The organism is Comamonas denitrificans (assembly GCF_017368815.1).
GTDB lineage: Bacteria > Pseudomonadota > Gammaproteobacteria > Burkholderiales > Burkholderiaceae_C > Comamonas > Comamonas denitrificans.
Genome location: NZ_JAFNME010000014.1, coordinates 1 through 54499, shown reverse-complemented (window position 1 = coordinate 54499; position 54499 = coordinate 1). Strand labels below are relative to the sequence as shown.

General features: G+C 59.5%; 59 protein-coding genes, 10 tRNA genes and 1 rRNA gene (1 of these 70 cut by a window edge). 18 read left to right on the top strand and 52 right to left on the bottom strand.

The genetic code is table 11. The features are described from left to right. On the bottom strand, nt 1–974 hold the 5' portion of the coding sequence (locus tag J1777_RS08015; RefSeq protein ID WP_207575226.1) for an acetolactate synthase 3 catalytic subunit. 832 nt of this gene lie to the left of the window's left edge; 974 of the gene's 1806 nt are visible here — the first part of the coding sequence; its start codon is at nt 972–974; its stop codon lies beyond the left edge, outside the window. Between the two features lie 322 nt (nt 975–1296). Here J1777_RS08015 and J1777_RS08010 point away from each other — a divergent pair, with 322 nt between their 5' ends. The 7 genes from J1777_RS08010 to ispF all read left to right on the top strand — a co-directional run bounded on the left by J1777_RS08010 (nt 1297) and on the right by ispF (nt 5362). Further along, nucleotides 1297–1869 (top strand): RNA polymerase sigma factor, encoded by a 573-nt coding sequence (locus tag J1777_RS08010; RefSeq protein ID WP_207575225.1) that lies wholly within the window; start codon nt 1297–1299, stop codon nt 1867–1869. Next, on the top strand, nt 1866–2336 hold the full coding sequence (locus J1777_RS08005) for a DUF3619 family protein (protein ID WP_207575224.1): 471 nt from the start codon (nt 1866–1868) through the stop codon (nt 2334–2336). Before J1777_RS08010 ends, J1777_RS08005 begins: the two co-directional genes overlap by 4 nt. 62 nt (nt 2337–2398) lie before the next feature. Continuing rightward, complete coding sequence (locus tag J1777_RS08000) at nt 2399–3286, top strand: DUF3106 domain-containing protein (RefSeq protein ID WP_207575223.1); 888 nt, start codon at nt 2399–2401, stop codon at nt 3284–3286. Nucleotides 3287–3313: 27 nt separating this feature from the next. Next, nucleotides 3314–3808 carry an RDD family protein gene (locus J1777_RS07995; RefSeq protein ID WP_207575222.1) on the top strand — a complete coding sequence of 165 codons (495 nt, stop codon included), beginning with the start codon at nt 3314–3316 and terminating at the stop codon, nt 3806–3808. After that, nucleotides 3805–4188, top strand: a complete 384-nt coding sequence (locus tag J1777_RS07990; protein WP_207575221.1) for a diacylglycerol kinase — start codon at nt 3805–3807, stop codon at nt 4186–4188. The genes J1777_RS07995 and J1777_RS07990 overlap by 4 nt, the downstream gene beginning before the upstream one ends. A gap of 39 nt (nt 4189–4227) precedes the next feature. Beyond that, the gene (locus tag J1777_RS07985; RefSeq protein ID WP_207575220.1) at nt 4228–4827 is read left to right on the top strand and encodes an LOG family protein; all 600 of its coding nucleotides are present in this window, start codon (nt 4228–4230) and stop codon (nt 4825–4827) included. 46 nt (nt 4828–4873) lie between these two features. Beyond that, on the top strand, nt 4874–5362 hold the full coding sequence (gene ispF, locus J1777_RS07980) for a 2-C-methyl-D-erythritol 2,4-cyclodiphosphate synthase (protein WP_207575219.1): 489 nt from the start codon (nt 4874–4876) through the stop codon (nt 5360–5362). A 106-nt stretch (nt 5363–5468) separates the two neighbouring features. Here the strand turns inward: ispF and amaB are convergent, their stop codons facing one another. The 9 genes from amaB to tolB form a co-directional block, all read right to left on the bottom strand. After that, nucleotides 5469–6998, bottom strand: a complete 1530-nt coding sequence (amaB, locus tag J1777_RS07975) for an L-piperidine-6-carboxylate dehydrogenase (RefSeq protein ID WP_207575218.1) — start codon at nt 6996–6998, stop codon at nt 5469–5471. 17 nt (nt 6999–7015) lie between these two features. Continuing rightward, on the bottom strand, nt 7016–8152 hold the full coding sequence (locus J1777_RS07970) for a saccharopine dehydrogenase family protein (RefSeq protein ID WP_207575217.1): 1137 nt from the start codon (nt 8150–8152) through the stop codon (nt 7016–7018). Nucleotides 8153–8332: 180 nt separating this feature from the next. Continuing rightward, a tRNA-Lys gene (locus J1777_RS07965) sits at nt 8333–8408 on the bottom strand. A gap of 38 nt (nt 8409–8446) precedes the next feature. Then, nucleotides 8447–8522, bottom strand: a tRNA-Lys gene (locus J1777_RS07960). 38 nt (nt 8523–8560) lie between these two features. Next, nucleotides 8561–8636: transfer RNA gene (locus J1777_RS07955), tRNA-Lys, on the bottom strand. 71 nt (nt 8637–8707) lie between these two features. Then, entirely contained in the window at nt 8708–9580 is an 873-nt protein-coding gene (locus J1777_RS07950) for a tRNA threonylcarbamoyladenosine dehydratase (RefSeq protein WP_207575216.1), read from the bottom strand. 3 nt (nt 9581–9583) lie between these two features. Continuing rightward, the gene (ybgF, locus tag J1777_RS07945; protein WP_242700444.1) at nt 9584–10273 is read right to left on the bottom strand and encodes a tol-pal system protein YbgF; all 690 of its coding nucleotides are present in this window, start codon (nt 10271–10273) and stop codon (nt 9584–9586) included. A 76-nt stretch (nt 10274–10349) separates the two neighbouring features. Beyond that, nucleotides 10350–10865 carry a peptidoglycan-associated lipoprotein Pal gene (gene pal, locus J1777_RS07940; RefSeq protein WP_207575214.1) on the bottom strand — a complete coding sequence of 172 codons (516 nt, stop codon included), beginning with the start codon at nt 10863–10865 and terminating at the stop codon, nt 10350–10352. 87 nt (nt 10866–10952) lie between these two features. Next, the gene (gene tolB / locus J1777_RS07935; RefSeq protein WP_207575213.1) at nt 10953–12278 is read right to left on the bottom strand and encodes a Tol-Pal system beta propeller repeat protein TolB; all 1326 of its coding nucleotides are present in this window, start codon (nt 12276–12278) and stop codon (nt 10953–10955) included. Nucleotides 12279–12441: 163 nt separating this feature from the next. Between tolB and msbA the strand changes: the two genes are divergently transcribed. Further along, nucleotides 12442–14241 (top strand): lipid A export permease/ATP-binding protein MsbA, encoded by a 1800-nt coding sequence (msbA, locus tag J1777_RS07930; protein ID WP_207575212.1) that lies wholly within the window; start codon nt 12442–12444, stop codon nt 14239–14241. 104 nt (nt 14242–14345) lie between these two features. Here the strand turns inward: msbA and J1777_RS07925 are convergent, their stop codons facing one another. From J1777_RS07925 to mltG, 6 genes are read right to left on the bottom strand one after another with little or no spacing between them, the layout of a single operon-like run. Next, entirely contained in the window at nt 14346–15050 is a 705-nt protein-coding gene (locus tag J1777_RS07925) for an ankyrin repeat domain-containing protein (protein ID WP_341352946.1), read from the bottom strand. Continuing rightward, a complete protein-coding gene (locus J1777_RS07920) occupies nt 15023–15841 on the bottom strand; it encodes a TatD family hydrolase (protein ID WP_207575211.1) in 819 nt (272 codons plus the stop codon). The genes J1777_RS07925 and J1777_RS07920 overlap by 28 nt, the downstream gene beginning before the upstream one ends. Before the next feature lie 50 nt (nt 15842–15891). Beyond that, entirely contained in the window at nt 15892–16245 is a 354-nt protein-coding gene (locus J1777_RS07915; RefSeq protein ID WP_207575210.1) for a PilZ domain-containing protein, read from the bottom strand. Between the two features lie 24 nt (nt 16246–16269). Further along, nucleotides 16270–17289 carry a DNA polymerase III subunit delta' gene (locus J1777_RS07910; RefSeq protein ID WP_207575209.1) on the bottom strand — a complete coding sequence of 340 codons (1020 nt, stop codon included), beginning with the start codon at nt 17287–17289 and terminating at the stop codon, nt 16270–16272. After that, the gene (gene tmk / locus J1777_RS07905) at nt 17286–17942 is read right to left on the bottom strand and encodes a dTMP kinase (RefSeq protein WP_207575208.1); all 657 of its coding nucleotides are present in this window, start codon (nt 17940–17942) and stop codon (nt 17286–17288) included. The genes J1777_RS07910 and tmk overlap by 4 nt, the downstream gene beginning before the upstream one ends. 60 nt (nt 17943–18002) lie before the next feature. After that, a complete protein-coding gene (gene mltG, locus J1777_RS07900) occupies nt 18003–19019 on the bottom strand; it encodes an endolytic transglycosylase MltG (RefSeq protein WP_207575207.1) in 1017 nt (338 codons plus the stop codon). Nucleotides 19020–19064: 45 nt separating this feature from the next. Here mltG and ygfZ point away from each other — a divergent pair, with 45 nt between their 5' ends. Then, the gene (gene ygfZ / locus J1777_RS07895) at nt 19065–19967 is read left to right on the top strand and encodes a CAF17-like 4Fe-4S cluster assembly/insertion protein YgfZ (RefSeq protein WP_242700443.1); all 903 of its coding nucleotides are present in this window, start codon (nt 19065–19067) and stop codon (nt 19965–19967) included. A gap of 159 nt (nt 19968–20126) precedes the next feature. On the opposite strand, the gene J1777_RS07890 is transcribed toward ygfZ, so the two are convergent. Both J1777_RS07890 and J1777_RS07885 read right to left on the bottom strand, forming a co-directional pair. Continuing rightward, complete coding sequence (locus J1777_RS07890; protein ID WP_242700442.1) at nt 20127–20579, bottom strand: GNAT family N-acetyltransferase; 453 nt, start codon at nt 20577–20579, stop codon at nt 20127–20129. 84 nt (nt 20580–20663) lie between these two features. Continuing rightward, nucleotides 20664–21911, bottom strand: coding sequence for an RNA-guided endonuclease InsQ/TnpB family protein (locus tag J1777_RS07885; protein WP_207575204.1), 1248 nt, complete (start codon nt 21909–21911; stop codon nt 20664–20666). A 21-nt stretch (nt 21912–21932) separates the two neighbouring features. On the opposite strand from J1777_RS07885, the gene tnpA reads away from it, so the two are divergent. After that, nucleotides 21933–22349, top strand: coding sequence for an IS200/IS605 family transposase (tnpA, locus tag J1777_RS07880; protein WP_207575203.1), 417 nt, complete (start codon nt 21933–21935; stop codon nt 22347–22349). Here tnpA and J1777_RS07875 read toward each other — a convergent pair. Together J1777_RS07875 and J1777_RS07870 are read right to left on the bottom strand one after the other, a co-directional pair. After that, the gene (locus J1777_RS07875; protein ID WP_242700441.1) at nt 22346–23383 is read right to left on the bottom strand and encodes an alpha/beta hydrolase; all 1038 of its coding nucleotides are present in this window, start codon (nt 23381–23383) and stop codon (nt 22346–22348) included. The genes tnpA and J1777_RS07875 overlap by 4 nt on opposite strands. 33 nt (nt 23384–23416) lie before the next feature. Next, nucleotides 23417–24214, bottom strand: coding sequence for an HDOD domain-containing protein (locus tag J1777_RS07870; RefSeq protein WP_207575202.1), 798 nt, complete (start codon nt 24212–24214; stop codon nt 23417–23419). A 68-nt stretch (nt 24215–24282) separates the two neighbouring features. Between J1777_RS07870 and gloA the strand changes: the two genes are divergently transcribed. Beyond that, nucleotides 24283–24705 (top strand): lactoylglutathione lyase, encoded by a 423-nt coding sequence (gene gloA, locus J1777_RS07865; protein ID WP_207575201.1) that lies wholly within the window; start codon nt 24283–24285, stop codon nt 24703–24705. A gap of 46 nt (nt 24706–24751) precedes the next feature. Here the strand turns inward: gloA and nth are convergent, their stop codons facing one another. Further along, entirely contained in the window at nt 24752–25414 is a 663-nt protein-coding gene (gene nth, locus J1777_RS07860) for an endonuclease III (RefSeq protein WP_207575200.1), read from the bottom strand. A 78-nt stretch (nt 25415–25492) separates the two neighbouring features. Here nth and J1777_RS07855 point away from each other — a divergent pair, with 78 nt between their 5' ends. Both J1777_RS07855 and J1777_RS07850 read left to right on the top strand, forming a co-directional pair. Then, nucleotides 25493–26695: an aminotransferase-like domain-containing protein gene (locus J1777_RS07855; protein WP_207575199.1), complete on the top strand. Its 1203-nt coding sequence runs from the start codon at nt 25493–25495 to the stop codon at nt 26693–26695. Beyond that, entirely contained in the window at nt 26692–26919 is a 228-nt protein-coding gene (locus J1777_RS07850; RefSeq protein WP_207575198.1) for a SlyX family protein, read from the top strand. Before J1777_RS07855 ends, J1777_RS07850 begins: the two co-directional genes overlap by 4 nt. A 61-nt stretch (nt 26920–26980) precedes the next feature. Here J1777_RS07850 and ybiB read toward each other — a convergent pair whose 3' ends face one another. The 13 genes from ybiB to folC all read right to left on the bottom strand — a co-directional run bounded on the left by ybiB (nt 26981) and on the right by folC (nt 35986). Next, on the bottom strand, nt 26981–27883 hold the full coding sequence (gene ybiB, locus J1777_RS07845) for a DNA-binding protein YbiB (protein WP_207575197.1): 903 nt from the start codon (nt 27881–27883) through the stop codon (nt 26981–26983). 82 nt (nt 27884–27965) lie between these two features. Then, nucleotides 27966–28042 (bottom strand) — tRNA-Asp (locus J1777_RS07840). Between the two features lie 48 nt (nt 28043–28090). After that, nucleotides 28091–28166: transfer RNA gene (locus J1777_RS07835), tRNA-Glu, on the bottom strand. Nucleotides 28167–28209: 43 nt separating this feature from the next. Beyond that, nucleotides 28210–28285: transfer RNA gene (locus tag J1777_RS07830), tRNA-Ala, on the bottom strand. 9 nt (nt 28286–28294) lie between these two features. After that, nucleotides 28295–28371, bottom strand: a tRNA-Asp gene (locus J1777_RS07825). Nucleotides 28372–28419: 48 nt separating this feature from the next. Beyond that, nucleotides 28420–28495: transfer RNA gene (locus J1777_RS07820), tRNA-Glu, on the bottom strand. Between the two features lie 37 nt (nt 28496–28532). Next, nucleotides 28533–28608, bottom strand: a tRNA-Ala gene (locus J1777_RS07815). A 62-nt stretch (nt 28609–28670) separates the two neighbouring features. Beyond that, nucleotides 28671–30071: a glutamate--tRNA ligase gene (gene gltX / locus J1777_RS07810; RefSeq protein WP_207575196.1), complete on the bottom strand. Its 1401-nt coding sequence runs from the start codon at nt 30069–30071 to the stop codon at nt 28671–28673. Between the two features lie 19 nt (nt 30072–30090). Next, nucleotides 30091–31302 (bottom strand): O-succinylhomoserine sulfhydrylase, encoded by a 1212-nt coding sequence (locus J1777_RS07805; RefSeq protein ID WP_207575195.1) that lies wholly within the window; start codon nt 31300–31302, stop codon nt 30091–30093. A gap of 133 nt (nt 31303–31435) precedes the next feature. Next, nucleotides 31436–32941 (bottom strand): amidophosphoribosyltransferase, encoded by a 1506-nt coding sequence (gene purF, locus J1777_RS07800; RefSeq protein ID WP_207575194.1) that lies wholly within the window; start codon nt 32939–32941, stop codon nt 31436–31438. A gap of 108 nt (nt 32942–33049) precedes the next feature. Further along, nucleotides 33050–33571 (bottom strand): CvpA family protein, encoded by a 522-nt coding sequence (locus J1777_RS07795; RefSeq protein WP_207575193.1) that lies wholly within the window; start codon nt 33569–33571, stop codon nt 33050–33052. A 69-nt stretch (nt 33572–33640) separates the two neighbouring features. Next, nucleotides 33641–34531: an SPOR domain-containing protein gene (locus tag J1777_RS07790; protein WP_207575192.1), complete on the bottom strand. Its 891-nt coding sequence runs from the start codon at nt 34529–34531 to the stop codon at nt 33641–33643. Between the two features lie 21 nt (nt 34532–34552). Then, nucleotides 34553–35986 (bottom strand): bifunctional tetrahydrofolate synthase/dihydrofolate synthase, encoded by a 1434-nt coding sequence (folC, locus tag J1777_RS07785; RefSeq protein WP_207575191.1) that lies wholly within the window; start codon nt 35984–35986, stop codon nt 34553–34555. 44 nt (nt 35987–36030) lie between these two features. Between folC and J1777_RS07780 the strand changes: the two genes are divergently transcribed. The 3 genes from J1777_RS07780 to argG all read left to right on the top strand — a co-directional run bounded on the left by J1777_RS07780 (nt 36031) and on the right by argG (nt 38482). Then, on the top strand, nt 36031–36414 hold the full coding sequence (locus J1777_RS07780) for an ArsC family reductase (RefSeq protein ID WP_207575190.1): 384 nt from the start codon (nt 36031–36033) through the stop codon (nt 36412–36414). Nucleotides 36415–36458: 44 nt separating this feature from the next. Then, complete coding sequence (locus J1777_RS07775; protein ID WP_207575189.1) at nt 36459–36971, top strand: glycine zipper 2TM domain-containing protein; 513 nt, start codon at nt 36459–36461, stop codon at nt 36969–36971. Nucleotides 36972–37144: 173 nt separating this feature from the next. Continuing rightward, nucleotides 37145–38482, top strand: coding sequence for an argininosuccinate synthase (argG, locus tag J1777_RS07770; protein ID WP_207575188.1), 1338 nt, complete (start codon nt 37145–37147; stop codon nt 38480–38482). 130 nt (nt 38483–38612) lie between these two features. Here the strand turns inward: argG and J1777_RS07765 are convergent. The 16 genes from J1777_RS07765 to J1777_RS07690 form a co-directional block, all read right to left on the bottom strand. Next, nucleotides 38613–38688: transfer RNA gene (locus tag J1777_RS07765), tRNA-Val, on the bottom strand. Between the two features lie 12 nt (nt 38689–38700). After that, nucleotides 38701–38973, bottom strand: a complete 273-nt coding sequence (locus J1777_RS07760; RefSeq protein ID WP_207575187.1) for an HU family DNA-binding protein — start codon at nt 38971–38973, stop codon at nt 38701–38703. 166 nt (nt 38974–39139) lie between these two features. Next, nucleotides 39140–39709 (bottom strand): CDP-diacylglycerol--glycerol-3-phosphate 3-phosphatidyltransferase, encoded by a 570-nt coding sequence (pgsA, locus tag J1777_RS07755; RefSeq protein ID WP_207575248.1) that lies wholly within the window; start codon nt 39707–39709, stop codon nt 39140–39142. 33 nt (nt 39710–39742) lie between these two features. Next, nucleotides 39743–41734, bottom strand: a complete 1992-nt coding sequence (gene uvrC, locus J1777_RS07750; RefSeq protein ID WP_207575186.1) for an excinuclease ABC subunit UvrC — start codon at nt 41732–41734, stop codon at nt 39743–39745. 33 nt (nt 41735–41767) lie between these two features. Continuing rightward, complete coding sequence (gene thiD, locus J1777_RS07745) at nt 41768–42652, bottom strand: bifunctional hydroxymethylpyrimidine kinase/phosphomethylpyrimidine kinase (RefSeq protein WP_207575185.1); 885 nt, start codon at nt 42650–42652, stop codon at nt 41768–41770. Between the two features lie 57 nt (nt 42653–42709). Next, nucleotides 42710–43342, bottom strand: coding sequence for an FMN-dependent NADH-azoreductase (locus tag J1777_RS07740; protein WP_207575184.1), 633 nt, complete (start codon nt 43340–43342; stop codon nt 42710–42712). A 224-nt stretch (nt 43343–43566) separates the two neighbouring features. Continuing rightward, complete coding sequence (tolA, locus tag J1777_RS07735; RefSeq protein WP_207575183.1) at nt 43567–44664, bottom strand: cell envelope integrity protein TolA; 1098 nt, start codon at nt 44662–44664, stop codon at nt 43567–43569. A 35-nt stretch (nt 44665–44699) separates the two neighbouring features. After that, complete coding sequence (locus J1777_RS07730) at nt 44700–45131, bottom strand: ExbD/TolR family protein (RefSeq protein WP_207575182.1); 432 nt, start codon at nt 45129–45131, stop codon at nt 44700–44702. Nucleotides 45132–45143: 12 nt separating this feature from the next. Further along, nucleotides 45144–45851: a protein TolQ gene (gene tolQ, locus J1777_RS07725; protein ID WP_207575181.1), complete on the bottom strand. Its 708-nt coding sequence runs from the start codon at nt 45849–45851 to the stop codon at nt 45144–45146. Beyond that, nucleotides 45848–46273: a tol-pal system-associated acyl-CoA thioesterase gene (gene ybgC, locus J1777_RS07720; protein WP_207575180.1), complete on the bottom strand. Its 426-nt coding sequence runs from the start codon at nt 46271–46273 to the stop codon at nt 45848–45850. Before ybgC ends, tolQ begins: the two co-directional genes overlap by 4 nt. A 29-nt stretch (nt 46274–46302) precedes the next feature. Beyond that, the gene (locus J1777_RS07715) at nt 46303–47487 is read right to left on the bottom strand and encodes a pyridoxal phosphate-dependent aminotransferase (protein ID WP_207575179.1); all 1185 of its coding nucleotides are present in this window, start codon (nt 47485–47487) and stop codon (nt 46303–46305) included. A 32-nt stretch (nt 47488–47519) separates the two neighbouring features. Continuing rightward, nucleotides 47520–48074: a transcription antitermination factor NusB gene (gene nusB / locus J1777_RS07710; RefSeq protein ID WP_207575178.1), complete on the bottom strand. Its 555-nt coding sequence runs from the start codon at nt 48072–48074 to the stop codon at nt 47520–47522. A gap of 36 nt (nt 48075–48110) precedes the next feature. Next, nucleotides 48111–48584 (bottom strand): 6,7-dimethyl-8-ribityllumazine synthase, encoded by a 474-nt coding sequence (gene ribH, locus J1777_RS07705; protein WP_207575177.1) that lies wholly within the window; start codon nt 48582–48584, stop codon nt 48111–48113. Between the two features lie 12 nt (nt 48585–48596). Continuing rightward, a complete protein-coding gene (gene ribBA, locus J1777_RS07700) occupies nt 48597–49718 on the bottom strand; it encodes a bifunctional 3,4-dihydroxy-2-butanone-4-phosphate synthase/GTP cyclohydrolase II (protein ID WP_207575176.1) in 1122 nt (373 codons plus the stop codon). 173 nt (nt 49719–49891) lie between these two features. Further along, nucleotides 49892–50188, bottom strand: coding sequence for a 2Fe-2S iron-sulfur cluster-binding protein (locus J1777_RS07695; protein ID WP_207575247.1), 297 nt, complete (start codon nt 50186–50188; stop codon nt 49892–49894). 380 nt (nt 50189–50568) lie between these two features. Further along, nucleotides 50569–50724 carry a hypothetical protein gene (locus J1777_RS07690; protein WP_207575175.1) on the bottom strand — a complete coding sequence of 52 codons (156 nt, stop codon included), beginning with the start codon at nt 50722–50724 and terminating at the stop codon, nt 50569–50571. A gap of 77 nt (nt 50725–50801) precedes the next feature. On the opposite strand from J1777_RS07690, the gene gshA reads away from it, so the two are divergent. Next, nucleotides 50802–52328, top strand: a complete 1527-nt coding sequence (gene gshA, locus J1777_RS07685) for a glutamate--cysteine ligase (RefSeq protein ID WP_207575174.1) — start codon at nt 50802–50804, stop codon at nt 52326–52328. 111 nt (nt 52329–52439) lie between these two features. After that, on the top strand, nt 52440–53387 hold the full coding sequence (ylqF, locus tag J1777_RS07680) for a ribosome biogenesis GTPase YlqF (RefSeq protein WP_207575173.1): 948 nt from the start codon (nt 52440–52442) through the stop codon (nt 53385–53387). Between the two features lie 69 nt (nt 53388–53456). On the opposite strand, the gene J1777_RS07675 is transcribed toward ylqF, so the two are convergent. Beyond that, complete coding sequence (locus J1777_RS07675) at nt 53457–54206, bottom strand: 16S rRNA pseudouridine(516) synthase (protein WP_207575246.1); 750 nt, start codon at nt 54204–54206, stop codon at nt 53457–53459. A gap of 180 nt (nt 54207–54386) precedes the next feature. Then, a 5S ribosomal RNA gene (gene rrf / locus J1777_RS07670) occupies nt 54387–54499 on the bottom strand.

Genomic DNA, 54499 nt, shown 5'->3' with positions numbered 1-54499 from the left:
ATCTTGCGGTCGGCCGCCTGAAAATGCTTGGGATTGCCAATCACCCGGTCATCAAAACGCGCGCCCAGGGCCAGCAGCACATCGCAATGCTGCATCGTGTTGTTCGCTTCCACGGTGCCATGCATGCCCAGCATGCCCAGGTATTTCTTGTCGCTGGCCGGGTAAGCGCCCAGGCCCATCAAGGTGTGGGTGACGGGGTAGCCCAGCATGTCCACCAACTCGCGCAACTCGGCACAGGCATTGCCCAGCAGCACGCCGCCGCCGGTGTAGATATACGGGCGCTTGGCCGCCAGCAGCAATTGCAAGGCCTTGCGAATCTGGCCCGAGTGGCCTTTTTTCACCGGGTTGTAAGAGCGCATTTCCAGCTCGCGCGGGTAGCCGGCAAAAGCGGTCTTCTTGAACGACACATCCTTGGGAATATCCACCACCACCGGGCCAGGACGGCCCGAGCGGGCAATGTGAAACGCTTTTTTGACCGTCATGGCCAAATCGCGCACGTCTTTGACCAAAAAATTGTGCTTCACCACCGGGCGCGTAATGCCCACGGTGTCGCACTCTTGAAAGGCATCGGTGCCAATGGCCGCCGTGGCTGTCTGGCCGCTGATGACCACCAGCGGAATCGAGTCGGTGTACGCCGTGGCAATGCCAGTCACCGCATTCGTCAGCCCGGGGCCAGAAGTCACCAGCGCCACGCCCACCTCGCCGGTGGCACGGGCAAAGCCGTCGGCCGCATGCACCGCCGCCTGCTCATGGCGCACCAGGACATGCTGAATGCTGTCTTGTTTGTAAAGCGCGTCGTAGATATAAAGCACCGCCCCGCCGGGATAACCCCACAGGTATTGCACGCCCTCGGCCTGCAAGGCTTTGACCAGGATTTCTCCGCCCATCAATTCAGGGGCAAGATTGGCCGGGGAAGAAGCGGGGGAGAAAGAAGCATCGGCAGCCTGCGCTGCCTGGGATGTGGAGAGTTCCATATGTGTGATTCAACCTTTGTGAATTTCTCTAACGAAAAACCTTCGGTGCCCCTTGCACGCAGCCCTTTTGAGGCCGGCTTGGGACTTTGTGCCATCGCCATAGGCGCTGCTACCAATAGCTACGAACGCCGAACGGTGACCCGTTTGCCTTTTTTGCACTGCGCGATATGTTGCACTGCAAGAATTTATTATGGCACTGCAACAATCGCCGCACCGAGCATTTTTCTGCCACAGCCCACGCAATGCGATAATCCTGCTTTTCCTGTAGGCGACAGCGTTACCGCGATCGCTACACTTGTCGTCCATTCTCCTTTGCCACCCCTTGGCCACCGCACAAGAGCTCAACTCCTTCCTCCAAAGCGTGGACAAACGCGCTTTCAAACGCACGGTTTATCAGGTGCGTGATGAGGAGGCCGCGCTGGACATCGTCCAAGACAGCATGCTCAAACTCAGCCACCACTACGGGGATAAACCGCCCGAGGAGCTGCCCATGCTGTTTCACCGCATCCTGGCCAACAGCACCTTGGACTGGTTTCGGCGACAAAAAACACGCAATGCGCTCTTTACCAACATATCGGCTCTGGAGCATGCCATCAACGCCGATGGCGATGACTTTGACTGGCTGCAAACCTACGCCAGCAGCAACCCCGAGTACGTTGAAAGCAGTGCCGAGACGCTGACAGAGCGCAAACAGTTGTTGCAAAGTATTGAAAAAGAAATCCAAATGCTTCCTGCACGTCAACGCGAAGCCTTTCTTTTGCGTTACTGGGAGGAGCTTGACGTTGCCGAAACCGCTGCCGCCATGGGCTGCTCGGAAGGCAGCGTCAAGACCCATTGCTTTCGGGCTGTGCAAACATTGAGCAAAGCCCTCAAAGCCCAAGGAATAGAACTATGACCCCCTCGACCACGCCCCTTCAGCCCCAACACTTCACACCGCTGGATGAACACGCCCAAGAGCGCTTTGCCCGCTCTTTGGTAGCGCACCTGAACCAGTCGCAAGAGGAGCTGCCCTATGTTGTCACCGAACGCCTGCGCGCCGCCCGCGAGCAGGCGGTGGCCCAGCGCAAACGCGGCGCAGCGCCCTTGCGTCAATATGCGAGCGCCCCGCAGTTGCAAACGGCTGGTGTTGGTGGCCATTTACCCGACAACACCGCATCCTGGATTCGCAAAGCGCTCACCTTTTTGCCACTGCTCATCCTGGCCATTGGCGTGATCACCATCGGCATCCAAGAAGACAGCCGCGCCACCGTTGGCTTGGCCAATGTCGATGCCGAGCTGCTCACCAGTGCCTTGCCGCCGGATGCCTACACAGACCCAGGCTTCTTGCACTTCTTGGAAACCAGTCAAAAAACCACGCCTTAACCGGCCTGCTCTTAACGCCTCAGATTCACCCCCTGCCATTGCACAAGGCCCCTCTTCACGGCATGCAGCCACTTACCTCCTCTTTGCCTTGCAAGAAAAAGACTGCACACCTGCCCCTGGTTTTTGCTGGGGCGGTGCTGGCAGTGCTGGCCGGTATCGGTGCGTGGTTGATTCCCTATATGGCCATGGCCCCCAGCGCCGTGCCCCCCGCCTTGGCGGTGCATGAAGACCAAAACAGCCCTCGCCTCACCACCGATACACCCAACCGGCTGCGCCTGAGCAGCGCCGGGCCCGAGTGGCAAGACATCACTGCTGCGCAGCGTCAAATTCTCGACCCTTTGCACCTGCAATGGCCTGCCATGGGTGCGCTGACCAAGCGCCGCTGGCTGGTGCTGGCCGACCGCTACCCCAGCATGAGCGAAAAAGAGCAGGCCAAGCTGCACGAGCGCATGCTCTCCTGGGCCAGTTTGAGCGCTCAACAACGCAACCAGGCACGGCTTAATTTTGAAAATGCCAAACGCCTGACCCCGGACGATTTGCTGCTCAAATGGCAGGAATACCAGGCCCTCACGGCGGCTGAAAAAGAGCGCCTCAAGGCCGAAGGCCTGAAAGCAGAACAAAAGCGCAAAGCCAAAAACACACGCCGCAAGCTCAACCGCCCCAAACCGTTTGTGCCCCCCACCCCAGCGCCAGCCCCGCTGCCGCCAGCCCAAACCGCGCCTCTGCCAACGCCGCCCAGCCCGTCCTCTGGTGCCAGCACCTCCGCCGTCACCACCTCCAAACCCGTGCAGGCCACCCCATTGCCCCCGCTGGTCGAAGCGGCCCCCGCTCCAGTCGAAGTTCCCCAGCCCATGTACACCATGGAGCTGCCCCCGCTATCGGCCTTGCCAGCACCGGCCACCCCGGCAGCGCCCGCCCCCGCGCCAGAGGCCCTACACTCGCAACCTTGATTTTTCCAAAGGAAGCGTTTGCGCGGCATGGCCACTCCCCCCACCCCCACCTTGGTTCCTGCCAGTCTGGCCCGGCGCATGGCCTGCTGGCTCTATGAAGGCTTGGTGCTGTTTGCTTTGATGATGGTGGCGGTGCTGCTGCAAAGTGCGCTAGCTATAGTGCTGCCCGCCCTGAACCACCCAGCCCTGCTACAAGCCAGCACCTTGACGCTGTGGGGCGCTTACTTCGTTTATTTTTGGCAACGTGGCCAAACCCTGCCGATGAAGACTTGGCGCATCACCATCGTCGATGCCCAAGGCTACCGGCTCACCCGCATCCGGGCCCTTACCCGCTATGCTTTTAGCTGGATTTGGGGGCTGCCGCTGCTGCTGCAGCTCACGCCCTGGCCTTTGGCGGTGACGCATTTGTCCATCGTGCTGGGCGTGTGGGTGGTGCTGTGGATGCTGGCCAGCCGCCTGCACCCCCAAGGCCAGTTTTGGCACGATGCCTGGGCCAAAACCCAACTGCTGCAAGCCCCATGACGGCCCCCCACCCACACAAAGCCCGCCAAGGCCTCTCGCGCCTGTGGCATGCCACGGGCTATTCTTTGCAAGGCTTGCACGCTGGCTGGCAAGAAAAGGCTTTTCGCCTAGAGGTGCAGCTGTCCATCCTCTTGCTGCCCGCCGCTTTTCTCTTAGGCCAAAACTGGGTAGAACGCATGCTGCTGGCTGGCAGTGTGCTCCTGGTTTTGATAGTGGAGCTGCTCAATAGCGGCATCGAAGCGGCCATTGACCGCATTGGCCCAGAGCTGCACCCGCTGTCCAAAAAAGCCAAAGACCTGGGCAGCGCCGCCGTCTTGGTTAGCTTGGTGCTGCTCAGTCTGACCTGGGGCAGCGCCTTGCTGGCCCGGTTCGTTGTTTAATTTTTCAGCCCATTGATTGCTCCCAACACACCACCACGCATGCTCAACACAGAACCGACTTTTTCCCTGTGCGTTTACTGCGGTTCGCGCCCTGGCAACGATGCCCGCTACCTGGATGCCGCCACCGCCGTGGGCCAATGGATTGGCCACCACGGCGGGCAACTGGTCTATGGCGGCGGGCGCACCGGCTTGATGGGCCAGGTGGCCGAGGCCACCCGCCAAGCTGGCGGGCGCGTGGTGGGCATCATCCCGCAGGCGCTGGTCGATCGCGAAGTGGCCAACCCGCTGTGCGATGAGCTGCACATCGTCGCCAACATGCACCAGCGCAAAGCCATGATGGCCGAGCGCAGCCATGCTTTTTTGGCCCTGCCCGGCGGCATTGGCACGTTTGAAGAATTGTTTGAGGTGTGGACGTGGCGCCAGCTGGGCTACCACGACAAGCCCATTGGCATCCTCAACGTCGCAGGCTATTACGACAGCATGCTGCAGTTCCTCCAGGGCACGGTGCAAAGCGAATTCATGGGCGACTGGCAAATGGAATTGGTGCACAGCGGCGAGCACATCCCGCAGCTGCTGGCCCACTTGATTGAAGCGGCGGGCACCAGCCCAGAAAGCCAGGCGCTGGAAGAAAACATCTAAAACCGCTCAAAGCCTTGATACATCAGCCGAGAAAGCTATCCATTTAATGAACCTACTCCATTTACGCATCGGCGAAGGCTGGGATGTGCATGCCCTCGTCCCCGGCCGCCCCTTGCTGCTGGGCGGTGTGCCCGTGCCCCATAGCCACGGCCTGCTGGGGCATTCGGATGCCGATGTGCTCTTGCACGCCATCACCGATGCCGTGCTGGGCGCGGCCGCCCTGGGCGATATTGGCCGCCATTTTCCCGATACGGATGCGCAGTTTTACGGTGCCAGCTCCGTCGTACTGCTGGCCGAAGCCATGCGCCGCGTGCGTGCGGCAGGTTTTGAGCTGATCAATCTGGACAGCACCATCGTGGCCCAAAAACCCAAACTGGCCCCGCACATCCCGGCCATGTGCGCCTGCATTGCCCAGACTTTGGGGGTGGATATCAGCCAAATCAACGTCAAAGCCAAAACCGCCGAAAAACTGGGCCCCGTGGGCGCAGGGCATTCCATGGAAGCGCGGGCCATTGCGCTGCTAATCAAAAAATAAAAGAGCTACTCCCGCTTTATCTACAACAAATTTCAAGATTTATTGCTTGAATTTGTTGCTATTACAGCGGGAATAGCTCCTTATTTGATCAAAAATCCTCCCTCTCTCACACCTCAAACCGCACACCCTGGGCCAATGGCAGGCTGTGGCCGTAATTGATGGTGTTGGTGGTGCGGCGCATATACGCCTTCCAGCTGTCTGAGCCCGCTTCGCGCCCGCCGCCGGTGGCTTTTTCGCCACCAAAAGCCCCGCCAATTTCTGCGCCGGAGGTTCCAATGTTCACATTCACAATGCCGCACTCGGCCCCGGCGGCACTGCAAAACAGTTCGGCCTCGCGCAAGTCATGGGTGAAGATGGAGGCCGACAGGCCATGCTCGCTGGCATTCACCAGAGCGATCGCCTCGGCCAGCGTATCAAAGGGCAAGACATACAAAATCGGCGCAAACGTCTCGCGCAGCATAGGCCCACTGTGGCTGGGCATTTCAACCAGGGCCGGATCCACATAGCTGCCCCGGCCATGGCTGAGCACCTCCCCACCGTACACCTGCGCCCCCAGCGCCTGGGCCTCCAGCAGGGCCACCTGCATGGATTCCAACGCCAGGCTATCAATCAACGGCCCCACCAGCGTGTCAGCGGCCAGCGGGTTGCCCACCGGCAAATGCTCGTACACCGCTTGCAAGCGCTGCACAAAATCGGCGTACAAGGAACGGTGAATGAACAAACGCCGCAGCGTGGTGCAGCGCTGCCCCGCCGTGCCCACCGCCGCGAACACCACCGCCCGCAAAGCCAGGGCCACATCAGCACTGGCGCACACTACAGCCGCATTGTTGCCGCCCAACTCCAGCAAGCTGCGTTTAAACCGCTGGGCACAGGCTTGCCCCACCACCCGCCCCATTGGGGTGGAGCCGGTGGCACTGACCAAGCGCACCGCAGGCGCTTCGACCAAGGCCTGGCCCACATCGGCATGGCCCAGCACCACACTGGAAATGGCTGGCGCGTGACCTTCTGCTTGCAACGCTTGCTGCAGCAACTGGTGCAAGGCCAGGGCGCACAGCGGGGTTTTCTCTGACGGTTTCCACACCAGGGCATTGCCGCACACCAGGGCCAAGGCCGCATTCCACGCCCACACCGCCATGGGAAAGTTAAATGCGGTGATGATGCCCACCACGCCCAGCGGATGCCAAGTCTCGCGCAGTTGGTGTTCGGGGCGCTCGCTGGGCATGGTCAGTCCATACAGCTGGCGCGACAGGCCTTGGGCAAAATCGCACATATCGATCACTTCCTGTACCTCGCCCAGGCTTTCGCTGCGGATTTTGCCCACTTCCAGACTGATCAGCTCGGCCAATGCCGCCTTGTGCTGGCGCACCAAATCACCCAACACCCGCACCACCGCCCCACGCTGGGGGGCGGGGACGTGCTGCCAAACCGCTTGGGCTTGTTGCGCTTGCGCCACCTGCTGCCGCGTTTGCGCAACCGTGGTGCATTGCAGCAGTGCCAGGCGTTGGCCATCAATGGGGCTGTGGATGAATAAATGGGGGCCTGCGGCCTCCAGCGGTGGCAACGCCACCCCCAGAGTTTGCAAAATATGGGCAGCGGTGCTGGCATATTCTGAATATTGAATGGTTTGCTGCGGCATGGCGTGACCTCCAAAGCTTAGAGTGAACGGAAATGGGCAGGGTCTGCAACATTTGCAGAGTGGGCGCAATCGACCTTCGGGGCGTACACCGCACCAAAGCGGTTGGCCAGAAACAGGGGCAAGGCAATCGCTTCTTGGCGGACCCAACCGCTTTGCGGCAGCTGCCCCTGGGCAAGCAAATCCAGCACCGCGCAAATACTCGAAGCTGTGCTGTTCTGGATCGCACTGATCGCGCGCCCATGCAGGGTGGTACCGTAAATCTCTTGGGCGTAATGGCGCTGCAGCAAACGCCCACCCTGCTGGCCACTGACGCTGATAAAAATCACCACCACGTCTTGCTCAGTCGCTGGCAGGGCTTGCTCCAAAATTTGCCGCAGTAACGCCCGCTGATCGCGCAGCCGCAGTTCATCCAGCAAAAAGCGCATGCGCTCAGCGTGACCGGGGTAGCGCAAGGTTTTGTAATTGAGTTCGCGCACCTGCCCGGCCAAACTTTGCACCAAGCTGCCTACGCCGCCCGAGGTGTTAAAGGCTTCGTAATCTTGGCCCAGCACCCGCAGCCGCTCCAACCCTTGCAAGGCCGGCAGCGATTGCCGCTGACCATCCACAATCGCCTCGCACGGCTGGCAATACTCGTTAATGACCCCCTCGGTACTCCAGGACAGCTGGTAGCCCAAGCTGTTATCGGCACAACGCGGCAGCGCTCCGACGCGCAAATGCACAGTATCCAAAGCGTCAAACGCTTGGCACAAATGGTGCGCAGCAATTGAGACAAAGCCCGGCGCCAGCCCGCACTGGGGAATCAAGGCCGTGCTGGCCTGCTGACTAAGCGCGGCAATTGCCTGGGTCGATTGAATATCCTCGGTCAAATCCAGGTAATGTGCCCCCACGGCCACCGCCGCCTGGGCCCAGCGTTGCATTTGGTGAAATGGTGCGGCACTCAACAAGGCAAAACTGCCCGCCAGCAGCGCTGCTAAATCAGCACCCTCCATTTGCGGCGTGAGCTGCACCGGCACAATCGCCGCATGCTTCGGTAAAGCGGCCAAAGCCTGGTCATGAGGATCCAGGACATGAACGTGGTAATCCCCAGTATGCGCCAACATACTGGCAATCGTTGTGCCTATGCGCCCCGCCCCGACAACAGCGATTTTTTGCATAGCGTCCCCTCCAAAGCAGCTATTTCCAACGGATATTCCATAAAAAATTATTGAATTCCTGTCAGAAATGCGCCATACGGCTTTACGCGCATAAAGGGGGCATCAGCGCACCGGCACCATCTATGCCGGGCATAGGCATAAAAAAAGCATCTCAACCGTGGATTGAGATGCTTTTTGGTTTGGTGGGTCCTGCGAGATTCGAACTCGCGACCAACGGATTAAAAGTCCGCTGCTCTACCGGCTGAGCTAAAGACCCAAGCAACTGGGCATGCGCCCGATTGCAAAGAAAGAGTTTGGTGGGTCCTGCGAGATTCGAACTCGCGACCAACGGATTAAAAGTCCGCTGCTCTACCGGCTGAGCTAAAGACCCAAGCAACTGGGCATGCGCCCGATTGCAAAGAAATGGTTTGGTGGGTCCTGCGAGATTCGAACTCGCGACCAACGGATTAAAAGTCCGCTGCTCTACCGGCTGAGCTAAAGACCCATGCTAATCAAGTTAATTAAAAATCATCCTAACCAGCGAAGACCGATATTCTAGCAGTATTTTTTTGGTGCCTAGGAAAAACCATGATTTTTTTCCTGCTGCGGCTTGTTGTGTGCCAATCGATCCAACACCCAACCGGCGGCACATTGCCCAAAAGTGGCCGTCACGGCCACCACTGAACCGTAACCATGGCAATTAAGGCTGCCATCGGGGCTGCCGCCTGCCTCCAACTGGCATGAGGCATCGGGGCCAGCTACAGCCTCGCGGCTAAAAACGCACGGTACACCGATTTTTTTGCCACCGCGAGGTGCTCCATCGTGCTTGCGCAGACGGTAGCGCAACTGGGCCAGCAAGGGGTCATGGGTGGTGGCTACCAGATCATCAATATCGACCTTGTGTGCCAAACGTTTGCCGCCCGCAGCCCCTACGGTGATAAAGCATTGCCCGGTTTTGCGCGCCCACTGTGCCATCGCTAATTTGGCGCTCATTTGGTCACAGGCATCGATGACGGCATCCACCGGATGGGTGAGCAAGCCAGGCCAATTCTCAGGGGTCACAAAATCATCAACCGTAATAACTTGGCAGCTTGGATGAATGCTGGCAATGCGCTCTTGCATGGCCAGCACCTTGGCCTGGCCAATGGTGGGCGTAAGCGCGTGAATTTGGCGGTTGATATTGGATGGCGCAATATGGTCCATATCAATCAGCGTCAGCCGCCCTACGCCACTGCGGGCCAGGGCCTCGGCGGCCCATGACCCAACCCCCCCAATACCGACGACCACCACGTGGCTGGCCCTGATCTGCTGGGCCCCATTCAGTCCATACAGACGCTGCAGGCCACCAAACCGGCGCTGCGCATCCGCTGCAGCGTCAGCATCAAGGCTGGGTTTGGCTAAAAAAGAATCGCCGACAGGGTCGGCGATAGCAGGAGCAAAACCAGCCATGCTTTATTTCAAGCTATTGAGCAATGACTTGCCCGTGGCGGCAGCATCGCTGCTGGGGTAATCACGCAGCAAGGCCTCCAAGGTTTGGCGGGCCGACTTGCTGTCCTTCAACTCCAATTGGCAGTTCGCCAGAGACAAGGCCGCTTCTGGCGCTTTTTCGTGCTGGGGCCCTGCATTGACCACGGCCCGGTAGTTTTGTACGGCGTTTTTATAGTCGCGATCAGCGTACTGGGTGTTGGCCAGCCAAAACCGGGCTGAGGGCAGGTAGCCACTTTGCTTGTAAGTATTGATAAAGGCGGCAAAGGATTTGCGTGCAGCGGCAAAATTGCCCGCGCGAAACTGCTCCAAGGCCACCTCGAAATCATTGCGCTCTTGCGGCTGAGCGATGAAGCGCAGGCCATCGACCTGCACTTCACCCGGCTCAAACCGGCTCAAACGCTCATCCACCCCCTGGGCCAAATCGTTTTGTGTGCGCTGAATTTCCGAAGCTTCACGGGCCAACTGCTCGTTTTGGCCACGCAATTGGGCCAAATCGCCGCGCAAGGTTTCGATTTGCGCTTGCAAATCGAGCAGGCTGCGGCGCATTTGTGCATTTTCTTGGGCGCTAGCATCAAAGCGTTGGCGCAGCTCCAAAATGGCACGACGGGCTTCGGCATCTTCAAACAGCGCATGGGCGCTGGGCAGGAAAGCCATACTGGCTCCCAGTACAGCGATGGCACGCATGATTGGATGGAAAGAGGGGATGAGCATCTGCATCGGTTAAGAAAAATTAACGGCGGTAAGACAGTTCAGCGCGGCGGTTTTGCGAATAAGCGGCCTCATTCGCGCCTTCCACAGCGGGTTTTTCCTTGCCAAAGCTCACGGCTTCGACTTGGCTGTCTTGCACGCCCAACAAATTGAGCGAGCGACGCACGGCTTCAGCACGCTTTTGACCCAGGGCCAAGTTGTACTCACGACCACCGCGCTCGTCGGTGTGGCCTTCCACCACCACTTTGCGGTTGGCATCGGCTTTCAGGAAGCGGGCATTGCCATCGATCAAGCCTTGGGCATCGGCCTTGACCACATAGCTGTCAAAGTCAAAGTACACCACGCGGCCCACGTTGGCCGGGCCGCCATCGGGAGCGATGTCTTTACCAGTCAAGTCCACACCGGTCACACCGCTGGTGGCGTTGGCATTGGCGTTGCGATCTTCGACCGAAGCATCATTGAGTTTGACCCCCGAGCTGCAGCCAGCCATCACCGCTGCAGCAGCAGCCATCAAGGCGATACGTTGAAAAGTTTTCATAGAAAATTACTCCAAGCCTAGAAAATCCTAGAACAGTAAAAAACGGTTAATCAGAGGAAAGGGTTGACGCAAAAATTCTGGGCAATTTCAATATTTTTGATAGGGGCCCCAGGCCGGTTCACGGATATCTCCACCCTTGCCCGCCAGCCGGGCTTTGATCTTGCCGTCCAGCGTCGTGGTCATCAATGCTTCACCGCCCTGGCGGGTGGCGTACACCAGCAACCGGCTGTTGGGCGCAAAGCTGGGGCTTTCATCGTCAGAGGTATCGGTCAAGGCTGTGACAGTGCCAGAGTCCAGATCCAGCACATGCAACTTGAACGCGCCGCCAACGCGCGAGATATAGGCCAAGGTTTTACCGTCTGGGCTGATGCTGGGCGAGATGTTGTAGTTGCCACTGAACGTCACGCGCTGGGCATTGCCCCCACCGACTCCCACTTTGTAAATCTGGGGGGATCCACCACGATCGCTGACAAAGTACAGGCTTTGCCCATCTGGGGCAAAAGTAGCCTCGGTATCAATGCCGCTGTTTTGCATCAAGCGGCGTGGCTGACCACCTTGGGCATCAATCAGGTACAGCTGCGACAAGCCATCGCGGCTCAGGGTCACGGCCAATTGGCTGCCGTCGGGGGACCACGCTGGGGCACTGTTGGAGCCCCGGAAATTGGCCACAATGCGCCGCTGGCCACTGGCCACATCGTGCACATACACCACCGGCTTGCGCGATTCAAACGACACATAGGCCAGCTGCGTGCCGTTGGGCGACCAAGCGGGGGAAATAATCGGCTCGGCACTGGCCAAGGCGGACTGGGCATTTTCCCCATCGGCATCGGCCACCCACAGCACATAGCGGCTGCCGCCTTTGGTGACATAGGCAATGCGGGTGGAGAAAACACCGCGCTCGCCGGTGAGTTTTTCGTAGATGTAGTCGGCAATTCGGTGCGCTACCAAGCGCAAGTCGCCTTGCACCACCACAAAGCCTTGGCCACCCAAATCTTGGGCTTTGACCACATCCCACAACCGAAAGCGCACGTCATAGCGGCCATCGGCCAGTTTGGTGAGGCTGCCGCAGGACAAAGCATCCGCCGCACGCTGGCGCCACTGGGCCATATCGGGGACCGAGTTTTCATCAAGCTGCACATCGCCTGCGGGCACGCCACGGAACAGGCCGCTGCGCTCCAAATCGGCTTGAATGATTTGCGAGATTTTTTGCGGCGCCGTGCCTTCACCGCGCAACGCAGGCAGGGCAATGGGCAGCTGGCGCAGGCCAACGCCTGAAATTTCCACCCGAAATTGCGCCAGCGCCGGAGCGGCTGGGGCTGCGGCCAGCAAGGCCAACACGCTGCGCCGCGAAGTGGCTACAACGCTGGAAGAAAGAACCGGGGAGTGCACAGAAGAAAGAGAAGTGAGTGTCATGAATATCCGCTCAAAAGAAGCTTGCAAGCCTCTACCACCGAATATGGTACACATAGATGGTACACATAGTTATCGCCTCTGCTGCCCAACATCCTGGGCAAACCCGTATCCAACTGCATCCTGACCCGAAAAAATCAAGGGTTACCACTTAGAATCCCGCGCCATGCCTGAACCCACTGCCGCCGTGCCCAGCAATGCCCTCTCGGGGATTCAATCCCTGCCTTTGCGCCAACGCCTGCGCCGGGTGGCCCCCTACTTTTGGGGTAATTTGCGTTGGACCTGGGCTGGCGCGCTGTTGGCCACGCTGGTGGGCGCAGCCACGGAGCCATTGATTCCCGCGCTGCTCAAACCCTTGTTGGACAATGGGTTTACCCAGGGTGACCTCAACCTGTGGCTGGTTCCGGTATTCATCATTGGCTTGTTTTTTGTGCGTGGGGTTGCGCAATTTATCGCGCAATACGCGCTGGCCCGCGTTGCCAATGATGGCATGCTGGCCCTGCGCAAAGACTTGTTTGAGCGGGTGCAGCAAGCCCAAATGGGGCTGTTTGCACGCCATTCGGCCAGTGCCTTGTCCAACACGGTGGTGTACGAGGTGCAAACCGGGGCGCAGCAGTTGGTGCAAGCCTTTTTGGTGATCTCGCGCGATGGTTTTACCCTGGTGGCCCTGCTCGCTTACCTGCTCTACCTCAATTGGCAGCTGACGATGTCTGTCGCAGTCATCGTGCCTGGCGTGGCGTGGATTATGAAAACCCTCTCCAAGCGCCTCTACCGCATTACCAAAATCAGCCAACAAGCCACCGATGAGCTGGCCTATGTGGTGGAGGAAAACGTTCTGGCCCACCGCATGGTGCGCCTGCATGGGGCGCAAGCGGCGCAAAACCAGCGCTTTTGGAATTTAAGCCGCCAATTGCGCAGCTTGAACATTAAATCGACGATTGCCTCTTCGGCTATGACACCCACCACCCAGCTGCTGGCTGCCATGGCCTTGTCGGCGGTCATTTGCATTGCCCTGTGGCAGGGCCGCCAGGCGGGCAGCGCGGGCGAGCCGGTGTCGGTGGGCAGTTTTGTGGCTTTTATCAGCGCCATGCTGATGCTGATTGCGCCGCTGCGCCGGGTGGCCGACGTGGCCAAGCCCCTGACGCACGGCGTTGCCGCTTTAGAGCGCGGCTTGGCCCTGCTCGAAGGCAGCCTGGCCGAGACTGGCGGGACCGCCCAGCCCACGCCGGTTCGCGGCCACATTGTTTTGCAGCAAGTAGGCCTGCAGTTTGGAGACGACCTGGCCCCTGCGCTGCAGCACATTGACCTGGATGTGCAGCCCGGCCAGGTGGTGGCCCTGGTGGGCCCCTCGGGGGCGGGAAAAACCACCTTGGTGAATTTGCTACCGCGCTTTTTGCAGCCCAATAGCGGGCAAGTTTTGATTGACGGCGTGCCGCTGCCGCAGTGGGATTTGGCCTATTTGCGCCAGCAATTTGCCATGGTCAGCCAAGACGTGGTGATGTTCAATGACAGCGTGGCCGCCAACGTCGCTTTGGGCAGTGCGTCCATCAACGAAGAGCGCGTGTGGCAGTGCCTGGAGGCGGCTAATTTGGCCGAGCATGTGCGTGCCCTGCCCCAGGGCATTCACACCCCGCTGGGGCACAACGCCAGCCAGTTGTCCGGCGGCCAGCGCCAGCGCTTGGCCATTGCCCGTGCGTTGTACAAAGATGCGCCGATTTTGATTCTGGACGAGGCCACCTCCGCCCTGGACACCGAATCTGAACGCCTGGTGCAGCAAGCCCTGCAGCGCCTGATGCAAGGGCGCACCACCTTGGTGATTGCCCACCGGCTCTCCACCATTGAGCATGCCGACCGGGTGGTGGTGATGCAGCAAGGCCGCATCGCGGAGCAAGGCACGCATGCCGAGCTGTTGGCCCACGATGGCTTGTACGCCCGCTTGCAGGCTTTTGGTGCCGTCGAGCACTAACTATAAAAAAGGGAGCTGTTTGCGCATAATTTACAAGTAATTTGAATTAAAAACAATTCAAAACCGTTATAAATTATGCGCAACCAGCTTCTTTTAAACAAGTCTTACCAAGACGCTGGCGCGCGCCGACTGCTGCGCCGCTGCGCCTGCAACAGCTCCACCAAATAGTCGCGCTGCGAGCGCTGGGCAAAATCCTGCGCCGCCAGGCCCAACTGGTTGCGCACGTGGCTATCGGCCCCCTCTTCCAGCAGCAACTCCACCATGGCTTGGGAGCCATATTGCGCCGCCAGCATCAGCGGGGTGCTGCCATTGGGGGATTGGGCATCAATGTAGGCGTAATGCTCCTGAATCAGCAGCCGGGCAATGGCCACGCTGTCAGGGTGGTCGGCACTGGCGGCGTAGTGCAGCGGAGTCCAGCCGGGGCGGTTGGCCTGGGCCCCTTTTTGCAAGAGGCGCTCGACAAAATCCAACCGCCCTTTGATGCAGGCCAGCATCAACGGCGTTTCGCCTTGGGGATTGGCCTTGTTCACATCCAGTTTGGGGCCCAGCAGCAAGGCATCGGCCACCCGCCACGACTCCAGCCGCAAGGCTTTGACCAAGGCGGGCTGGCCCTGGGCATCAACGGTGTTGGGGTCCATGCCGCGCAGCAGCAAATTGACGATCGCCCGGTCGTTGTCGCGCACGATGGCGGTTTGAAAGTCTTCCAAAGCCCCACCGTGGGCAGACAGCGCCGACAGCGCCAGCCCCAGCGCACAGCCCAGCACCAGGGGCCGCCGCCCCATCATGCGCCGCCCCCTTGCGTGACGCACGGAAAGAGGCGGTCAAAATTGCGGCTCGTCAGCGCAGCCATGTCTTCTACCGCCATACCGCGCAGCTGGGCCAGGCACTGGGCCACGTAAGGCACATAGGCCGGGCTATTGAGCTTGCCCCGGTAGGGCATGGGGGCCAGGTAGGGGCTGTCGGTTTCAATCAGCAAACGATCCAAGGGCACATACGCGGCCACATCGCGCAAATCCTGGGCGTTTTTAAAGGTCACGATGCCGGAAAACGAAATAAAAAACCCCAAATCCAGCGCCGCCTTGGCGGTGGCCAAACTCTCAGTAAAGCAGTGAAACACCCCGCCAGCGCTGCGGTGGCTGCCGTCTTCGCCCTCTTCGCGCAAGATGGCCAAGGTGTCTTGGGCAGCGGCGCGGGTATGAATCACCAAAGGCTTGCGGCAGGCTTGGGCCGCACGGATGTGGGTGCGAAAGCGCTGGCGCTGCCACTCCAAATCGGCAATGCTGCGCCCGCCCTTGCGCTCTTGCATGCCGTAGTAGTCCAGCCCCGTCTCGCCAATGCCCACCACGCGGGGCAAGGCGGCGGCGGCCAGCAGCTCATCCACACTGGGCTCGTGCAGTCCCTCGGTGTCAGGGTGTACGCCCACCGTGGCCCATAAATGGGGATGCTCCAGTGCCAGGGCGTGTACTTGGGGGAAGTCTTCCATGGTGCAGGCAATGCACAGGGCGCGGGTCACTTGTGCCGCTTGCATGGCCTGCAATACGGCGGGCAGCTGGTGGTGCAGCTCAGGAAAATTCAAATGACAGTGCGAATCGGTAAACATGCAGTAAAAACAGCCCCTTGCGGAGCTGTTGGAGTAGGCAGAAGAAAAAATTAAATGGTTTGGGTGGGGCGGTCAGAGCCCAGCCAGGTGCCCAGCTCATTTTCGATGCGGGCTTTGAGCTCCTCGCATTTTGGGTCTTTCGGGAAAACCACCCCAATGCCTTGCGAGCGGTGCCCCGCCCCGGCCGGGTTCACCCAGCCGACTTTGCCAGCAATCGGGTGTTTGACGGCATCGTCCGGCAAGCTCAAGAGCAAATACACATCGTCGCCCAGGCGAAACTCGCGGTCCGTGGCAATAAAAATACCCCCGTTCGCAAACGAAGAGATATAGGCGGCATACAAGGCCCCTTTTTCTTTCAAGTTTTGTTGCAATACGCTGGGACGGGGAGTGGCAGGTGCATTCATACGGGAAAACAGTCTCTCAATGCTTTAGTTTTTGGAGTGTAGGACGCTACGGGCCTGCACGACAAGCGCCTGCACCGTTAAAGCGGGCTGAAAAGGGTGCTCGGCCACCCGCATTTCTTGGTTTAACGCCTGCGACCAGCGCAGCAGCACGGCCAAGCGCGGCGCAGGGGGCAAATGGGCGGGCAAAAAATAGCGGGGCGCAGCGCCTTGGGCCAGGCACATCAAATCGTGGCACAGCTTCTGCAACCAACCCAGCAGCTCTTGGGGGGCCAAACTGCCCAGGGCCGCCATGTCGCCCGCCCGCACCCACTGGGCAAAATCCTGGGCCAGCTGCAAGCCCTGGGGGGCGCGTGCCAGGGCCAGGGCTTGCTGGGGGCTGCCGCCCATGGCGCGCAGGGCCAGTTGGGCATCGGCGGCCGACAGGCCTTGGCTTTCAAGCCAGGTTTGGGCGGCCAGCGGCTGCGGCCAGACCATGGTGTGGGCCAGGCAGCGGCTGCGAATGGTGGGCAGCAGCTGGTGGGCCGCTTCGGTGGCCAGCACAAAGCGCACGCTGCCCGCTGGCTCTTCCAGGGTTTTGAGCAGGGTATTGGCGGCAATGGCGTTCATGTCTTCGGCCGGGTACACCAACACGGCTTTGCCCCGCCCTCGGGCGCTGGTGCGCTGGCAAAACTCGACCGCTTGGCGCAGCGCATCGACGCGAATTTCTTTGCTGGGCTTGCGCTTTTTGTCGTCAATCTCGGCCTGGGCTTTTTCTGGCAAGGGCCAGCCCAGCGCCAGCAAGCGCACTTCAGGCATCAGCACCAGCAGATCGGCATGGGCATGCACGGCAATGGCATGGCAGCTGGGGCACTGGCCGCACGCGCCCTCGGTGGCGGCCCCGGCACTTTCACACAGCCAGGCGCGCACCAGGGCCAGGCCCAGCTCCCACTGCCCCAGCCCGGCCGGGCCTTGCAGCAGCCAGGCATGGCCACGCTGGCGCAGCAAAGCGCTTTGTTGGCTGGCCAACCAGGGGGGCAGTGGCGCGGTGCGGCTGGCGCTTGTCACGCGCCCTCCTTCAGCCAGCCCCGGCTTTGCACGGCGGCCAGCACCTGCTGCCAAACGGCGGGGCGCGGGGCATCGGCCTCAATGCGGGCAAAGCGCGGCGCATCTTCCGCGCAGCGGCGGGCATACCCTCCGGCAACGGCAGCAAAAAATGGGGCTGGCTGCGCTTCAAACCGATCGGGCAGGCGGGCGCTGGCCAGGCGCTGGGCGGCCACCGCAGCGGGCAGGTCAAACCACAGCGTTAAGTCTGGTTTTAGAACAAAATCGGGGTTTAGCCCAAACCCAGCCAGCGTAAGGCGCTCTAATTGCAGGAGCAGATCCCAATCGAGCCCCCGCCCGGCCCCTTGGTAGGCAAAGGTGGCATCGCTAAAGCGGTCGCTGATCACCACCTCGCCCCGTGCCAGGGCCGGGGCGATGACTTGGCAGACGTGGTTGCGCCGCGCGGCAAAGGCCAGCAGGGCCTCGGTGTGCGCGTCCATGGCGTGGTGCAGCAGCAAATGGCGCAGCTGCTCGGCCAACGGCGTTCCGCCAGGCTCACGGGTCAGGGTGACGGTGTGCCCCGCTTGGCGCAGGGCGGCGGCCAAGGCATCCAGGTGCGAGGATTTGCCCGCGCCATCAATGCCTTCAAAACTCAGAAAAAAACCGGTGTTACTCATTCATTGCTTAGGTGTTGCGCACGGCCCATGGCGATGCTGGATTCGGGGGATGCAGGGCATTTAGGGTGCTTCCGGGGCGGGGCCGCCCTTGCCCCGGATATAGCGGTTCACTGCCCGGTTGTGCTCCTCTAAGGTGGCGCTAAATTGGCTGCTGCCATCGCCCCGGGCAACAAAATAAAAAGCCGGGGTGCTGGCCGGCTGCACGGCGGCCAGCAGCGCGGCCTTGCCCGGCATGGCAATGGGCGTGGGCGGCAGGCCGGGGCGGGTGTAGGTGTTCCATGGCGTGTCGGTTTGCAAATGCACTTTGCGCAGCCGCCCGTCAAAGTTTTCGCCCAGACCGTAAATCACCGTGGGGTCGGTTTGCAGCAGCATGCCTTTGCGCAGGCGGTTGGTGAATACGCCCGCCACCTGCGCACGATCGCTGGCTTGGCCGGTTTCTTTTTCCACAATGCTGGCCAAAATCAGCGCCTCTTCCGGCGTTTTCAAGGGGATGGCGGGGTCGCGCAGCTCCCAGGCTTGGGCCAGGCGCTTGTCCATCGCTGCGGCCGCACGGCGCAACACGGCCAGGCTGCTGCTGCCTTTGGCGTAGGTGTAGGTATCAGGGAAAAAGCGCCCCTCTGCCGGCACACCGGGCTTGCCCAAAGCGGCCATGATTTGCGCCTCGGTCAGCTCTGCAGTGTCGGGCTTCAAGGTGGCCTCTTTGGCGATGGCCGCACGCATTTGGCGAAATGTCCAGCCCTCCACAAAGGTGATGGCCACCAGGCTTTCATCGCCTTGCACCAGTTTTTGCAGCAGGCTGTAGGGCGTGGTGCCGGGCAAAATTTCGTAATTGCCGGCGCGAATCTGGCGGTCCTTGCCCGAAAGGCGAAACCATGCGTACAGCAGCCGCGCATCGGTCTGGACCCCAGCAGCCACTGCCGTTTGGGCCACGGCGCGCGGGGCGGTGCCGGGCTCAATCTCTAGCTCCACCGTGGGGTTGCGCAAAGTCAGCGGCTGGCTCAACCACCACGCCGCTGCGCCTGCTGCGCACGCCAGCAGCACCAGGCTCAAGAAAAGAAATTGAAAAATACGTCGCACAAACCCATGCCTTTTAAGGGAAAGAGCCGGGATGATAATTCACCCATGACCGAGACTTTTTCAGGCGCAAGCCCTTTGCCCCATTGGGGCGTTATCCGTGCCCGGGGGGCCGATGCCGCCCAGTTCATCCATGGCCAGCTCTCGCAAGACTTTGTGTTGCTAGGGCCGGACCAGGCCCGGCTGGCCGCGTTTTGCAACGCCAAAGGGCGCATGCAGGCCAGTTTTATTGGCATCAAACCCGATGCGCAGACGATTCTTTTGGTGTGCGAGCGCAGCCTTTTGGCGCAAACACTCAAGCGCCTGCGCATGTTTGTACTGCGCGCCCAATGCCAACTCGACGATGCCAGCGAGGCCTTTGCCCTGTGGGGCCTGGTCGGTGCCAGCGTGCCCGCCCCCTGCGCCAGCGCCTGGCAGGTGCACAGCGATGGCACGGCGCACACCATTGGCCTGCCCCCAGGGGCCGACCATGCCCGCGCCCTGTGGCTGGCCCCCGCCGACACTGCGCCACCCCCAGTCCCCCAGCTGCCCACGGCCACCTGGCAATGGCTGGAGGTGATGAGCGCGGTGCCCTTGGTGTCGGCGGCGGTGTACGAGCAATTCGTTCCCCAAATGCTCAATTACGAATCGGTGGGCGGCGTGAACTTTAAAAAGGGCTGCTACCCCGGCCAAGAGGTGGTGGCGCGCAGCCAGTTTCGCGGCACGCTCAAACGCCGCGCTTACCTGGCCCAGGCGGCTGGGGCGGTGGCCCCAGGGGACGAAGTATTTGCTATCAATAATGCAGATGAGCCCGCAGGATTGGTCGTCATTTCAGCACCAAATCCTGGTAACAATGGCCAATGGTCTGCGGTAATAGCTATCCAAACCAAGGCCGCAGCGCAAGCACTGCAAGCCAACGGGGTGGCCCTGGCGCTGCTGCCCCTGCCCTACCCGTTGCTGGACGATATTTAAGAACGTGTTCACGATCTCCTCATGGGTGTGCGGGCGCGGCTTCGGGCGGTCTGCGTCGTTGCAAATCCTCGCAATAGCCAAGCTATTGCTGTGGTTTGCGCCTCGCAACCCATCCCGAACCGCATCCCCCACACCTTCATTCGAGATCATGAACACGTTCTAAGCGTGCAATTTTTTGCGCATGGTGATGTGGGGAATGCCCGCATCGTCGTACACATCGCCCTCGGCCACAAATCCCGCCTGGGTATAAAACCCCTGGGCATGCAACTGGGCGCTTAACACCGCTTCGTGGTCCCCGCGCTGCTGGGCGGCGTTAAGCAAGGCGTGCAACACCAAGCGCCCCACGCCCTGCCCGCGCACGCTTTGGCGCACGGCCATGCGGCCAATGCGGGCAATGCCGGGGGCCTCTGTCACCAAGCGGCCGGTGGCCACGGCCTGGCCATCGGCAGCCAGTGCCAGCACATGCAGGCACAGCGGGTCCAGCACATCCATCTCCAGCTCTGGTGGCACGCCTTGTTCGCGCACAAAAACCGCCGTGCGCAAGGCCCCGGCCATGCGCCCCAAATCGTTCCAAGAACCTTGGCGAATCTCAAAAGAAGGTGTTGTCTGCATCATTGTTCAATCACAAATTGACATCCTCCCCCACCTTAGCCTTCGGCCACCGCTTGCGCGGGAAGGAGGGGGATTCCTACGGTGCTACGCATGAGAAACCTCGTGCATAGTCGCTTCGGTGGGTTCCTGCTTCACCGAGGCTGGTTTCGCCCGGGTCTTTCGACCCCGGCCAGAGCCGTCCTCTCCACAGGCTAACAAGCGCTGTCCGCGCTCTAAAACATTGATCGCGCCGACCACATCGGCGTTTTCTGCATGGCCACAATCGACGCACAAGAACTTGGCTTGTGTTTGCCGATTCTCTTTGTCAACGTGGCCGCAACAGGGGCAAGTCTGGCTAGTGTGGTGCGCAGGCACTGCAATAAACAGCCCGCCAGCCCAAGCCATTTTGTATTCCAACTGGCGGCGAAACTCGCCCCACCCTTGATCGAGGATGGCGCGATTCAGCCCCGCCTTTTGCTTGACCCGTTTGCCGTGCTTTTCACTATTGCCCTTGGAAGACTTGGACATATTCCTGACCTGCAAATCCTCAACACAAACGAGCGCGTGGTTTTGGCTGATCGCTGTGGTGGTCTTGTGCAGAAAGTCTTTGCGGGCGTTGGCTATGCGGCTGTGAATCTTTTGAACCTTGGCTTTTTCCTTTTTCCAGTTGTTGCTGAATTTGACTTTGCGGCTCATTCGCCGCTGGTAGCGGGCTAGGCGCTGCTGGTGTTTCTTGAAGCTATTGAGTGGGGCGATGAAACTGCCATCACTGAAAGTGGCAAAACGGGCAATGCCCACGTCAATACCAATGGCCGTGGTGGCCGCAGGAGGTGACTGGGGCACCTCACGCTCAGTCTGGATGCTGGCGTACCACTTGCCGTTCGTTTGGCTGATGGTGATGTTTTTGGCTTGGCCCACAACGTCCCGGCTGTTGCGATACCGAATCCAGCCTAGCTTTGGCAACTTGATCCGGCTGTTGGCTTGGTCGATTTCAAACTGTTTTGCGTCGGGGTAACGGAAACTTTCGCCGCTGCCCTTGCGTTTGAAGCGGGGAAAGTCAGCACGTTTGGCAAAGAAGTTTTTGTAGGCCCGCTCCAAATCTTTCAGTGCGTGCTGCAACGGATGGCAAGGCGCCTGTTTGAGCCACGGGGTATCTGGCCCCTTGCGCCAATCGGTCAGCGACTTAGCCAAAGCCACATAGCCAATGAACTTGCCGCCGGCTTCGTAATTGGTTTTTTGCAACGCCAGCGCCTTGTTATAGACGAACCGGCACGCCCCGGAGAAACGGCGCATATCGCGCTGCTGAGCGCCGTCAGGCATGAGTTCAAATTTGAAGGCTTGCAGGCGTTGCATGGCTTAATTATACTTTGGTCTATGAGAAATAACAACGAGATTCGGCACGGTAGACACTGTTTTTTCTTGATGCATGTGCATTTGGTCTTCGTGACCAAATACCGCCGTGGCGTGTTCACAAAAGAGGTGATTGACGACTTGCGCGAGGTCTTCAAAAGCGTTTGCACAGACTTTGAAGCGGAACTGGTTGAGTTCGATGGCGAAGACGACCACGTTCACCTGCTTGTGAACTACCCGCCCAAGGTTTCGGTATCGATTTTGGTGAATAGCCTCAAGGGCGTGTCCAGCCGGATGATTCGCAAGAAAAATTACCCCAGTGTCCAAAGAAAACTTTGGGGTGGAGCGCTGTGGTCGCCCAGCTACTTTGCCGGTAGCTGTGGTGGCGCACCGATTGCTGTCATTCGCCAGTACATCGAACAGCAGCAGACGCCGCATTAAAACCAATCCAATCCACCAGGACGGCTTTGCCGTCCGCGCTCTTGACCCTGCCCTGAACGGCAGGGTTTGCCGCGCATCGGATCAATAGCAAAAGCTTGGCGCAGTGCCTGCGCTATATCGTGCTGGGCCTGCCGTGCCTCAGGAATGGCGCGGCCCATTTTGATGAATTCGTGGGTCACGCCTTTGTAAATTTCCAAACTGACCGGCACCCCGGCCATGCGCAGCAAGTCGGCATAGTCCACGCCTTCATCGACCATGGGATCCAGCTCGGCCAGACAAACATGCGCTGGGGCCAGGCCCTGGGCATCGGGCAGCAGCAAGGGGGCAAAGCGCCAATCTTCCCGATCGGCCGGGGTGTTTAGATAGTGGCCAAAAAACCAGTCAATGGCGGCCCGCTCCAGCACCAAGCCCTGGGCATAACGCTGCTGGCTGGGGCTGTCTTGGTGGGCGCTGGTGCCAGGGTAGATGAGCAGCTGCAACGCCAAATCAAGCCCCGCATCCCGCGCCAAGGCTGCGCACACCGCCGCCAGCGTGCCGCCCGCACTATCGCCGCCAACGGCCAAACGCGCCGTATCCAAGCCCAAGGCCGGGCCATGCACAGACAACCACTGCAACGCATCCCAGGCATCGTGCAGTGCGGTGGGAAATTTAAATTCCGGTGCCAAACGGTAATCGAGCGATACCACCGCGCAATCGGCCTGCTGGGCCAGTCTGCGGCACAACACCTCGTGCGTTTGCACGCTGCCCACGGTAAAACCTCCGCCGTGCAAATACAGCAGCACGGGCAGATGCGCCGTTTCTGTGGCCTGGCGGGGCGCAAACAGCACCGCTGGCAAAGCCGTGCCATCCCGCGCGGGGATGCGCAAGGCCTCAACCCACGGCAGCGCCGGCTTGCCCAGCTCCAGCACATCGCTGCCTGCGGCATAGGCCATGCGGGCCTGCGCGGGGCTTAAGCTGTGCAACGCGGGGCGCTTGGCCCGGTGCAGGCCCCGCAAAACTCCGGCCATGGCCGAGGTCAAAGGGAAGGTTTCCATCGCTGCAAATAAAGAAAAAGAGGGGGGGTTAGGTTAATAAACCGATTGCGACCAATCGGGCGCTTCTTGTTGCAGCACCACATCCATGTCCAGGCCAATGGCCAAGGCCACTTCAATGGGGAAGTTGCGCACCATTTCCCGGTCTGTCCATTTCGAATAGTGACCACGCTGCACCCAGACGGCCAAATGCAGTACGGCGACCAAGGGATCGAAATCGGCCATCTCCAAAGGCTGCTCCAGCGCATCAATCAGCTGCGTGACCGGCGCGGGGATGCCCCACTGCGCCAATAGCTTGGCACAGGCTTGGGTGGCGGTGTAACCAAAATGTTTGCGCTCCCATTGCGCACGCAAGGGATCCCAAGGCCCCATCGCCCACGACTCCATCTTGGTCACCGCCTGCACCTGGGGCTGGGTTTGCAGAAAAACAATTTGCCCCAAGCCATGCAGCAAGCCCGCTGTGTACGCCAGGCCGCCATCCAGCGACAACGCAGAGGCAAAGCTGCGGGCCAAGCGGGCGCAATCACAGCTAAACGGCCCCAGCTGCTCCAAGCCCGGGATTCTCTGGGCGATATGCCCCAAAGCCCTTTTTTGCAGATTGCGCAGCTGCGCCACCCCCAGCAAAGCCACCGCCTGCGGAATGGTCTGCACCATGCCGCTGAGCTGATAAATGCCGGCATTGGCCTGCTCCAGCAGCCACGCGGCCAGTACCGGATCGCTGCCAAACAGCTGATTGAGCCGGCGCAAACTGGGGTTGGTGCTGCGCAACTCATTCATGAGCAAGGCCACCACACGGGGCTGGCAAGGCAAAGAAAGTTTTTCAGGAAGGTGCATAGGAGGGTATTTTCGGTTTCTTCTGCGCTACGCACATCGAACACGCACGGTATTGGACAATAGCGGGTATGCAATTTCTTCACACCATGCTTCGCGTTGGCAACCTGCAACGCTCGATTGATTTTTACACCCAGGTCTTGGGCATGCAGCTGCTGCGCACCTCGGAAAACCCGCAATACCAATACTCGCTGGCCTTTTTAGGCTTTGGCGGCGGCAATCCGGCCCAGGCTGAACTGGAGCTGACCTACAACTGGGGCACCGACCACTACGACCTGGGCACCGCCTACGGCCACATTGCCCTGGGTGTGCCCGATGCCTACGCCGCTTGCGAAAAAATTCGCGCCGCCGGAGGCCAAATCACCCGGGAGCCCGGCCCCGTCAAAGGCGGCAGCACCGTGATTGCCTTTGTGACCGATCCCGATGGCTACAAAATCGAATTGATACAAACCAACGCCACCGCAGGCGCTGATCCCTTAAGAAACGCCGACTAAACAATTGGGGCGGTGGTAGCCACGCAAGCACACCCGCTTGCTTTGCTCACGACGCAGGCGTTTTAAGTGGCGTTTTGAGCGGCGTTTTTGGCTTGAAATCACAGTGCGCCGCCACGCTGCACTCCCAACAGCGTGGTTTGCGGGCCTGGCAGACATAACGGCCCAGCAAAATCAGCCAATGGTGGGCATGCTGCAAATATTCCTTGGGCACACGTTTGAGCAGGGCCTGCTCCACCGCCAACGGTGTCGCCCCAGGTGCCAGCCCGGTGCGATTGCTCACCCGGAAAATATGGGTATCCACCGCCATGGTCGGCTGGCCAAACGCCACGTTCAGCACCACATTCGCCGTTTTGCGCCCTACGCCGGGCAGGGTTTCCAGCGCCTCACGGCTATTGGGCACTTGGCCATCAAAACGCTCGAGCAAAATTTGGCAGGTTTGCAGCAAATGCTTGGCCTTGCTGCGGTACAGACCAATGGTCTGGATGTACCCCTCCAAGCCTTCCAGCCCCAAATCCAGCATCGCTTGCGGCGTATTGGCCACCGCAAACAACTTGCGTGTGGCCTTGTTCACCCCCACATCCGTGGCCTGGGCTGACAGCAGCACGGCCGCCAGCAGCTCAAAGTGGCTGGAGTATTCCAGCTCCGTTTTCGGGTGTGGGTTGGCCGCTTGCAAGATGGCAAAAAAAGCGCTGATGTCGGACTTCTTCATAAGGGGGCGATTGTCATACAAAGAATAAAGGGCTCAACCGCTTTAAGATTCCACGCTTTGACAAAACAAGGAAGCGGTATGCAAGAGGGACAACTGGCCCAGCGCCTGAACAAAGTCGAAACATCGGCGATTCGCGAACTTTTCAAACTTCTGGGCAAGCCCGGCATCATCAGTTTCGCGGGAGGGTTTCCCGACAGCGCCCTGTTTGACGTAGCCGGCCTGCAAACTGCCAGCCAGCAGGCCCTAGCGCAAGAACCCAGCGCGGCCCTGCAATACGGTGCCACCGAGGGCTACCAACCGCTGCGCGAGCAAATTGCCCAATTCATGCAAGCCAAGGGCGTGCCAACCCTGGCCGCACAAGATTTGATCATCACCACAGGAAGCCAGCAAGCCCTCGATTTAATAGGCAAGTGCCTGATTGATGAAGGCGATAAAGTGATTGTGGAAGGCCCCACCTTTCTGGCCACCATCCAATGCTTTCGGCTCTACGGCGCTGAAGTCATCAGCGCCCCGATTGATGCCGAAGGCATGCAGATCGATAAGCTGGAGCAGCTCATCATCGAACACCGCCCCAAGCTGATTTACACCATCCCCACCTTTGGCAACCCCAGCGGGGCCACCTTGAGCCTGGAACGGCGCCAACGCCTGCTGGCACTGGCCATGCGCTACCAGGTGCTGATCGTAGAGGACGACCCGTATGGCGATTTGTACTTTGATGCCCCGCCCCCACCCAGCCTGCTGGCGCTGTCCGCCCAAATCCCGGGCAGCCGTGATTTTCTGGCGCACTGCGGCAGCCTGAGCAAAGTGCTCTCCCCCGGTTTGCGCATTGGGTGGCTGATCGCCCCCCCGGCCCTGCTGGCCAAAGCCGTGATGTGCAAACAGTTTTCCGATGCCCATACCAGCACCTTTGCCCAAGCCACCGCAGCGCACTACCTGGCTGCCGGCCACATGCCCGCCGCACTGGCCAAGGTGCGCAAGGTGTACGCCCAGCGGGCCCAGGTCATGATGCAGGCCCTGCGTGAGGAACTGGGCGATGCCGTGGCGTTTACCGCCCCGCAAGGCGGCCTGTTTTTGTGGCTGCGCCTGACCGGTGCCAACGGCAAACTGACCGATGCGGCAGAACTGGCAAAACGCGCCATTGAGCAGGGCGTAGCCTTTGTTCCGGGGGCCCCCTTCTTTAGCCAAAACCCCGATCCCACCAGCCTGCGCCTGTCGTTTGCCACGGTCAATGAAGAAAAAATACGCGAAGGCGTTCGCTGCCTTGCCAAGGCGCTGGCATGAACGACACCAGCACCCCCGCCCAGCTACAAGCGCGCATAGAGGCGCTAGAGATCAAAGCCAGCTTTCACGAGGATTTGCTCGAAACCCTGAACCTCACACTCTACCGCCAACAGCAGCTGATTGACAGCTTGCAGGCCACTGTGCGCCAGCTGGGGGAGCGCATGCCCGAAGCCGGCCCACCCGGCCAGCACAACCTGCGTGATGAGCTACCGCCCCATTATTGATAGCTAACACCGCTTATCAGGCCTACGTTATAGGCCTTTTTTATCTCTTTTTATATCCGATTCAGCGCTGTGCCAGTGCTGTGATATGGGCCACCTGCGCGGCCACCGCCTGGGGGACAGGGAGCTGCCCTGCCAGCACAGCACGGGTGTAATCCGCGGTGGTTTGGGCATCAATCGCCTGCGGCAGCCCCGGCACGGTGGCCAAGGTGCCCGCTTGCTGCTCTGCCACGCAATACGCCTGCCCTTGCCAAACGGCGTCGTAGCGCGGCTGGCGGCGCGGGTCGCAGACAACTTCGCCTTCTAACCCACGCGACAACAGGCCCGTCATCTGCCGTGCAACCAGCACATCGCGCATCAACACGCTGTATTCAGGATGGGTGTAGCTGCCCACCAGCACTGCCGGGCCTGCGCACGGCGCAAGCAGTTTGACCAAACTATGCCCCGGCGTGCGCAGGCCCAGCACCTCTCGCACCGCCAGCAAACGGGCCAAGCCAGGGTGCAGCACTTCGGTGGCAACATGGGCCACCTGGCCAACCGCCAACGGCTGCATCTGCTCCCAAGCCGGCAGCTCTAGCCGCTGGAGCACCTCGCTGGCCAGCACCCGCTGTGCCTCGGTGCACATTCCGTGCAACAGCACCGCAAAACCCTCACGTGCCAACAGCAGGGCCAGCAGCGGCGTGAGCACTGGCAACTTGCGGGCACCGTTGTAGCTGGGCAGCACGATGACCGGATGCGTTGTGGCGGGCAATAACTGGCTGCGCGCTTGCACGGCATCCAGAAAGCCGCACATTTCTTCCACCGTTTCACCCTTAATGCGCATAGCGACACAAAAAGCCCCGATTTCCAGGTCGTTTAACTGGCCATCGAGCAGCTGCCCCATGAGGTCGGCAGCCTGCGCCCGCTCTAACGCCTTGGCACCCCGGGCACCTCGGCCAATTTCTTTGATGTAATGCGCGATGGCCATGGCAACGTCTCCAGCAAACAGGCAAAAGTGGACAAAACCGGCAATAAAAAAGGGACTGCAGTGATGCAGTCCCTTCAAAATTTGGCGGAGTGGACGGGACTCGAACCCGCGACCCCCGGCGTGACAGGCCGGTATTCTAACCAACTGAACTACCACTCCTGGCAGGAAACTTTGTATCTACTTTCGTAGCATCAAGCGTTTCAAACTTGGCGACCCTACGGGGATTCGAACCCCGGTACTCACCGTGAAAGGGTGATGTCCTAGGCCTCTAGACGATAGGGTCAATCCTAGAACGGTACAAGTTTTGCAACTTGGCGTCTTTGTTTTGGTGGAGGTAAACGGGATCGAACCGATGACCTCTTGCATGCCATGCAAGCGCTCTCCCAGCTGAGCTATACCCCCAAAAATCTGTGGCGGAGTGGACGGGACTCGAACCCGCGACCCCCGGCGTGACAGGCCGGTATTCTAACCAACTGAACTACCACTCCTGGCAGGAAACTTTGCATCTACTTTCGTAGCATCAAGCGTTTCAAACTTGGCGACCCTACGGGGATTCGAACCCCGGTACTCACCGTGAAAGGGTGATGTCCTAGGCCTCTAGACGATAGGGTCAAAACCTAAGAACCGATTTCTCGTTTCCAAAAAATCTTGGTGGAGGTAAACGGGATCGAACCGATGACCTCTTGCATGCCATGCAAGCGCTCTCCCAGCTGAGCTATACCCCCTTTGCATTCAACTTCAAATTAATTTGTCGTTGTTTGCGAAGACTCGAATTATAGACAGGTTTTTAGCGGTTTTGCAAACTCGCCAAAACTTTTTCTTTTCCGAGCAAAAACAGCACGGCATCCACCGAGGGCGTCTGTGCCGTCCCCAGTGTCAGCACGCGCACCGGCATGGCCAGTTGCGGCATTTTCACGCCCTGCTCTTTCAGCACTTGCTTGATGGCCGCAGCGATGGCTTCTTGGCTCCACTCCACGGTTTGCAATGCCGCGGCGAAGGCATCGAGCAAAGGGGCGGCTTCAGCTGTGACGTGTTTGGCATAGTCGTCGGCGTTGCGCTCGATGCTGTCCAGGTAGAACCGGCGCACCCAGGCGGCCAGATCGACCAAGGTTTCGCAGCGGTCTTTGAACAAGGCGCAGATGTGCGGCAGGCGTTCGTCCAGCACCTGGGCAGCCACACCGGCCTTAACGATGAAGGGCGTGGCCAGCGTGGCCAGTTGGACATCGTCCGTCAGCTTCATGTGCTGGGCATTCACCCAGCGCAGCTTGGCTTCGTCGAACTGGCCGGCGCTGCGGCCCAGGTGATCCAGGTTGAACCACTCCAAAAACTGCTGGCGGCTGAAGATTTCATCGTCCCCGTGGCTCCAGCCCAGGCGGGCCAGGTAATTGACCATGGCATCGGGCAGGTAGCCTTCGTCGCGGTACTGGGTGACGGCTTTGGCACCGTTTCGCTTGCTCATCTTCTCGCCCTGCTCATTGAGCACGGTGGGCAGGTGGGCAAAGACCGGTACGGCAGCACCCAGGGCTTCAAAGATATGAATCTGGCGCGGCGTGTTGTTCACATGGTCGTCACCACGAATCACATGGGTGATCTGCATGTCCATGTCGTCCACGCAGACACAGAAGTTGTAGGTGGGGGTGCCATCCGGGCGGGCGATGACCAGGTCGTCCAGCTCGCTGTTTTGAAATTCGATGCGGCCTTTGCATTTGTCGTCCCAGGCGACGATGCCGTCTTTGGGTGTTTTAAAGCGCAGCACGGGCTGCACGCCTTCGGGCACGGGCGGCAGGATTTTGCCGGGCTCGGGTCGCCAGGTGCCGTCGTAGCGCGGTTTTTCTTTGTTCGCCATTTGGCGCTCGCGCAGTGCGTCCAGCTCGGCCATGCTCATATAGCAGGGGTAAACGTGGCCGCTGGCTTGCAACTGGGCCAGCACCTCTTTGTAGCGTTCCATGCGCTCCATTTGGTAGAACGGGCCTTCGTCATGCGTGAGTTGCAGCCAGGCCATGCCTTCCAAAATGACATCCACGCTGGCCTGGGTGGAGCGCTCCAGGTCGGTGTCTTCAATGCGCAGGATGAAGTCACCGCCGTTGGCACGGGCAAAGGCCCAGGGGTAGAGGGCCGAGCGGATGTTGCCCAAGTGAATAAAGCCAGTGGGCGAAGGGGCAAAACGGGTACGAATTTTGGAAGTCATGGATTTTTCAGAAATGGAATTACAGGCTGTCCAGGCCACGCAGCAGGTCGGCCTTCAGGTCGTCAAGGTGCTCCAGGCCAACGCTGATGCGAATCAGCCCTTGCTGGATGCCAGCGGCCTGGCGCTGCTCTTCGGTCAAGCGGCCATGCGAGGTGGTGGGCGGGTGGACGATGGTGGTTTTCACATCGCCCAGGTTGGCGGTGATGGAGCAGACTTGGGTGCTGTCGATGACGTGAAAGGCGTTGCGGCGCAATTGCTCTGCGCCCTGCCCCACCACGTCAAAGGCCAGCACGGCCCCGCCCATGCCGTTTTGCTGGCGCATGGCCAGGGCGTGCTGGGGATGGCTTTGGAGGCCGGGGTAATAGACGCGGGCCACTTTGGGGTGGTCTTGCAGCCACGCGGCCAGCGTGAGGGCGCTGGCGCTTTGGGCCTTGACGCGCAGGGCCAGCGTCTCCAGCCCCTTCATCGCCGTCCAGGCGTTGTACGAGGCGGCGTTCAGGCCGCCGCTGCGCAAAAAGGTGCCCATGACCTTATCGACCAAGGCAGTGGTGCCGCAGACCGCGCCAATCATGATGCGGCCCTGGCCATCCAAAAACTTGGTGCCAGAGTGCACGACGATGTCCGCGCCAAATTCAACTGGGCGCTGCAGCACCGGGGTGGCAAAGCTGTTGTCCACCACCAACAAAGCGCCATGGTGGTGGGCGATGTCGGCCAGCGCCTGGATGTCGCACAGGTCGGTGAGCGGGTTGGTCGGTGTCTCGGCAAACAGCAGTTTGGTGTTGGGCCGGATGGCGGCAGCCCACGCCTGGGCATCGGTTTGCGGCACAAAGGTGCTTTCAATGCCAAAGCGGGCCATTTCGGTGCCCAGCAGGCGCATGGTGGAGCCAAACATTGACTGGCTGGCAACGATGTGGTCGCCGGCTTTGAGGGCGGTCAGCGCCACCAGCAAGATGGCGCTCATGCCGGTGCTGGTGGCCACGGCGCATTCGGTGCCTTCCATGGCGGCCAGACGCTCTTCAAAACTGGCCACCGTGGGGTTGCCGGTGCGGCTGTAGGTGAAGCCTTCCTGCGGATTGGCAAACCGCGCGGCGGCGGTGGCGCAATCGGGCTGCACGAAGCTGCTGGTCATGAACAGCGCCTCGCAATGCTCGCCCCAGTGGCTGCGCGGCTGGGCCTGGCGCACGGCCAGGGTTTCGGGATGCAGGCCCGCAGGCAAAGATTGGTGGGTCACGGCGGTTCCTTGAATGCTAAAAAATAAGAGCTTATCCCGCTTGTATTTAAATAATTTCAGAAGCTTATTACTTTGAAATCTTTATACCTTCAGCGCAACAAGCTCACTTTTTAATCAGAAGTTGCAAGGTAGCTCAGTGCTGCGCATTGGGCAGGGACAGGCGCGAGCTGCCTTCGCCATCGTCCTCGCCCTCGGCGCTGACTGGCTGCGGGCAATGGGTGCGCGGCTCGTCCGAGGTATCGCCGGTGATGTACTGCGCATCAAAGCACGAGGCCTCAAAGCCTGCAACGGCGGGATTGACCTGGGCGATGGCTTGTTTCATGGCCTCCAGGTCTTGGTAAATCAGCGCATCGCAGCCAATCCACTGGCGGATTTCTTCTTCGGTGCGGTTGTGGGCAATCAGCTCTTCGCTGGTGGGCATGTCAATGCCGTACACGTTGGGGTAACGCACCGGCGGCGCCGCCGAGGCCAGGTACACCTTGGCCGCGCCGGCATCGCGGGCCATTTGCACGATTTCTTTAGAGGTGGTGCCGCGCACGATGGAGTCGTCCACCAGCAGCACGCTTTTGCCCTTGAACTCGCTGCCGATGGCGTTGAGCTTTTGCCGCACCGATTTTTTGCGCGTGGCCTGGCCCGGCATGATGAAGGTGCGGCCCACATAGCGGTTTTTCACAAACCCTTCGCGGTAGGGAATGCCCAGGCGCTGGGCCAGCTGCATGGCGCTGGGGCGGCTGGATTCGGGGATAGGGATGATGGCGTCGATCTGGTTGGGCGGCACGGTGGAGATGACGCGCTTGGCCAGCGTCTCGCCCATGTTCAAACGCGCTTGGTACACCGAGATGCCATCCATCACCGAATCGGGGCGGGCCAGGTAGATGTATTCAAAAATACAGGGGTAGAGCTGGCTGTGCTGGGCGCACTGCTGGCGCTCGATGCGGCCATCCAAATGGATGAATACGGCCTCGCCCGGGGCAATGTCACTGTCTAAAGTGTGCAAGGTGCCTTCCAGCGCGACGGACTCACTGGCCACCATCACCGTGCCGCCCGGGCCTTTGCCCAAGCACAGCGGCCGAATGCCAAAGGGATCGCGAAACGCCAGCAGGCCATAGCCGGCAATCAAGGCCACCACAGCGTACGAGCCTTGAACGCGCTGATGGACGGCCCGCACGGCGGCAAAAACATCTTGTGTTTTCAAAGGGGTGCCGCTGTTGGCGCGGCCCAGCTCGTGGGCCAGCACGTTGAGCAGCACCTCGGAATCGCTTTCGGTGTTCGTGTGGCGGTGGTCGGTATCGAACAGCTCGCGGCGCAGGCGGCGGGCATTGGTCAAATTGCCGTTGTGCGCCATGACGATGCCAAACGGCGCGTTCACATAAAACGGCTGGGCCTCCTCTTCGCTGGCCGCATTGCCCGCCGTGGGGTAGCGCACCTGCCCCAAACCGACCAGGCCCGGCAGCCCACGCATATTGCGCGTGCGAAACACGTCTTTGACCATGCCTTTGGCTTTGTGCATGAAGAATTTGCGCTCTTGCTGGGTGACGATGCCTGCGGCATCCTGGCCCCGGTGCTGCAGCAGCAGCAAAGCGTCATAAATCAGTTGATTGACAGGAGTGGTGCTTACAACACCGACAATTCCACACATAGGAAGTTTTCCATCATTGTGCGGGGCACGCCCCGCGTTGGGTTGTTGGGCAACTGCCCCGGCCGCAAGGCCTGGCCAGCCACCCGAAATTTCTCACACATCACCGCGCTAGCTCGGCCCGGGCACCCAGCGCTGCCAATCCCAGCCCGCCGCGCCGCCCAGCCCGCCACCATACGGCAGTGCATAGGCCAACACTTGCTGCAGCCGCGGGCCCGCATACGACTGGCTCCACCAGCCATCGCTGTGCCAGCGCCCGGCCTGCACGGCCAAGGTCAGCACCAGCAGCAACACCACGCCGCGCACAGCCCCAAAGCAAGCGCCCAGCACGCGATCCACCGGACGCAGCCCGGCCATTTGCACCAGCTTTTTGGCCAGCACTGCCACCAGCCCCCAGGCAAAAACCAGCGCAATAAACAGCACGATAAACACTGCGGCATAGAGCACGGTTGGACTCCAGCTGCTGGCGTAAGGGCGCACAGCAGCGGCCAGCTGGGGCACCAACAAACGCGTAATAAAAAACGCCACCACCCAGCCTACGCCGTAAAACAACTCATACACCAGGCCGCGCCACGCGCCCACGGCCAACGACAGGGCCAACACGCCCAGCACGATCCAGTCCAAAGTTGCCATCGCCAGCATGCTTGTGTGTTCTTGCCGCTTATCTTGCCGCTTGTGGGGCCAGGTGTTTTACTGAGGGGGTTACAGCGTCAATACCGCACCGGCCAAGCCCAAGCTTTTGGCCCGATCGGCGGCTTTTTGCGCTTCGTCACGGCTGGTAAACGGGCCAACACGCACGCGAATGCGCTGCCCATCTTTCGTATTGACGGCTTGGGTATAGGTTTTCAGCCCCATTCCTTCGAGCTTGCGGCGCACCTCGTTGGCGGCAAACACATCGGCAAAGGCCCCCACTTGCACAATAAAGCGCTCGCCGGAGGCGGCTGCCGGTGCAGAAGGTGCGGTGGCAGGCGGCGTGCGGCCTTCCAAAATCGCTTTGGCGCGGGCGGTTTCTTGCTCTACCGTGCGGGTGGCGGGGGCAGGCTTGGGGGTCGGCTTTGCCTCGGGCTTGGGTTCAGGCTTGGGCTCTGGTTTAGGTTCAGGCTTGGGTTCCGCTTTTACGCTGGGCTGGGCGGGTGCTTTGGCCTCCACCGGATTGGTTTGCGGCTGCGCGGCAGGAACAATGCGCGGCGGCTGGGGAATCGGTGCCACCGGGGGCACCCACTCTTCGCTGTCGCTCAAGGAATCATCGGTTGGATCTTCTTGGCCTGGCGCTTTGGCCACGCGCTGCATATCCGGGGTGTCCGTTTGGGTTGTGGCCTGCTCACCGGGCACGACCAAGGGCGCAACCTGGTTGCGATCGGGGATTTCAATTGGAATGTCCACCGGAATGGGCCGGGGCTGCGAGTCAAACAGCATGGGAAAGCCAATCACCCCCAAGCCAATCAAGACCGCAGCGCCCATCAACCGGTGCCGTGCCCGTTGGCGCAATTGTTCGACGCTTTGGGCTTGCGCCGCCCGCGAGGAGTGGCGCAGGGGCGCAGGCTCTGCGCCATCGCTGCGCTTGCCAAACCAAGGAAACTTGAAAAATGCCATGAAATGCTGCGTCGGCAGGCCTTAGCCTAAGTGTTTGGCATGCAGGCGCGGCGGCCCGTCTTTGACCACTTCGCCTACCGTATAGAAGGAACCAAAAACGACAATTCTATCAGCCGGGCCTGCCGCAGCCAGGGCGGCCTTCAAGGCGTGCTCAGGCTGGGCAAAGGTTTGGCTAAATTTTTGGGCCGCCTGGGCCTGCCCTTGGGGCGACTGGGCAGATTTATTGCGATGCACGCTCAAGCGCACGGCAGCGCCTGGTTTTTCAGGGAAAACGGCTTCGGGCGGCACGGCATCGTGCGGGGCGGCGTTCTTTTCCAGACTGCGCCACTGGCGTTGCAAATCGACGGCCTTGGCGGCACGGGGCACGGGCAAATCGGTGAAATACCAGCGGTTGATCAAGGGGCTGATTTTTTCCAGCATCGGGGCCAGGTCTTTATCGGCCATGGCACCAAAGACGGCATGGGTGGTGGGAAAAGTCGCTCCCATCGAATCCAGATTGGCCGCCAAGGCCGCCACCGAATGCGGGTTGTGGGCCACATCCAGCACCAAGACCGGCTCGCCGGGCAAAACCTGGAAGCGCCCGGGCAACTCCACCATCGCCAAGCCGGTGCGCACGGCCTGGGCCGTGACCGGCACTTTGTCGCGCAAGGCTTCAAACGCGGCCAGCACCCCGGCCGCATTCACCAGCTGATTGGCACCGCGCAGCGCGGGGTAGGACAGACCGGCGTAGCGCCGCCCGCGCCCGGCCCAGCCCCATTGCTGCGGATCACCGCTGTAGTTGAAATCTTGGCCAAAACGCCACAGGTCGGCACCAATGGCCTGCGCATGGTCGATCACGCTTTGCGGCGGCACCGGATCGCTGACGACCACCGGGCGGCCTGCGCGCATGATGCCGGCCTTCTCGCGGCCAATGGTTTCGCGGTCAGAGCCCAAAAACGCGGTGTGGTCCACATCCACGCTGGTGATGATGGCGCAGTCAGCGTCAATGATGTTGGTGGCATCCAGCCGCCCGCCCAGCCCCACTTCCAAAATCACCACATCCAGCTTGGCCTGACTAAGCAGCCGCAAAATCGCCAGTGTGGTGAATTCAAAATAAGTCAGCAACACTTCCTCACCCGCCAGGCGGGCCGCTTCCACGGCGGCAAAGTGCGGCAGCAACGCATCGGCAGCAACCATCTCGCCATGCACGCGGCAGCGCTCCTCAAAATGCACCAGGTGTGGCGAGGTGTACACCCCGGGCCGGTAACCGGCCTGCAGGGCCACCGCCTCCAGCATGGCGCAGGTGGAGCCTTTGCCGTTGGTGCCGGCCACCGTGATCACCGGGCACGGCATGGTCAATTGCAGGCGCTGGGCCACTTCGCGCACCCGATCAAGCCCCAAGCTGATGTTTTCCGGATGAATGCGCTCGCAGTGCTCCAGCCACTGCGCCAAGGTAGAGAAATAAGTGCTTTGCATAGGGCCGCGATTGTGACGCAGCAAAGCATGCCATCATCGCAAGCATGACTACCTTGACTCCCGATCCCGCTTTGCAGGTGTACGGCATTGCCAACTGCAGCACCGTAAAAAAAGCCCGCCAATGGCTCACCGACCAAGGGCAGGATTACCAATTTCACGACTTTAAAAAAGCCGCACCGCAGGCCGCCGACATCACCCGCTGGCAACAGGCCGTGGGCTGGGAAAAACTGCTCAACCGCCAAGGGCAAACGTGGCGCAAGCTCGATGCTGCCACCCAGGCCAGCATCACCGACGCGGCCAGTGCTGCCGCTTTTTTGCAGCAACAGCCCAGCGCTATCAAACGCCCTGTCGTGCAGTGGCCCAGCGGCAACATCACCATCGGCTTCAACCCCGAGGACTGGCAGCAGCTACTGACCCACGCGGGCTGAATATCCACCGCACGCTATCCACCGCACGCAACAGAGAGAGCGCCATGCGCCTAGCCCCTACCACTTGCCTTTACACCACTTGCCTTTGCTTGGGCCTGGCGATCAGCCCCGCCTGGGCACAACCTGCCCCCACCGAGCTGGCCGAGGTCATTTCGGTGGTGCCCATCCTGGTGCAAGAGGCCGTCCCCCAAGAAGACTGCATTGACCTGCCCCAGCAGCGCCAGCGCTGCCGAACCACTACCGTGCAACAGGAAGTGGCGCAAGGCTACGAAGTGACTTACGAATACCGGGGGCGGCGCTTTACCACCGAGCTGCCGTACGACCCCGGCCCCACCGTCGTCGTGCAGCCACCACGCGCCACCCACCAGTACAGCTCGCAACCCAACCACGAAACCGTACACCCCGGGCGCAAAAGCTATGGCTCTGCCCCGGTGGCTGGGCGCACCGAGAGCATCGAGTACCGCAGCCCCCAGCCAGACATCCCCATCGTGCTGGATTTGCGCACCGCGCCCATCACCGTCCCCGGCACCACACCCGCCCCACGCCCCAAACACTAGGCAATGGCCCACGGCGGCGGCATCCCAGCGGCCAGCCCTGGCCTAAAATGCCGGGCTGATTCGCCTCCTGCACCCGCCCTGGCGCAGGGCGAGGAGTGTTTAAACAAAATCACCTTCAAACGCTTACCCATCAAGCGCTAACAGCTACATATTTAGAAGCACGAAAGCCCATTATGCAAACCATTCTGCAAACTGTTCCCGTCGGCCAAAAAGTCGGCATCGCCTTCTCGGGTGGCCTGGATACCTCCGCCGCCCTGCGCTGGATGAAAAACAAAGGTGCCCAGCCCTACGCCTACACCGCCAACCTGGGCCAGCCCGACGAAGCCGATTACGACGCCATCCCACGCAAAGCCATGGAATACGGCGCAGAAAAAGCCCGCCTGATCGACTGCCGCCCCCAGCTGGCCAATGAAGGCATCGCCGCCATCCAGGCCGGGGCCTTCCACGTCAGCACCGGCGGAATCGCCTACTTCAACACCACCCCCCTGGGCCGCGCCGTGACCGGCACCATGCTGGTGGCCGCCATGAAGGAGGACGACGTACACATCTGGGGCGACGGCTCCACCTTCAAGGGCAACGACATCGAGCGCTTCTACCGCTACGGCCTGCTGACCAACCCGCAGCTGAAAATCTACAAACCCTGGCTGGACAACGCCTTCATCGACGAGCTGGGTGGTCGCGCTGAAATGTCGGCCTTCATGACCAAAGAAGGCTTCGGCTACAAAATGAGCGCCGAAAAAGCCTACTCCACCGACAGCAACATGCTGGGGGCTACGCACGAAGCCAAAGACCTGGAGTTCTTGAACAGCGGCATGCACATCGTGCAACCCATCATGGGCGTGGCGTTCTGGAAGCCCGAGGTGGAAGTCAAGGCTGAACAGGTCAGCGTCACTTTTGAAGAAGGCCGCCCCGTGGCCTTGAACGGTCAAGCCATTGCCGACCCGGTGGAGCTGTTCCTAGAGGCCAACCGCATTGGTGGTCGCCACGGCCTGGGCATGAGCGACCAAATCGAAAACCGCATCATCGAAGCCAAGAGCCGCGGCATCTACGAAGCCCCTGGCATGGCCCTGCTGCACATCGCTTACGAGCGCCTGGTCACCGGCATCCACAACGAAGACACCATTGAGCAGTACCGCATGAACGGCCTGAAACTGGGCCGCCTGCTCTACCAAGGCCGCTGGTTCGACCCCCAGGCCATCATGCTGCGCGAAGCCGCTCAGCGCTGGGTGGCCCGAGCCGTAACTGGCACCGTGACGCTGGAGCTGCGCCGTGGCAACGACTACAGCATTTTGAACACCGAATCGCCCAACCTGACCTACGCGCCCGAGCGCCTGTCCATGGAAAAAGTGGAAGACGCTCCGTTCAGCCCCCTGGACCGCATCGGCCAACTGACCATGCGCAACCTGGACCTGATGGACACCCGCGACAAGCTGGCCATCTACGCCAAGGCCGGTCTGCTCTCCCTGAACAGCACCACCGCTTTGGCGCAGCTGGAAAGCGAAAGCAAATAAGCAAACATCAGTAAAAATGGCTGTCAGTGCTTACCAGATAAGCATTGACAGCTATCAATAAAAAAACTGCTAGATCACCAGACAAAGAAAAAGGGCTTAGATTAAATCTAAGCCCTTTTTTTATTTTGAGTGGTGGGTGCTAACGGGGTCGAACCGCTGACCTACGCCTTGTAAGGGCGCCGCTCTACCAACTGAGCTAAGCACCCACTCGAAAAAACTTAATTCACTGCATCTTTCAACGCTTTGCCAGGACGGAACTTAGGAACTTTGGCTGCTTTGATTTTGATCGACTCGCCAGTGCGAGGATTGCGACCAGTGCGGGCAGCGCGTTTACCGACAGAGAAGGTACCAAAACCAACCAAAGAAACCGTACCACCGCGTTTCAAGGTTTTTTTGACTGCTTCAATCGCTGATTCCACAGCACGTGTTGCGGTGGCCTTGGAGATATCCGCATCCTTGGCGATGTATTCGATTAATTCTGTCTTGTTCACAAGATGCCTTTCAAAGTGGTTTTGTCCTGGCGTCTTAGCCGTCGTTTGCACGATGGCCGAGATTCTAGATGGGTTTTCGCCAAGTTTTTAGGAAAAAATAAAAATTTTTTAGAGCTAGGAAAACTTGCATTTATACCTTGAGCCACAGGCTGGCTGTGCCAAGGTTTTAACGCTTGACGCGGGCCCGAATTTCTGGGATTGCTTTTTGCAAGTAGTACGCCATCGACCAGATGGTAAGCACGGCAGCAAGCCAAATCAAAATTTGGCCCCAAAAATGGGTTTCCACCACTTGGAACACCACCCCGTCGTAGAGCAAAAAGGGGATGGCCACCATTTGCACTGCCGTTTTGAGTTTGCCCAACATGTGCACGGCCACGCTTTTACTGGCACCGATTTGCGCCATCCATTCGCGCAGGGCAGAGATGGCGATTTCTCGGCCAATGATGATCAGCGCGACAAAAACATCGGTGCGCTGCAAATGCACCAGCACCAACAGGCTGGCACACACCAGAAATTTATCGGCAACCGGGTCCAAGAAAGCACCAAACGAAGAGGTTTGGTTCAAACGCCGCGCCAAAAAACCATCCAGCCAATCGGTGGCGGCAAACACCATGAACAAAATAGCAGCAATGGTGTTGCACATGGCCATGGGCAGCGGCAAGTAGAACACCCCAATAATTAGCGGGATCGCGACAATGCGCGTCCACGTCATGGCGGTTGGAATGGTTAAAAACATGGGGCCAGATTGTGGCACGTGGGCCGGGGATTCCTAATGCAGTGCCCGGTAAATCTCTTGCGCCAATTGGGCTGAAATGCCTTCAACCGTCTGCAGCTCCTGCACACTGGCATTGGCAACACCGCGCACGCCACCAAAACGCTGCAACAAGCTTGCGCGGCGTTTGGGCCCGATGCCGGGAATTTCTTCCAAACTGCTGCCCCCGGTGCGCACCCGGGCACGGGCGGCACGCATGCCGGTGATGGCAAAGCGATGCGCCTCGTCGCGGATTTGGGCAATCAGCATCAGCGCTGCCGAATCGTGGCCCAGGTACACCTTGGCGCGGCCATCGGCAAAAACCAGCTCTTCAAGGCCTACTTTTCGGCCCTCGCCTTTTTCCACACCAATGATGCGGCCAATGTCCAGGCCCAAGGACTCAAACACTTCGCGTGCCATGCTGACCTGGCCCTTGCCACCATCGACCAGCACAATATCGGGCAAGCGCGGCGCATTGGCAGGCAGTGGCGCACCACCGGCCGCCTGCAAGGCATTGGCCACAGGCTGGTAACGGCGCGTGAGCACTTGGCGCATGGCCGCGTAATCATCCCCCCCCGTAATGCCCTGGATGGTGAAGCGTCGGTACTGGCTCGGTTGCAGCTTGTGCTGGGAAAACACCACGCAGGAGGCCTGGGTGGCTTCGCCCGCGGTGTGGGAGATATCAAAGCACTCAATGCGCAAAGCATCGAGCTGCTCTTGGGGCAAATCCAGCGCTTGGGCCAAGGCGCGGGTGCGCTGCTGCTGGGAGCCCTCTTCCGCCAGCAAACGCGTCAATTGCAGGGCCGCGCCCTGCTGGGCCAGCTCCAGCCAGATGCGCCGCTGGCCACGCGGCTGGGTGGTGGTGAGAATTTTGCGGCCCGCTTGCGCACTCAAGGCCTGTAGCAGCACGGGATCGACCGCATCACTCAAAACAATCGCGCTGGGCAAGGCTTGGTCGGCGTAGTGCTGCGCCATGAAGGCGCTCAAAATTTGCCCCTGGGCGCTGTGCCAGCCGCTGTGGCCTTCTTCTCCCACGGTCACACCATCGGCATCTTCGGTAACCCCGGCCTGCTCGCTGGCGCTGGCCAGGGCCAAGGCATCCTCCAACTGGCTGGGGAAGTACGCCCGGTCGCCCAAATGGCGGCCCCCGCGCACCATGGCCAGATTCACGCAGGCGCGGCCCCCGTGCACGTGCACGGCCAGGATGTCTACATCGCGCTCATCGGCCGACTCCATTGCCTGCTGCTCCAGCACCTTGGCCAAAGCGGCAATTTGATTGCGAATTTGCGCAGCCTGCTCGTATTCGAACTTTTCAGAATGCGCCAGCATGCGCTCTTGCAACTGGGCCAGCAAGGTGGAGGTTTCGCCTGCCAACAGCGCCTGGGCATCGGCCACATCGGCGGCATAGGCCTGCGCACTGATGTACCCCACGCAAGGGGCGGTGCAGCGGCGAATTTGGTAGAGCAAGCAGGGCCGGGTGCGGTGGACAAATACCGTGTCTTCACAGGTGCGCAAGCGAAAGACTTTTTGGAGCAACTCGATGGTTTCCTTCACCGCCCAGGCACTGGGGTAAGGGCCAAAGTAGCGGTGCTTTTTATCGGTGCTGCCCCGGTAGTAGGCAATGCGCGGGAAGCACTGGCCCGGCGCATCGCCTTGCCCGTCTTGTGCGGCGACTCCGGTAATTTTCAGGTAGGGATAGCTTTTATCGTCCCGAAACAGGATGTTGTATTTGGGGTGCTGGGTTTTGATGAGGTTGTTTTCCAGCAGCAGCGCCTCGGCCTCCGTGCGCACCACGGTGGTTTCCAGCCGAGCAATTTTGCTGACCATGTGCCCAATGCGTGTGCCGCCATGGTCTTTTTGAAAATAGCTGCTCACCCGCCGCTTTAAATTGCGAGCTTTCCCCACATACAGCAGTTGATTTTGCGCATCAAAATAGCGATAAACCCCCGGCAGTCCGGGCAACGCCGCTACTTGTGCCAGCAATTCAGGGGCGTGATTGTTTTCAGCCATGGCCAACCCGATCCAAGCGCCTGCCGGTGCGCTTTATGCGCAAACCCGTTGCACACACGGGGCAAAGCCATGGTTCAGCGGCCCCTGGCCTTGCCCGGTGTAAACGTGGGCACCGGCGGCAATGGCCCCCAAGATGTAGTTGCGCCCGGCTTGCACCGCCTCGGGCAAGGCAACACCTTGGGCCAAATACGCCGCAATGGCCGACGACAGGGTGCAACCCGTGCCGTGGCCGTTGTGGGTAGCAATACGCGGGCTGGCCAGCTGCCGGGTGCTACCGTCTTGCAAGAGCAGCACATCGACCACCTCATCGCCCGGCAAATGCCCGCCTTTAATCAATACATTGGCCGCCCCCATCGCCTGCAGCCGCTGCGCTGCAGCCTGCATGGCCTCGGTGGTGCTGAGGGTTTGCTGGATCAACCACCCGGCTTCATCCAAGTTGGGCGTAATCAAAGAAGCCAGGGGAAACAGCTCTTGCACCAGGGCCTGGGCCGTTTCTTCGGCAATCAAGCGATCGCCGCTGGTGGCCACCATCACCGGATCCAGTACCACCTGGGTCACACCGTAACGCCGAATGCTGTCGGCCACCACGCGCACGGCATCCGGGGTGGACAACATGCCGATTTTGACGGCATCGACCCCGATATCTTGCATAACAGCATCGATTTGCGCACCCAGCATGGCTGCGGGAATGCCATGAATGGCCCGCACACCTTGCGTGTTTTGCGCGGTGATGGCGGTAATGGCCGTCATGCCATAGCAACCCAGGGCAGAAAACGTCTTTAAATCGGCTTGGATGCCGGCTCCACCGCCACTGTCAGACCCCGCAATGGACAACACCCGCACATAGTGCGGGTGGCGAGGGGCGGCAAGCACATACGAAGAAGGGGCAGGATGAGAGGCAGGATGGGCATCAGTCATGGCCTGAATTATGACCTCAGGTTGCACCAATCCGGCCCCCAGGCTGGTGGTGCCAGATCAGGCCACAGCGGCCAGTTGCTCTTCCATCAATTGTTCAATGGCTTGTGCGGCCTGGGCCATGGCTTGGTCCTTGCTTTCCTGTCCTAAAGCAACCCCTTCAGCACGGATAAATTGAATATCGGTCACACCAAAAAAGCCCAGCACAGTTTGCAAATAGCTTTCTTGGTGCTCCAAGGCCTGGCCTTGGGGGCTGGTGGAATACACCCCGCCGCGCGAAGAGGCGATGATCACTTTCTTGCCACCGGCCAAGCCCTCAGGGCCATGGGCGGTGTAGTGGAAAGTACGCCCTGGCTGGGCAATGCGATCAATCCACGCCTTCAACTGGGATGGAATGCCGAAGTTGTAAAACGGTGCCCCAATGACCACCACATCGGCCGCCAAAAATTGTTCAACCAGTTTTTCAGAGACGGCATTTTCCGCCACTTGTGCAGGGCTTAAGTTGTCCGTCTGGCCGGTGCGGGGGCACATCGCATCCATGGTGAAGTGTGCCGGGGCATCGGCGACCAAGTCCAAATAATCCACCGTCACATCCGGGTTGGACGCTTTAAAAGCAGCAACAATGTTGGCGCTCAAAGTGCGCGAAACAGAATTTTGGCCGGTGATGGATGAGTCAATGTGCAGCAGTTTCAAGATCAATCTCCAAAAAAAAGATTCAAGATAAAGAATCCATGGCGTGCATTGTCGGGGTCTGGGTCGATAAGAAAAACCACATCCAGCAGGTTTCATTATTTCCAAAACAAGAACAATCAACAAAAATAAAGAGCTGCTTGCGCTTTAAAAGATTGGAATTTTTTATTAAAACCCCAAGAAACCCTTTATTTAAAAGCGCAAGCAGCTCTTATTTTTAAGAAAGCCTAGTCGTTCGGTCGGAAACCAATCAGCAAATCGCTGGGGACGCGCCCACCCACATCGGGCGGCAGTGTTTGGGTTTTGTGCAGCGCCCGCACCACGGCTTCATCCCACGCGGGGTTGCCGCTGGACTGGGTCAGTTGCACACTCAAGATCGCTCCGCTGGGGGCCGCGCGCACCCGCACTTCGGCACGGGGGTTACCGCTGACCATGTCCGGATACACGATGTTGGGCTTGACCTTGGCGGCCACTTTGGCACCGTACCCAGCGGACGTGCCGGCGGTGCCGCCACCGATGCCTTTGCCGCCATTGGGGCCACTGCTTTGCGCCGCGCTGCCGGTGCCCCCCGAGCCCGCCATGGCAGCCATGCGTGCCATCTGCTCTTTGCGGCGGGCTTCAGATTCTTTGGCCTCTTTGGCAGCTTGTTCTTTCTTTTGCTTGTCTTCTGCGGCTTTTTTCGCAGCTTCGGCTTTGGCCGCCTTCTCTTTTTCGAGCTTCTCTTTTTCAAGCCGCTCTTTTTCCGCTTTTTCTTTGGCGGCCTTGTCTTTAGCGGCTTGTTCGGCTTTGAGCTTGTCGCGTTTTTCTTTCTCCAGCTGCTCGGCTTTGCGCTTTTGCTCCAGCTTTTCTTTTTCTAGTTTTTCTTTTTCTAGTTTTTCTTGGCGCTCCTGCTCTTTGCGTTCGCGCTCTAGCTGCTCGGCTTTTTCTTCGGCTTTGCGCTTTTCTTGTTGCTTTTTCTGCTCTTGCAGGGCCAGCTCGGCATCGCGCTGCGCTTGCAGTTCTGCTGGCGTGGGGCGCACAGGTTCTGGCTTGGGCTCAGGTTTGGGCTCAGGTTTTGGTTCTGGCTTGGGCTCGGGCTCGGGCTTAGGCTCAGGTTTGGGTTCTATTTTGGGTAAAGCGGGGGCCACAAAGGGCGCCGCCTGCTCAAACTGCTCGGCCCACAGCTCCGCCTCTACCGCTTCTTCACTGCTTGTGGGGGGCGGGGTAATTTTCCAGACAAACGCCCCCACCAAAAGCGCATGGGCCAGCAGCGCCAAAACCCAGCTGAGCAACTTGGGCTGAGCGCGGGGCGGGGCAAAAGGGTCGTGATCCAGGTGGGCAGACATGCGCAGGGGTTCTATCGTGTGAGGTTGGTCTGGGGCTACTTGGCGGCTGATTTCACGCCCAAAGCAATGCGCTTGACCCCGGCACGCTGCAGCTCTCCCATCGCGGCCACCACATGTTCGTAGGCCAGGGTTTTGTCTGCCTGGATCAAAACGGCACTTTCTTCGCTTTCTTGTGCCTGCCAGCTGGCAGTAGCCGCACCCAAGTCTTGCAAACTCAGGATTTGTTCATTTTTCCCGGCTTTGAGCCGGATACTGCCGTCTTCTGACAACAAAACATAGGCTACATGTTTCATGGGCGGCTTGGTTGATTTGCCGGCACTGGGCACATTGATGGCGCCGGGGGTCAGCATGGGGGCGGTGACCATAAAAATGATGAGCAGCACCAGCATCACATCAATAAAGGGCACCATATTGATTTCATTGACGGTGCGCCGACGGCGGGGACTGCGAAAACTTTCGGTACTCATAGCGGCTGCGCCTTAATGCCCCGAGGCCGTGGCCTGCACCGGGCTATTGATGTTGCGCTGCAAGATGTTAGAAAACTCCTCCACAAAGGTTTCCTGGGCGCTGGCCACGCGGTCAATGTGGTTGGCATAGCGGTTGTAAGCCGTCACCGCCGGAATGGCCGCGAACAAGCCCATGGCAGTAGCCACCAAGGCTTCAGCAATCCCTGGGGCCACGGTGGCCAAGGTGAGCTGCTCCATGGACGCAAAGCCAGTAAAAGCGTGCATCACCCCCCAAACGGTGCCAAACAGGCCGATATAGGGCGATACCGAGCCAACGGTGCCTAAAAACGATAAGCCAGACTCCACCTGGTCCATTTCCCGCTGAAAGCTGGCCCGCATCGCGCGGCGGGTGCCGTCAAGCAAGGTGGTGCCGTCGTGAATTTGGCGCTCGCGCAGTTTGCGGTATTCGCGCATGCCGCTGGCAAAAATACGCTCCATGGGGCCGCCCGTTTTGGCATTTTGGGTGGCGCGGGTGTAGAGGTCATTCAGGCTGTTGCCAGACCAAAAATCCTCTTCAAACTCTTCATTCAATTTGCGCACGCGCTTGAGCGCGGCCGCTTTGCGAAAAATCGTGGCCCAGCTGGCCACCGAGCCTGCCACCAAAATCAACATCACCAGTTGCACCACCCAGCTGGCCTGCAGCACAAGAGAGAGGATGGACATGTCTTGAGAAGGGTTCATGGCAGTGAGGACAGTTGTTCAATCAAAGAAGAAGGGATACGGGCCGGGCGCAGGCTGGTTGCATCAACCCACCCCAAGCGCACCGAGCCTTGGCATAACAGTTGTGCAGCGCTATCGGCTGACAGCGGCTGTAAAAAAGCTTGCTGGGCCAGCGTGAGCGAAGCACGGCCTGCCGCTTCAAGCTTGGCCGTCACGTGCAGCACATCATCGAGCCGCGCCGGGCGCAGGTATTCCAATTGGGCGTGGGTGACGACAAACATGCCGCCGTCGGTGTCGCGCAGCTGCTGCTGATTCCAGCCTAAGCTGCGCAACCATTCGGTGCGTGCCCGCTCAAAAAATTTCAGGTAATTGGCATAAAAAACGATGCCGCCAGCATCGGTGTCTTCCCAATACACCCTGATCGGCAAAGAGAAGGTTGGCATAGCGGTGTCGGCAGCCAGCACAGTGGGCATCAGGCAAACAAACGGCGCATGCGCTGCACCGCCTCTTGCAACTGCTCCATGGAATTGGCCGTTGAAAAACGTATGTAGCACCCCGTATCGCTAGCGCCAAAGTCCCGCCCTGGGGTGACCGCCAAGTGGGCCCGCTCCATCAAGGCGTAGGCAAAATCCCAGCTGTTGCTCACCCCCAGCTTGGGGAACAAAGCCCGGCCATCGGCCCAGGCATAAAACGCGCCATCAGGCATCACAGGTACGCCAAACCCCAGCTCGCGCAGCGCAGGAATAAAAAAGTCCCGCCGCGCTTTGAACTGCGCCCGGCGCTGCTCATACAAGGCCAAGCTCTCTGGAGCAAAGCAGGCCAAGGCGGCATGCTGGGCAATGGTCGAAGGGCAAATAAACAGGTTTTGCGCCAAGCGCTCCACCACCGGCACCATGGCCGGTGGCAACACCATCCAGCCCAAGCGCCAACCGGTCATGCTGAAGTATTTGCTAAAGCTGTTGATGCTGATGATGTCCTCGCCCAAAGCCAAGGCGCTGCGGCCAAAGGCCTCTTCGTACGACAAGCCGAGGTAAATCTCATCAACAATGGTGAATCCCCCTTTGCTTTGCACGACAGCGTGGATGCGCTGCAATTCATCCGGTGCAATCGAGGTGCCCGTGGGATTGGAGGGCGAGGCCAGCAACACACCGCGTGTCTGGGCTCCCCAATGGGCCTGCACCTGCTCGCTGGTGAGTTGGTAACGCTGGTCTGGCGTGGTGGCAATCAAGCGCGCCACCCCATCGGCACTGCTGACAAAGTGGCGGTTGCAGGGGTAGCTAGGGTCGGGCATCAGCACTTCATCGCCCGCATTCACCAAAGCCAGACAGGCCAACTGCAAAGCAGCGCTGGCCCCGGCGGTCACCACAATGCGCCCGGCATCCACCTGCACGCCAAAGCGATCGGCATACCACTGGCCAATGGCCGTGCGCAGTGCAGGCAAGCCCAAGGCGCTGGTGTACTGGGTCTGCCCTTGGGCAATGGCGGTTTGGGCGGCTTGCTGCACGAGCGGCGCGGCAGTGAAGTCTGGCTCCCCAATATTCAAAAAAATCATGGGGTTGGCGCTATCTGCCACCTGAGCGGCCAGCGCTTGGGCCGCTTTTGCGACCTCCATGACATAAAAGGGCTCTATCTTTTCTGTACGTGCAGCAAATTGCATGAAACCACTCAATCCCTAGTTTTGCCGCAGAATTAATCTGCTGTGTTATCCACTTTGTGATCTGTTTTATTTTTTGCCGCCAGATCAGCTTGTACTTCTGCAGTGCGCAGCGCGGGCGCCAAGGCATCCAAGACACCATTGACGTATTTGTGCCCGTCGGTGCCGCCAAACTCTTTGGCCAGCTCAATGGCTTCATTCATCACCACGCGCCAAGGCACATCCAGCGCATGCAGCAACTCATAAGCGCCAATCCACATGCAAATGTGCTCAATCGGCGATAACTCGCCAAGGTTGCGGTCCAGCTTGGGCGCGATCAACGCATCCAAATCGGCCTGCTGCTCAATACAGCCATGCACCAGCGCATCGTAGTGGGCTGCGTCGCACTTATGAAAACCGATCAATTCACGCGTAAATTGGTCAATGCTGGCGACATCGTTGCCACCAACCACATACTGGTACAGCGCCTGCAACGCAAATTCACGCGAGCGGCTGCGGGCCGATTTAGAGGCGGCTTTGCGCACGCCAGTGCTGGTCAAGCCCTTGCGCTGTTGGCGTGGGGGGCGTTTCGAGGGGGTTGCGTCTTGCATAGAGTTGCTTGGTTGTTTTTTGTTGTTTTTTTATCGTTATTCGCTGGGGGCCAAATCCGTCAATAGCTGCGCCATCTCCACAGCAACATAGGCCGCATCCCGGCCTTTTTCAGTTTGGCGGGCAATGGCTTGGCTTAAATCTTCGGTCGTCAAAATCGCGTTGGCAATTGGAATGCCATAGTCCAGCCCGACACGGGTGACACCGGCCCCCGATTCATTGGCAACCAATTCAAAGTGGTAGGTTTCACCGCGAATGATGCAACCCAGGGCCACCAAGGCATCAAACTCATCGCGCTCGGCCAAGGCTATCAGGCCCATGGGCACTTCCAAGGCACCGGGCACTTGCACCAAGGTGATGTTTTCCTCTTGCACGCCCAAATCCAAAAGCGCTTCTTTGCAGGCATCGGCCAAAGCATCGGTAATGTCGGCATTAAAGCGTGCTTGCACAATCCCAATGTGCAGGCCAACACCGCTTAGTTCTGGCCCTTGGCCTTTTTCTGCTTTTTGCATGGAGGTATCCTTTTATTCCTTCGTGATGTATCCGGTAATTTCCAGCCCATAGCCAGCCATGCTGGGCATGCGCCGGGGCTGGCCTAGCAGCTGCATTTTGCGCACCCCCACCTCGCGCAGGATTTGGGCACCAATGCCATACGAGCGCAAATCCATCCGTCCACGCTCAGGGGCATGGGCGGAACGGGCCTTGCCCTCAAACTGCTCCAGCAGCTGGGCGGCGCTTTCCCCGCAGTTCAGGAGCACGGCCACGCCACTGCCGGTTTTATCCAAATAAGACAAGCTCTCATCCAGGCTCCAGGAGTGCATCGAGCGGCGCACTTCCAGGGCATCCAAAACAGACAACGGCTCATGCACGCGCACAGCCACCTCCGTCGCTTCCGTCCAGTTGCCGCGCACCAAAGCCAAGTGCACCGACTGGCTGGGCTTATCCACAAATGCATGAGCGGTAAACACACCATGGTGCGTTTGCAGGGCGCGGGTGCCCACACGCTCTAGCAGCGATTCGGTGCGGCTGCGGTACTGGATCAAATCGGCAATCGTGCCAATCTTCAGGCCATGCTCGGCCGCGAACACCTGCAAATCAGGCAGGCGGGCCATGGTGCCATCGTCCTTCATGATTTCACAAATCACGGCAGAGGGGCTGCACCCGGCCAAAGCAGCCAGGTCACACCCCGCTTCAGTATGCCCAGCACGCATCAACACCCCGCCATCGACCGCTTGCAGGGGAAAAATATGGCCTGGTTGCACCAAATCACTGGCCTGAGCCTGGGGCGCAACCGCTGCCTGCACCGTGCGGGCACGGTCTGCCGCACTGATGCCGGTGGTGACACCTTCAGCCGCTTCAATCGACACCGTAAACGCCGTGCTGTACACCGTGCCATTGCGTGCGGCCATGGGAGGCAGGCGCAAGTGCTCACAACGCTCACGCGTGAGCGTCAGGCAAATCAGGCCACGGCCAAACTTGGCCATGAAGTTAATGGCTTCGGCACTGACGTGGTCCGCAGCCAAAATCAGATCACCCTCGTTTTCGCGGTCTTCTTCATCGACCAAAATGACCATGCGGCCAGCACGCATATCAGCAACAATTTCTTCAATTGGAGAAATTGCCACAGGGGTAAAAGGGCTTGTCATGACTGTTCCTTAAGAACGGTGACAGCACACGGCACTTGATTTCAAGCGCTGCGCTGCATAAAAAGATGCGGGCCGCTGCCGGCCCTGAGAATTTTGCAAATAACTTACAACACAAGTGCTGCAGATTTTAATGGCTCCCACCTGAGCTTGCAGCCCTGGCCCAGCGCAGCACCTTAATTTTCCGGGTCTTGCAAGACAACATCGCTCTCGGGATAAGCCACACAGGGCAAAACACAGCCCTCTTCCATTTCTTCGGTGGTCAAGCCTGGCCATTCAATCTCATACCGCACACGACCACTTTTTAGCTGCCCCAAGCAGGTGCGGCAGGTGCCGTTGCGGCAAGAACTGGGCCAATCAATGCGACCGGCTTCCAAAGAGTGCAACAGTGGTTGATTGGCCCACGCATCGCATTGCTCACCGCTAGGATCGAGTTGGGCCGTAAAAAATTCGGGAGAGGAAGCTGCAACCATGCCAACAAGAAAAAACAAAACAACCGCGCATTGTGCCTGTTTTCCAACGCACCAGAGCTGCCCATTTTTTCCGCACCCCAGGGTTGAACGCCAAAAAGCCAATGCTGACGCGCCCCTGTGCATGGCACACCACAGTTATCCACAAGTTTATCCCTAGTGAACGGGGATAATCCCGCCACCAGCACAGATCCTCCCATCGCACGCGCACATCCCTACCGCCCAGTAGCAAACCGACACCAGCACTGCCAAAACTTTCAGCAGATTGGTTTTTTTAGTTTTATTTCAATAACTTAATAAGCAAATTAAAAGACTTCAGCGTATTTATGCACAAGTTTGTACAGGCTTCAGACGAACAAGTTGGCAGTATTTTTTAAAATTGACTATTTTTTAATCAATTTCTCTTTTTCATTGCAAAACAAGCCTTTGCCCCAGTTGTTGCGCAGTTGTTCAGGGTTTTCCACAGCATTGTGCCGCCCAGCCGGGGATAAACCTATCGCCGGACGACCTCCGAAAAAAATCGCAAAAAATCCACCCATTTCTAGTCCCTGCGCAGGCCAAGCCTAGCCCGAGCGTGGTAACTTCGCCCCTCTTTCCCACTCTCTCATCTATCGGCATGATTGCGCAGACACCCTCTTTTTCTATTCTGGCAACTGAACGCTTGGCAGGAATTCGCCGTGGAATTGAAAAAGAAGGCCTGCGGGTCTTGCCCAATGGTGCTCTGGCACTCACCCCCCACCCCCAAGCCCTGGGCTCAGCACTGACCCACCCGCTGATCACCACCGACTACAGCGAATCGCAACTAGAGCTGATTACCGGTGCCCACCTGGGTGTGCAAGATTGCCTGGACGAGCTGCAAGCCATCCACCAATACGTGTACCGCAGCATGGCCGCTGAAGGCGAGGAAATGATGTGGGCCGCCAGCATGCCCTGCACCCTGCCCACGGATGAGACCATCCCGCTGGGGCGCTATGGCAACTCGCACATCGGCCGCTCTAAAAGCATTTACCGCATGGGTTTAGGCCACCGCTATGGGCGGCGCATGCAGACCATTTCAGGCATTCATTACAACTGGTCGCTGCCAGGTGTCAGCAGTGCTGAATATTTAGGCTTAATCCGAAATTTCCGCCGCCAAGCATTCTTGCTGCTGTACCTTTTTGGTGCCTCGCCCACCCTGTGCCCATGCTTCGTGGAAGGGCGCCAACACCACCTACAACCCCTGGGCACCGAAGGCAAGGCACTGTACCTGCCGCATGCGACATCACTGCGCATGGGCCGTCTGGGCTACCAAAGCGAGGCACAGTCCAGCATCAACGCCAGCTTTAACGATTTGGATGAGTACGCCAACTCGCTGCAGGAGGCACTCACCCGCCCCTACCCGGCCTACGAGCAATTGGGCGTGCGCAACCCTGGTGGCGATTACAACCAGCTGGCTACCACCTTGCTGCAAATCGAAAACGAGCTGTACAGCCCCATCCGTGCCAAGCGCACTGTGCGCCGGGGCGAACGTCCCTTGCACGCGCTGCGCGAACGCGGTGTCGAATATGTCGAAGTGCGGCTGATGGACATCAACCCCTTTGAGCCCATCGGCATCAGCGCCAGCACCATGCGCATGCTCGACATCTTCCTGCTGCACTGCCTGCTCACCGATAGCCCCTTGGATACGCCGGAAGAAATTGAAGCGCTCAAAGAAAACCAGCTGCGCACTGCCGAACGTGGCCGCGAACCAGGCTTGCGCATCCTGCGCGGTAAAAAAGAAGTTCTCTTAACCGAGTGGGCCCATGAAATTTTGACCGCCTGCCACCCCATCGCCCAAGCCCTGGATGCCACCCATGGCAGCGACGATTACAGCCAAGCCCTCCTGGCCGCACACGATGTCGTGCAATTTCCCCACCTCACGCCCTCTGCGCGTGTTTTGGACGGCACCCGCGCATACAGCAACAACTTCCAATCCTTTGGCTTGGCCCAAACCCACGCCAGCAAAAAATACCTGCTGGGCCTGCCGCGCAATGCCGCACTGGAAAAAACCTTCGCCCAGCTCAGCCGCGCCTCCATCCAAGCCCAGCGCGAGATTGAAAAAGCCGATACTGGCAGCTTTGAAGAATGGCGTCTGCGCTACATGGACGTGGCCAATCTTCTCTAAGAAGAAAATTTTCTCGAGCACTTTCCGCGGATAAACAAACAACTTCCAGTCTAAAAACCACTGAAACCCTTTGTTTTAAAGCGGAAGCAGCTATTAAAATAAAGGATTTTCATGTCATTCATCCAGTGGTATCCCGGCCACATGCACCTCACGCGCCAGCTGATTGAGGAGCGCATCAAGGCCATCGATGTCGTCATTGAAGTGCTTGATGCCCGCATCCCAGGCTCCAGCTTCAACCCCCTGCTGCAAACCCTCACCGGCCACAAACCACGCGTCAAGCTGCTCAACAAGCAAGACGTGGCCGACCCGGTGCAAACCCAGGCTTGGCTGCAGTGGTACAACGCCCAAGCGGACACCCGCGCCATCGCCATGGATGCCAGTGACCCGGCCCCCGCTCGCCGCCTCATCCCCCTGTGCCGCGAGCTGGCCCCCCAACGCGGCGGGATGTCCCGGCCCATGCGGGTTTTAATCTGCGGTGTCCCCAACGTCGGCAAATCCACCCTGATCAACACCATGACGGGGAAAAAACAAGCCAAAGCCGCTGACGAAGCCGGCATCACCAAAGACGAGCAGCGCATCGTGCTGGACGACGATTTCTACCTGTGGGACACCCCCGGCATGCTCTGGCCGCGCATCTCCATCAGCCAAAGCGGCTTTAATCTGGCGGCCAGCGGCTCCATTGGCCGCAATGCCTACGATGAGGAGCTGGTCGCCCTGGAGCTGCTGCTCTATCTGCAAAAACACTACGCCAAAGAGCTGCAAGCGCGCTACAAACTCGAGCACAGTCCAGAAGAAATCGCCGCCCTGCACGACGATGCCCTGCTGGAGCTGATCGGCCGCAAACGCGGTGCCGTCATGACCGGTGGCCACGTAAACATGCAAAAAGCGGCTGAGCTGGTGATCACCGATTACCGCACCCACGCCCTGGGCCGTATCACCCTGGAAACCCCAGAAGAATTTGCCGAATGGGCGGCCATCGCCGCCATTGCCGATGCCGAGCGCCTGGCCCGCAAAGAGGCCCTGGCCAAAGCCAAAAAGAAAAAGCGCAAGCCGCGTTAAACCAGCTTGCGCAAAAATTCCAAACCCCCGCTGGCAATCACGGGGCTGAAGCGTGGCTACAACATGCCTTTACGCACCTTGGAAGCCCAGCATCTGTAAATCCTTCTCCGTCAGCCAACGCCATTGCCCTAAAGGCAAATCCTCTGGCAAGACCAGATCGCCAATCTTCCAACGGTGCAGCGCCTCCACCCGGTTACCCACCGCCGCCAGCATGCGCTTGACCTGGTGGTATTTACCCTCCGTCAGCGTCAGATCCAGGACGCAGTCCGACACCAATGCGCAGGCGGCAGCCCGCACCGGCCGGGGGTCATCGTCCAACACAACTCCCGCGCACAAACGCTCCACCATGTGCGCTGTGACTGGATGCTTGGCCGTCACCCGGTACACCTTAGGCACATGTTTCTTGGGCGAACTCATGCGATGGATAAACTGGCCATCATCACTGAGCAGCAGCAGCCCAGTCGTATCCTGGTCCAGCCGCCCCACCGCTTGCACGCCCTGGATGGCCCCCTTGCAAGGCCGCTGGCGCAACGGCTGCGGCAGCAAAGTGTAGATACTCGGCCAGGCAGAAGGCTTTTGCGAACACTCCGTTCCAGCCGGCTTGTGCAGCATGATGTAGCCCTTGGCTTGGTAGTGCCACTCCACACCTTGCACGCGAAAACGCAACCCCACTGGCTCCAGCTCCAGCATCGAATCGCGCACCGGCACAAACGCCTGCTGCTCGCTATCCCAAATCTCAACCCAACCTTGCTGTACCAAGCCCGAGCACACCCGGCGAATACCAAAGCCCTGCGAATACAAAATATCCTGAAGTTGCATCATCAGATCACCCAACGTCCACCAAAACTTCTAAACCACTCATTTCAATAGCTGCTGCCGCAGCACACAAGACACTTTTTGCCATAAACCGGCCAACAATGCCCAGCTCTTCAGCGACTGCAGCTACACAAAAACAAAACCCCCAGTCTTTTGGGACTGGGGGTTTGCTTTGCTATAAGAGCCTGACGATGACCTACTTTCACACGGGAACCCGCACTATCATCGGCGCTGACCTGTTTCACTGTCCTGTTCGGGATGGGAAGGAGTGGTTCCAGGTCGCTATGGTCATCAGG

What these genes read in the sequence shown, in the direction of transcription:
- J1777_RS08005 (WP_207575224.1), top strand. Translation starts at nt 1,866, where the DNA reads ATGACCCCCTCGACCACGCCCCTTCAGCCCCAACACTTCACACCGCTG.
- J1777_RS08000 (WP_207575223.1), top strand. Translation starts at nt 2,399, where the DNA reads ATGCAGCCACTTACCTCCTCTTTGCCTTGCAAGAAAAAGACTGCACAC.
- J1777_RS07995 (WP_207575222.1), top strand. Translation starts at nt 3,314, where the DNA reads ATGGCCACTCCCCCCACCCCCACCTTGGTTCCTGCCAGTCTGGCCCGG.
- J1777_RS07990 (WP_207575221.1), top strand. Translation starts at nt 3,805, where the DNA reads ATGACGGCCCCCCACCCACACAAAGCCCGCCAAGGCCTCTCGCGCCTG.
- J1777_RS07985 (WP_207575220.1), top strand. Translation starts at nt 4,228, where the DNA reads ATGCTCAACACAGAACCGACTTTTTCCCTGTGCGTTTACTGCGGTTCG.
- ispF (WP_207575219.1), top strand. Translation starts at nt 4,874, where the DNA reads ATGAACCTACTCCATTTACGCATCGGCGAAGGCTGGGATGTGCATGCC.
- amaB (WP_207575218.1), bottom strand. Translation starts at nt 6,998, where the DNA reads ATGCCGCAGCAAACCATTCAATATTCAGAATATGCCAGCACCGCTGCC.
- J1777_RS07970 (WP_207575217.1), bottom strand. Translation starts at nt 8,152, where the DNA reads ATGCAAAAAATCGCTGTTGTCGGGGCGGGGCGCATAGGCACAACGATT.
- J1777_RS07950 (WP_207575216.1), bottom strand. Translation starts at nt 9,580, where the DNA reads ATGGCTGGTTTTGCTCCTGCTATCGCCGACCCTGTCGGCGATTCTTTT.
- ybgF (WP_242700444.1), bottom strand. Translation starts at nt 10,273, where the DNA reads ATGGCTTTCCTGCCCAGCGCCCATGCGCTGTTTGAAGATGCCGAAGCC.
- pal (WP_207575214.1), bottom strand. Translation starts at nt 10,865, where the DNA reads ATGAAAACTTTTCAACGTATCGCCTTGATGGCTGCTGCTGCAGCGGTG.
- tolB (WP_207575213.1), bottom strand. Translation starts at nt 12,278, where the DNA reads ATGACACTCACTTCTCTTTCTTCTGTGCACTCCCCGGTTCTTTCTTCC.
- msbA (WP_207575212.1), top strand. Translation starts at nt 12,442, where the DNA reads ATGCCTGAACCCACTGCCGCCGTGCCCAGCAATGCCCTCTCGGGGATT.
- J1777_RS07920 (WP_207575211.1), bottom strand. Translation starts at nt 15,841, where the DNA reads ATGTTTACCGATTCGCACTGTCATTTGAATTTTCCTGAGCTGCACCAC.
- J1777_RS07915 (WP_207575210.1), bottom strand. Translation starts at nt 16,245, where the DNA reads ATGAATGCACCTGCCACTCCCCGTCCCAGCGTATTGCAACAAAACTTG.
- tmk (WP_207575208.1), bottom strand. Translation starts at nt 17,942, where the DNA reads ATGAGTAACACCGGTTTTTTTCTGAGTTTTGAAGGCATTGATGGCGCG.
- ygfZ (WP_242700443.1), top strand. Translation starts at nt 19,065, where the DNA reads ATGACCGAGACTTTTTCAGGCGCAAGCCCTTTGCCCCATTGGGGCGTT.
- J1777_RS07890 (WP_242700442.1), bottom strand. Translation starts at nt 20,579, where the DNA reads ATGCAGACAACACCTTCTTTTGAGATTCGCCAAGGTTCTTGGAACGAT.
- J1777_RS07885 (WP_207575204.1), bottom strand. Translation starts at nt 21,911, where the DNA reads ATGCAACGCCTGCAAGCCTTCAAATTTGAACTCATGCCTGACGGCGCT.
- tnpA (WP_207575203.1), top strand. Translation starts at nt 21,933, where the DNA reads ATGAGAAATAACAACGAGATTCGGCACGGTAGACACTGTTTTTTCTTG.
- J1777_RS07875 (WP_242700441.1), bottom strand. Translation starts at nt 23,383, where the DNA reads ATGGAAACCTTCCCTTTGACCTCGGCCATGGCCGGAGTTTTGCGGGGC.
- J1777_RS07870 (WP_207575202.1), bottom strand. Translation starts at nt 24,214, where the DNA reads ATGCACCTTCCTGAAAAACTTTCTTTGCCTTGCCAGCCCCGTGTGGTG.
- gloA (WP_207575201.1), top strand. Translation starts at nt 24,283, where the DNA reads ATGCAATTTCTTCACACCATGCTTCGCGTTGGCAACCTGCAACGCTCG.
- nth (WP_207575200.1), bottom strand. Translation starts at nt 25,414, where the DNA reads ATGAAGAAGTCCGACATCAGCGCTTTTTTTGCCATCTTGCAAGCGGCC.
- J1777_RS07855 (WP_207575199.1), top strand. Translation starts at nt 25,493, where the DNA reads ATGCAAGAGGGACAACTGGCCCAGCGCCTGAACAAAGTCGAAACATCG.
- J1777_RS07850 (WP_207575198.1), top strand. Translation starts at nt 26,692, where the DNA reads ATGAACGACACCAGCACCCCCGCCCAGCTACAAGCGCGCATAGAGGCG.
- ybiB (WP_207575197.1), bottom strand. Translation starts at nt 27,883, where the DNA reads ATGGCCATCGCGCATTACATCAAAGAAATTGGCCGAGGTGCCCGGGGT.
- gltX (WP_207575196.1), bottom strand. Translation starts at nt 30,071, where the DNA reads ATGACTTCCAAAATTCGTACCCGTTTTGCCCCTTCGCCCACTGGCTTT.
- purF (WP_207575194.1), bottom strand. Translation starts at nt 32,941, where the DNA reads ATGTGTGGAATTGTCGGTGTTGTAAGCACCACTCCTGTCAATCAACTG.
- J1777_RS07795 (WP_207575193.1), bottom strand. Translation starts at nt 33,571, where the DNA reads ATGGCAACTTTGGACTGGATCGTGCTGGGCGTGTTGGCCCTGTCGTTG.
- J1777_RS07790 (WP_207575192.1), bottom strand. Translation starts at nt 34,531, where the DNA reads ATGGCATTTTTCAAGTTTCCTTGGTTTGGCAAGCGCAGCGATGGCGCA.
- folC (WP_207575191.1), bottom strand. Translation starts at nt 35,986, where the DNA reads ATGCAAAGCACTTATTTCTCTACCTTGGCGCAGTGGCTGGAGCACTGC.
- J1777_RS07780 (WP_207575190.1), top strand. Translation starts at nt 36,031, where the DNA reads ATGACTACCTTGACTCCCGATCCCGCTTTGCAGGTGTACGGCATTGCC.
- J1777_RS07775 (WP_207575189.1), top strand. Translation starts at nt 36,459, where the DNA reads ATGCGCCTAGCCCCTACCACTTGCCTTTACACCACTTGCCTTTGCTTG.
- argG (WP_207575188.1), top strand. Translation starts at nt 37,145, where the DNA reads ATGCAAACCATTCTGCAAACTGTTCCCGTCGGCCAAAAAGTCGGCATC.
- pgsA (WP_207575248.1), bottom strand. Translation starts at nt 39,709, where the DNA reads ATGTTTTTAACCATTCCAACCGCCATGACGTGGACGCGCATTGTCGCG.
- uvrC (WP_207575186.1), bottom strand. Translation starts at nt 41,734, where the DNA reads ATGGCTGAAAACAATCACGCCCCTGAATTGCTGGCACAAGTAGCGGCG.
- thiD (WP_207575185.1), bottom strand. Translation starts at nt 42,652, where the DNA reads ATGACTGATGCCCATCCTGCCTCTCATCCTGCCCCTTCTTCGTATGTG.
- tolA (WP_207575183.1), bottom strand. Translation starts at nt 44,664, where the DNA reads ATGTCTGCCCACCTGGATCACGACCCTTTTGCCCCGCCCCGCGCTCAG.
- J1777_RS07730 (WP_207575182.1), bottom strand. Translation starts at nt 45,131, where the DNA reads ATGAGTACCGAAAGTTTTCGCAGTCCCCGCCGTCGGCGCACCGTCAAT.
- tolQ (WP_207575181.1), bottom strand. Translation starts at nt 45,851, where the DNA reads ATGAACCCTTCTCAAGACATGTCCATCCTCTCTCTTGTGCTGCAGGCC.
- ybgC (WP_207575180.1), bottom strand. Translation starts at nt 46,273, where the DNA reads ATGCCAACCTTCTCTTTGCCGATCAGGGTGTATTGGGAAGACACCGAT.
- J1777_RS07715 (WP_207575179.1), bottom strand. Translation starts at nt 47,487, where the DNA reads ATGCAATTTGCTGCACGTACAGAAAAGATAGAGCCCTTTTATGTCATG.
- nusB (WP_207575178.1), bottom strand. Translation starts at nt 48,074, where the DNA reads ATGCAAGACGCAACCCCCTCGAAACGCCCCCCACGCCAACAGCGCAAG.
- ribH (WP_207575177.1), bottom strand. Translation starts at nt 48,584, where the DNA reads ATGCAAAAAGCAGAAAAAGGCCAAGGGCCAGAACTAAGCGGTGTTGGC.
- ribBA (WP_207575176.1), bottom strand. Translation starts at nt 49,718, where the DNA reads ATGACAAGCCCTTTTACCCCTGTGGCAATTTCTCCAATTGAAGAAATT.
- J1777_RS07695 (WP_207575247.1), bottom strand. Translation starts at nt 50,188, where the DNA reads ATGGTTGCAGCTTCCTCTCCCGAATTTTTTACGGCCCAACTCGATCCT.
- J1777_RS07690 (WP_207575175.1), bottom strand. Translation starts at nt 50,724, where the DNA reads ATGGGTGGATTTTTTGCGATTTTTTTCGGAGGTCGTCCGGCGATAGGT.
- gshA (WP_207575174.1), top strand. Translation starts at nt 50,802, where the DNA reads ATGATTGCGCAGACACCCTCTTTTTCTATTCTGGCAACTGAACGCTTG.
- ylqF (WP_207575173.1), top strand. Translation starts at nt 52,440, where the DNA reads ATGTCATTCATCCAGTGGTATCCCGGCCACATGCACCTCACGCGCCAG.
- J1777_RS07675 (WP_207575246.1), bottom strand. Translation starts at nt 54,206, where the DNA reads ATGCAACTTCAGGATATTTTGTATTCGCAGGGCTTTGGTATTCGCCGG.